We start from the raw sequence: 54,839 nt of genomic DNA, 5'->3' as shown, positions 1-54,839 counted from the left end.
GACCGGCACGCTCGCGCGCACCGGCGCGGGCCAGTCACCCGCGGCGGCCTCCTCGGCGCAGCGCAGCCACGGCTCGGCGACCGCGGCGTCGTACTCCAGGAACGGCGACCACTCCCCCCAGCCGGCCGGCCCCTCGAGCAGCACGCCCTCGCGGACCGTGACGCCGCGGAAGCGGGTGCGCATCGGCAGGCTGAAGACCCGGAGCCCGGTCACGACGCCTCCTGCGCCAACCGGCGCAGCGCGAGCCGGTCGGGCTTCCCGTTGCCGAGCAGGGGTACGTCGTCGAGCGCGACCAGCTGGCGGGGCTTCCACGACCGGGGGTGCTCGGCGCCGACCCAGTCGCGCAGCTCGGCGAGCGGCACGTCCCCGACCACGAAGGCGACCAGCCGGTTGCCCCACTCCTCGTCGGGCACGCCGAGCACCTCGGCCGCGCGCACGCCCGGGTGCTCGCGCAGCCGGGCGGCGACGGCGGGGGCCGGGACGTTGACGCCGCCGGTCACCACCACGTCGTCGAGCCGGCCGAGCACCTGGAGGCGGCCGTCCTCGTCGAGGCGGCCGGCGTCGGAGGTGAGGTACCACCCGTCCACGAGCACCTCGGCGGTCAGCGCCGGGTCGTCCTGGTAGCCGGCGAAGAGCGTGGGGCCGGCCAGCCGGATCCGGCCGTCGCGGTCCAGCGCGAGGCCGACCCCGTCGAGCGGGACGCCGTCGTACACGCAGCCGCCGGCCGTCTCCGCCGCGCCGTATGTCGCCACCACGTGCACCCCGCGCTCCTCGGCGCGGCGGCGCAGCGCCGGGTCGATCGGCCCGCCGCCGACCAGGACGGTGTGGAAGGTGGCGAGCGCCGCGGCCTCCTCGGGCACCTCGAGCATCCGGTGCAGCTGGGTCGGGACCAGCGAGGTGAACCGGTGCTCGGTGGTCATCGCCGCCGTGGCCGCCACGAACGACGCGTGGTCCTCGACCCGCACCGGTGCGTGCCCCGCGACGAGCGAGCGCGCGATGACCTGCAGACCGGCGACGAAGGCGTCCGGCAGCGCCAGCAGCCACTGCCCCTCCGCGCCCAGCCGGCGGGCCGAGGCGGCGACGGAGGCGAGCACCGACGAGCGGGGCAGCAGCACCCGCTTGGGGCGCCCCGTCGACCCGGACGTCTCGACCACCCACGGGTCGGGCTCGGAGGGGGCGGAGAGCCACGCGTCGAGCGTCACACCGGCGGAAACCACACGCCGAACGCTAGCCCGTCGTGATGGGATGGATGCTCGTGCCCCGTCCCCTCGCCGCCGTCGTCGCCAACCTCCGGCCGCCCACGCCGCTGGCGGCCCGGCTCTCGGTGCAGTCGGTGCTCTTCGCGATCGGCGACGGCACGTTCATCACCGCCAGCGCGGTGTTCTTCACCCAGGTCGTCGGCCTCAGCGCCGCGCAGGTCGGCGTCGGCATCACCGTCGCCGGCATCGCCTCCTTCCTCGTCGCCGTCCCAGCGGGCAAGCTCGCCGACCGGATCGGCCCGCAGCGGATGTGGGCGCTCGGCGCGCTCGGCACCGCCCTGGCGTACGCCGTGTGGCCGCTCATCGACGGGTTCGCAGCCTTCCTGGTGATGAGCGTGGTCCTCGAGGTGGTCAACAGCGCGGGCGGGGCGGCCCGCGGGGCGTACGTGCTGGACGTGGTCCCCCGGGTCGAGCGGGTGGCCTCCCAGGCCTACATGTACGCGGCGATGAACCTCGGCTTCACCGTCGGCGCGCTGTTCGGCGGCGTCGCGCTGGCCTTCGAGGGCGACACGGTGGTCGCCGCGCTCCCGTGGTTCACCGCCACGCTCATGCTCGGCAACGCCTTCTGGATCACCCGGCTGCCGAAGGCCGCCCACCGGGAGCGGCCGAACGCGCTCGAGGCCGCCGTGGTCGGCGCGCTCGAGGACGCCGAGGGCGCCCGGACGGTCCCCGGCGCGCTGCAGAACCGCGCCTTCCTGCTCACCTCGTTCTTCAGCGGCGTGCTGTGGACCAACCAGGTGCTGCTGCACATCGTCATCCCGCTGTGGCTGGTGCAGGAGACCGATGCGCCGCGGGTGCTCGTCGCGCTGCTCTTCGGCACCAACACCGTCATGTGCATCTTCTTGCCGATGGTGGTCGCCAAGACCGTCTCCGGGCTGACGACCGCCCTGCGCGCCACCCGGATCAGCAGCACGTTCCTCGTGCTCTCGTGCGTGATCACGCTGGTCACCCACGACACCATCGGCTGGGTGACGATCACCCTGGTCTGGGTCGGCCACGTCACCGTCACCGTCGGCGAGCTGTTCCTCTCCGCCGCCGGGTGGGCCTTCGAGTCCGACCTCTCCGACCCCGACCGGCGCGGGGAGTACCAGGGGGCGCAGAACCTCGGCAGCACCCTCGGCTACGTGTGGGCCCCGGCGCTCTACACCTACCTCGCGATGGAGCAGGGCGCGCTCGGCTGGCTGGTCATCGCCGGGATCCTGGTGGTGGCCACGGTCGCGATCCACCCCTCCGTGCGGGCCGCCCAGCGCTTCCTCGAGCGGCACGACCTCGACCCGGCCCGCTGACCGGGCCGGCGGTCGGGTTCAATCGTCGATCGTGGCAACTGCATCCGAGTGGCTGGCCGGCGCCCGGCCCCGCACCCTGCCGGCGGCGGTCTCGCCGGTCCTCGCCGGGACCGGCGTGGCGGCGTACGTCGACGCGGCGGTGTGGTGGAAGGCCCTGCTCGCCCTCGTGGTGAGCCTGGCGCTCCAGGTCGCGGTCAACTACGCCAACGACTACTCCGACGGCGTCCGCGGCACCGACGACGTCCGGGTCGGCCCGATGCGGCTGGTCGGGTCGGGCGCGGCCACCCCCGCGGCGGTCAAGCGCGCGGCGTTCCTCGCCTTCGGCGTGGCCGGCGTGGCCGGCGTCGCCCTCGCCGCGACCACCGCCTGGTGGCTGGTGGCGGTCGGGGTGGTGTGCGTGCTCGCGGCCTGGGGCTACACCGGCACCTCGCGGCCCTACGGCTACCTCGGCCTCGGCGAGGTCATGGTCTTCGTCTTCTTCGGCCTCGTGGCCGTGGTCGGCACGACGTACGTCCAGACCGGCACCTTCGAGCCCGCGGCGCTCGTCGCCGCCGTCGGCATCGGCGCGCTGGCCTGCGCGATCCTCGTCGCCAACAACCTGCGCGACATCCCCACCGACACCCTCGCCGGCAAGCGCACCCTCGCGGTGCGGCTCGGGGACCGCGGGACGCGCCAGCTGTACGCCGCCCTCGTGGCGGTCGCGGCGCTGGCCGTGGTCGGCCTCGCCGCGGTGACCACGTGGTGGGCGCTGGCCGGGCTGGCCTTCCTGGTGCCCGCCGGCGCCGCCACCCGCACCGTGCTGGGCGGGGCCACCGGGCCCGGGCTGATCCCGGTGCTCCAGCGCACCGGCTCGGCCGAGCTGGCCTGGGCCGTGCTGGTCAGCGTGCCGCTGTTCCTCGCCGGCTGACCTCGCCGCCTGACCTCGCCGCCTGACGCGACTGCGTAGGCTGGCGGCATGGGTTTCCTGATCTTCATCGCGCTCGTCGTCGTCGCCGTGGTGGCGTGGAAGATGCGCGTGCAGCTGCTGGCCAAGGTCCTCGGTCAGTCCGAGGCACGCGTCCAGCGCCAGCTGAACGCCCGCAAGCGCCGCTGAGCACCCCGGGCCGGGGCGACGTCGACTAGTCGACGTCCTCCTTGGCCTTCATGTCCTCGAAGCGCTTCGCGGCGCGGTCCGCGCGCTCCTGGACCCGCTGGGCGAACGCCTCGCGGGGGCCGTTGAGCAGCCACAGCGAGCCGAGCCCGCTCATCACGAACGCGATGACGACGGCCCACAGGACCGGTACCTCACCGGCGACCGCCCACCAGAGACCGAAGACGAGCGCGAGCGACCCGAGGAACAGGGCGATGCGCAGGGCGGTGTAGACGACGAACTCCTTCACGACCTCCAGGGTAGGCGCTGTGGTGCGTCGGCCTACATTGGAGGGGTGCTGAAGCTGCTCCTGGTCGTCGTGCTCTTCGCGCTCGTGACCTACCTCGCCGTGCGGCTCATCGAGCGCCGTGGGACCCCGCCGATCGCGCGCGGCCGCGGTGGCGGCGGTGGGCGTGGTGGCCGCAGTGGGGCCCGTCCCCCCGAGCCGCGCCCGCTGGGTCCCGACGACGACCCCGACTTCCTGCGCGACCTCGACCGCAAGCGGCGCCACCCGGAGGACCCGGACGCGTGAGCAAGCGCCGCACCCTCCCCGCGCTCATCGGCACCGCCGTCCTCCTCGCCGCGACCGCCTGCAGCGGGAGCGGTGCTAGCGAGGCGCCCGAGGACGAGGCGCCGACCGGCCTGGGCTGGGTGACCCTGGACGACCCGAAGGCCGTCGAGCTCCCCGCCGGCGACCCGATCGGCTCCCGCGGGGGCGTGGACGCCGCGATCGACACCGGCAAGCCGGTGCTGCTGAACTTCTGGGCCAGCTGGTGCGTGCCCTGTCGCGCCGAGATGCCGCTGCTGGCCGACGTGGCCGAGCGCGACGACGTGGAGGTCGTCGGTGTCTCCCTCGACCAGTTCGAGGACAAGGCCGTGGAGTTCCTCGACGAGACCGAGGCCGACTACCCGAGCTGGCGCGACCCCGACATGGAGCTGATGGCCAGCTACGCGCCGGCGGTGAGCCCCAACCGGCTGCCCGCGACCGTGCTCATCGTGGACGGCGAGGTCGTCGCCGCCCACCCGGGCGAGTTCACCTCCGCCGAGGACCTATCCGCGGAGCGGCTGCGCGAGCTCGCCGGCTGATCCCGCTGCCGACGCCTCGAGCCCTGCGGGCGCCTCGACCACGACCGCCGGCGCGGCGTAGGAGTGCTGGCTGGTGGTGGAGAAGAAGTTGATCCCGATGAAGTTGAACCACAGCGTGGCCAGGCCCACCAGCGCCAGCATCGCGGCGTTGCGGCCCTTCCAGCCGGCGGTGGCGCGGGCGTGGAGGTACGCGGCGTACACGACCCAGGTGATGAACGCCCAGACCTCCTTGGGGTCCCAGCTCCAGTAGGCCGACCACGCCTGGTGGGCCCAGATCGGGCCGGTGATGAGGACCGCGAAGGTCCACACCGGGAACGCGAAGGCGTGCATGCGGTAGGCGATCCGGTCCAGCGCGGCCGGCTCGGGGACGCGGGCCAGGTAACCGGTCGGGCGCGCCGGACGGCGCTCCTTGATCAGGTAGAACGCCGAGCAGATGCCGCCGAGGGTGAACGCGCCGGTGGCGATGACGGCGGAGACCACGTGGATGACCAGCCACGGCGAGTAGAGCGCCTCGGACAGCGGGGCGACCGGGTCGTAGAGCCAGACCACGTCGACCATCAGCACCACGACGACGAAGCCGACGACGATCGGCGCCATCCAGGCCAGCCCGAAGCGGCGGTTGAGCAGCAGGTAGCCGGCGCTCACGACGAACGTGCCCGAGAGCGTGAACTCGTACATGTTGCCCCAGGGCACCCGGTTGGGGTCCGCGGCCATGCCGCGCCCGACCAGCGCCACCAGGTGCACCGCGGTCGCGATGATCGTCAGCAGCAGGCCGAGCCGGCCGAAGAGCTCGGTACGCCGCACGACGTCCGGCTCCCGGGCCTCGAGGTCCTCGACGACCGAGCCCCCGGCACCGACCGCGACCGGCGCCTGGACCGACGTCTTCTCCTCGATGCCGACCGGCAGCTTCCGCAGGGCCGACCACTGGATCAGGTGGCTGATCAGGGCCAGGAAGTAGACGAGGCCGCAGACGGCGACCGCCTGGTTGCTCAGCGTCTCCCACGCAGCATCGCTCACGACGTCTCATTCCTCTTCGTCTCGAGGGGCTGGTTGCCCCGCAGTTGCGCCACGAGCTCCTCGAGCACCGGCGCGACCTCGCCGCCGCCGGAGCGGTCGAGCGCGGCGACCTCGACCAGTGTGCCGTCCGCGTCCTCGCGGGCACGAACCCAGACCCGGCGGGGGCGGATGAACAGCGAGCCGAGCAGGCCGGCCAGCGCCAGCACGACGCCGGCGAGCGCGATCATCTTGCCGGGGGTCTGGCTGATCTGGATGCGCTGCCAGTCCTGGAGGCCCTCGAAGGTGACCGAGCCCAGGCCGTCGGGCAGCGTCACGGTCTCGCCGGGCCGCATGTCCAGCCGCAGCGGCTTGCCGTCCTCGTCCACGACCTGCTCGGCGTCGGCCTTGTCGAGCACGTAGACCGACTGCGAGCCGCCCTCGTCCATGCCGAGGTCGCCGGCGTAGACGAGCACCGAGAGCAGCGGGTTGGCCGCCTTGCCGAGCAGGTTGACCGGGTCGCCCTCCTCGGTCATGCCGAAGGTCGGGTAGAGCACGCCCTCCAGGCCGATCTCCTCGGGCTGCGCCGAGGGGGCCTTGATGACGCCGAAGGAGAACAGGCTCTGGTCCTGGGGCAGGAAGATCGTGGGGCCGTTGTAGGCCACCTCGCCGTTGCCGTCGCGGATGGTGACGACCGGGGCGTAGCCGTGGCCGATGAGGAAGATGTCGGTGCTGCCGACGGTGAGCGGGTGGTTGACCCGCAGGTCGTAGCTCTTCTCCTCGGCGTCGCGGTCCTCGCGGTAGCGCACGTCGGCGCTGAAGCCGCGGGCCTGGCCGGCCGCGCGGCCCGAGAGCAGCCAGTCGACCTCGAAGTCCTCGACGGTGAAGCTGAACGGGTCGAGCTGGTCGGGGGTGAACAGGCTGCCGGGCACGAAGTCGTCGTAGGAGGTCAGCGTGTTCCCGAAGCCGTCGCCGGTGACCAGGATGACGCCGCCCTTGTAGCCGAACAGCCCGCCGATGGCGAAGCCGACCAGCACCACGACCACCGAGAGGTGGAAGACCAGGTTGCCGGCCTCGCGCAGGTAGCCGCGCTCGGCGCTGACCGCGTCCTCGCCGGGCTCGGCCTTGCGCACCCGGTGCCGCCGGCCGAGCACCTCGCGGGCCCGGGCGAGGACCTGCTCGGCGCTCTCCTCGGTGCGGTACGACGTGGTGTCGGGCATCCGGGCCAGGTTGCGCGGGGCGCGGGGCGGCTGGGCGCGCAGCGCGCGCCAGTACACGAGCGTGCGGGGCACGATGCAGCCGACGAGGGAGATCATCAGCAGCAGGTAGATCGCGGAGAACCACACCGAGCCGTAGACGTCGAAGAGGCCGAGCTTGTCGTAGATCGGCGCCAGCGTCGGGTGGTCCTCGCGCCAGCGGGTGGTCGCCAGCGCGTCGACGCCCTCCTGGGGCACGATCGAGCCGGGCACCGCGGCCAGGGCGAGCAGCAGGAGCAGCACGAGCGCGGTGCGCATCGAGGTGATCTGGCGCCAGGCGAAGCGGAGGAGCTCGCGGAAGGACAGCTCCCCGGCGCGGCGGCCCTCGGGCAGCTTGTCGTACTGGGTCTCGCGGGGATCGCTCACAGGGAAGTCTCCGTGCTGGTGACGATCTCGGACTGGATCCAGGTGACGGCCTGGTCCCACACGCCGGTGACGAGCAGCAGCCCGACGACGACGAGCATCGCGCCGCCGGCGCGGACCACGGCGGTCTGGTGGCGCCGGAACCAGCCGAAGGCCCCCAGCGCGCGGCGGTAGGCCAGGCCGGCGAGGATGAACGGGATGCCGAGGCCGAGGGCGTAGATCCCCGAGAGCAGGGCGCCGCGGCCGGCGGTGGCCTCGTTGAGCGAGAGCGCGCTGATCGCGGCCAGCGTGGGGCCGATGCACGGGGTCCAGCCGAGGCCGAAGAGGAACCCGAGCACGGGCGCCGCGGCCAGGCCGACGGCCGGGACGCGGTGGACCCGCCACTCGCGCTGGAACATCGGCAGGAGGCCGGCGAAGACCAGCCCGAGGAGGATGGTCAGGCTGCCGAGGACGACGGTCAGCTCACGGCGCCAGGTGATCAGCCAGTGGCCGACCTGGCCGGAGAGCGCGCCGATGCTGACGAAGACGACGGCGAAGCCCAGCACGAAGAGCACGGAGCCGAGCAGCATCCGCCCGCGGCGGGTCTGCGCCTCGCCGCTGGCCAGGTCCGCTCCGGACAAGCCGGTGGCGTAGGAGAGGTAGCCGGGCAGCAGCGGGATGACGCACGGGGAGAAGAACGAGACCAGGCCCGCCACCAGGGCGACGGGCATGGCGAGCACGAGCGACCCCGAGAAGGCCTGGTCGCGGAACCAGTCACCCACCGGTGACCTCGTCGACGAGGTCGACCAGCGTCTGGGTGGACGGCAGCTCCCCGAGGATGCTCGCCCCGACCCGGCCCTGCTCGTCGAGGACGACGAAGGCGGGCACGGTGTAGGGGGTCAGGGTGCCGGTGAAGGCCAGCAGCGCCAGGCCGTCGTCGACGATCGAGGGGTACGGCACGTCGAACTCGCGCTGGAAGGCCTGGGCGCCGCCCTCGGTGTCGCGGATGTTGATGCCGACGAAGCTCGCGGTGCCCTCCAGCTCCTCGGCCGCCGCGACCACGTCGGGCGCCTCGGCGCGGCACGGCACGCACCACGAGCCCCACACGGGCAGCACGACCGGCTTGCCGCGGAGGTCGGCGAGGTCGACCTCCTGCCCGGCGAGGTCCGTGCCGGTGAGGTCCACGGGCTCCTCGCGCTGGGCGGGGTCGAGGACGCGCACCTCGCCGTCGCCGGTGACGTACCCCTTGTCCCCGGTTCCCTCGACCGAGGTGCAGGCGCCGAGGGTCGCCAGCGCCAGCACCGTGGCGAGCGCGCGGGCGGCGCGGCGGGGCGCGCGGCGGGGAGCACTGCCCGGGGGCAGCGTGCGGGGCGGAGGGGTCATGCGGGCGGCCGCTTCTCCTCGGGTGCGCCGCCGGCGGAGAACGGCGCCGACTTGTCCTGGACCGGGATCAGGTCGCCGGCGGGCTCGCTGTAGGAGACCTGCGTGACGCGGTCGCCCACGAAGTGGAAGGAGGTGACCGAGCACAGCGTGCACTGGCGCTTGCGGGGGTCGTGGAGGAACGAGCGGTGCTCGACGTGCAGCCGGGTGATCCAGATCGGCAGCTGGTGGGAGACGACCACGGCCTCGTGGCCGGTGGCCGCGATCCGCGCGTCGTGCACGGCCGACATCATCCGCGCGACGACCTGCTTGTACGGCTCGCCCCACGAGGGACGCATCGGGTTCCACAGGTGCCGCCAGTTGCGGGGGTCCTTGAGCGCGTTGCCGCCACCGGCGAACTTCTCGCCCTCGAAGACGTTCGTCGACTCGATGACCCGCTCGTCGACGACCGGCTCCAGGCCGCGCGCCAGCGCGAGCGGCGCAGCGGTCTCGCGCACCCGCTCCAGCGGGGAGACCCGCATGTGGACGATGTCGCGGTCCTGCAGCGCGCCGGCGACCTTCTCGGCCATCTGCCGGCCGAGCTCGGAGAGGTGGAAGCCGTCGCGGCGGCCGTAGAGGACGCCGTCGGGGTTGTGCACCTCCCCGTGGCGCAGGAGGTGGACGACGGTGTCGGGGGTGGCCATCAGGCTCCGTCCATGGCGGCCGCGGCGGCGCGCGCGGCGTGGGGCAGGGCGTCCAGGACCGTCGAGACCGCCCGGTCGTCGTGGGCCGAGGAGAGGAACCACGTCTCGTACGCCGAGGGCGGGAGGTAGACGTGGCGCTCGAGCATGGCGTGGAAGAACGCGGCGTACCCGGCGGCCGAGGTGCGGGAGGCGTCCTCGAAGTCGCGGACCGGGCCCTCGGTGAGGAACACCGAGAACATCGTGCCGGTCGACTGCACCGTGTGCGGGACGCCGGCGGCGGCGAGCGCCTCGGCGGCCGCGGTCTTGACGACCTCGGCGGCGCGGCCGACGTGGTCGTAGACCTCGTCGGTCGCCAGGCGCAGGGTGGCGAGGCCGGCGGTGGTCGCGATCGGGTTCCCCGACAGGGTGCCGGCCTGGTAGACCGGCCCCTCCGGTGCGAGGTGGCCCATCACGTCGGCGCGGCCGCCGAAGGCCGCGGCCGGGAAGCCGCCGCCCATCACCTTGCCGAAGGTCACCAGGTCCGGGCGCCAGCCCTCGACGGCGCCGTCGAGGCCCCACTGGCCCTGGCGGGAGGCGCGGAAGCCGGTCATCACCTCGTCGCTGACGAACAGCGCGCCGTGGCGGGCGCAGGTCTCGGCCAGGAAGGCGTTGAAGCCCGGCTCGGGCGGGACGACGCCCATGTTGCCGGGGGCGGCCTCGGTGATCAGGCAGGCGATCCGGTCGCCGTGCTCGGCGAAGACCTTCTCGACCGCGGCGCGGTCGTTGTAGGGCAGCACCAGGGTCAGCTCGGTCGAGGAGGCGGGCACGCCGGGGGTCCCGGGGACGGCGAACGTCGCGAGGCCGGAGCCGGCCGAGGCGAGCAGCGCGTCGACGTGGCCGTGGTAGCAGCCGGCGAACTTCACGACCACGTCGCGGCCGGTGAAGCCGCGGGCCAGCCGGATCGCCGACATCGTGGCCTCGGTGCCGGAGGAGACGAACCGGACCCGCTCGACCGAGGTGCGGGCGACGATCTCCTCGGCGAGCTCGACCTCGGGCTCGGTCGGGGTGCCGTACGACGTCCCGCGCGCGACGGCGGCCTGGACGGCCGCGAGCACCTCGGGGTGGGCGTGGCCGAGCAGCATCGGGCCCCACGAGCAGATGAGGTCGACGTACTCGTTGCCGTCGTGGTCGGTCAGCCAGGCGCCGGCGGCCGAGCGGATGAACCGCGGGGTCCCGCCGACGGCGTTGAAGGCGCGGACCGGCGAGTTCACCCCACCGGGCGTCACCGCACGGGCACGCTCGAACAGCTCGGCGGAGGCAGCGGTGTCGAGAGGCACGCCGCCATTGTCGCCGAGAACCCGAAACGCGCCACGCCCGGTGCGCCACGCCGGGCGGACCCGGGTGACGTGTTTCACGTGACGCGGTGTTGGGCAATCTGCCGTCGGGCCGCTGGGGAGGCGGCCCGACGTCCCACGAATCGGACACAGGCGTAACCCCGCTGTGCCAATCTTCGTTGTGGACGTCACACCCGGCGGTCGAGGGAGAGCCGACGGGTAGACACCAGAACCGGGAGTGAGCCCCTTATGTCCGCAAAGCGATTCGGTCGCTGGCAGCGCGCGACGGCCCTCGTGCCCCTCGCCGTGCTCTCGACCGCGTGGACCGCGAGCCTGGCGGGCGTGGGAGCCCCCGTCACGGTGGCCGCGGAGACGCCCGTGTCGAGGTCCCTCCCGGACGGCACCTCGGTGCCGACGGAGGCGATCGAGGCACCGGCGAGCGTGTCCTCGGGGTCGACCGGTTCGGTCGCCCCCGGCGTCGAGGGCGACACCAGCGAGGTCGTGCGCACCGCCTCGACCAATGCGATCCCCTCCGCCGCGCTCGCCGCCTACCAGCGGGCCGAGACGGTCATCAACTCCGCCGACGAGACGTGCAACCTCTCCTGGCAGCTCGTCGCCGCGATCGGCCGCGTCGAGTCCGACCACGGTCGGTACGGCGGCAACTCCCTCGACGACGAGGGCGTCGCCCGCCCCGGCATCTACGGCATCGCGCTCAACGGCAAGAACAACACCAAGGCCATCCGCGACACCGACGCCGGCCAGTTCGACAACGACGCGGTCTGGGACCGCGCGGTCGGGCCGATGCAGTTCATCCCCTCGACCTGGTCGGTCGTCGGCGTGGACTCCGACGGCGACTCCCAGCGCAACCCGCAGGACATCGACGACGCGGCGCTCGCGACCGCCGTCTACCTGTGCTCCGGCGGCGACGACCTCTCCACCGACAGCGGCCAGCGGGCCGCGGTCTTCCGCTACAACCACTCCAACAGCTACGTCTCGCTCGTGCTCGGCATCATGGAGGCCTACCTCGAGGGCGACTTCATGTCGATCCCGAACGGCACCGTGGCCGCGGGCGTCATCGCCCCCTCCCCCGCCCCGGTCGCCCCCGGCCCGGGCCAGGGATCCGCGGACGGCCCCGGCTCCGGCCCCGACACCGTGATCACCCCCGCCCCGGGGACGAGCACGGCGCCGCAGCCGTCCACCGCGCCGGCGCCCCAGCCGGGCACCGACGGCGGCAGCGACGACGAGGGCTCCGGTGACAGCAAGGGCGACGGCCCGAAGGGCGGTCTCGGCATCCCGGGTCTGCCGACCCCGTCGCTCCCGCCGCTGCCCTCCACCGGCATCGACCCCGTCGACGGCATCCTGAGCTTCGCCCAGGCGGTCGTGCAGTGCACGCTCGACGGCTACATCGACAACATCTTCAAGAAGGACGACCCGTTCGACCAGTGCGTCAAGGGCTACATGAACCCCTGACCGGTCGCTGATCTCGGCTCAGGTGGCGAGGACGTAGTGCCGCACCCGCAGGGGCGGTCGGTCGTGGACGTCGACGAGGACGGGCGGGCAGGTGCGATGTCGGTGGCCGGTCGGGGTGATGGTCTCCACTGAGCCGTCAGGTGCGAGACCGGCTCGCCACCCCGGCGCCTCCTTGGCCAGGTTGCAGGCCTGGCACAGGCCCTGGCCGTTCCTGCCGGAGGTGGGGCCACCCTCCGTGACCGGGTCGACGTGGTCGATCTGCCGGATCGGGGCGTCGCACCACGGGGTGCGGCACACCTGGTCGCGGAGCCGGACGAACCTGCCCAGCGCCTTCGGGAAGGCGCGGGCCCGGGAGTCCATCGCGACGAGCTCGCCGGTGGTCGGGCTCGCGTAGAGCCTGCGCAGGTGCACCAGGGCCTCGTCGGTGTCGACCGTCCCCGCGAGGGTCGCGTCGAGGACCACCCGCCCGAGCTCGGCCGGCACCCAGCCGAACCCCTCGACGTACGCCGGGTCCTCGGCATCGCCGAGGACGCTGCGGTCGGTCATCACCAGGCCCAGCTCGACCTTCGCGCCCGTGGTCGCCTCGTGCGCGCCCAGGACGGAGTCGACCAGCGTGTCGGCCATGACCTGGCCGCGGGTGCGGTCCTCGCCCGCCGCCCGGGCCGACTCCGCGGCCCTCGTCAGGGCGGCGTAGGCGGCGACGCCGTCCTTCACCGGCAGCAGGGCGGTCAGGTAGACCATCGCGTCCGGCGCGGGCCGGATCGTGACGCAGCGGTCGGCGTGGGCCCGACGTTGTCGCTTCACCACCGCGGCCGCGTCGAGGCGGGCGGCGTGCCTGCGGCAGGACGAGGCGATCTCGCGCTCGCCGCACCGGTCCAGCGCGCCGGGGTCGGCGGCCAGCAGCCGGTCGACCTCCAGCCGGTCCTCGACCTCCAGGCACGCGGTCTCGCGCAGGGCGAGGCTGACGCCGTGCTCGGTCACCTTGCCCTGCCTCCAGGCGGCCCACAGGTGGGGCATCTCCGCGGCCACGAGCTTCGCGATCCCCAGGTGCCGCTGCCCGCGGTGGTGGGACTCCTTGCGCGCCAGCGCCACCTGGGCGGCCACCCCGCGACCCCGGACGGCCGCCGGCACGCCGGCCCGCGCCTGCACCTCTCGCTGCGCCGCGTCGAGCTCGCGCGCTAGCGCCGCCTGCGCCGCGGTGGCCACGCGGACGAGGTCCTCCAGCGCGGTGATCGAGTCGATCCGGTCCGCGTCGTCCAACCCGGACGGGAGCTGCAGCGCAGCCGTCAGCTGCTCGCGGACGTGCGCGATGCTCGAGGCAGCCAGCATCCCGGTCTCTGCGGACGCCGGAAAGTCGAACATATCTTCGATTATACGCTCGACGTCCTCGATGCGCCAGGGGTCGGCGACCCGCATGTGGACATCCGCCCGGCTGCGTGTGCCGCCGCTCGCTCATCCAGGCCGAGCGGACAGCACGGTCTCCAGCAGCGCCCGCGTCATGTCGGTCAGGTCGAGGTCGGTGATCGCCTCCGGCTCGACGAACACGATCTGCCGACCCTCGCGACAGTCGATGTCCCCATCGGTCAGCTGCATCTGCGTGACGAAGAGGTCGACGTGGTCCTCCCCGTGGACCGCGCACGGCACGACGTGGGACCCCAGGGAGACGAGGTCGTCGCCCGCGATGCCGGTCTCCTCCGCCAGCTCGCGCCAGCCGCGCGGGTCCAACCACGCCCACCGGCGACGCGATACCCGTCACGGTGTCGGCGGGCCGCCCGTCGGCGGGTCCACTCGATCGTGCACGAGGACGGCCTCGGGGAAGTCCTGGATCTCGTGCCCGAGTCCATCCACGTCGGAAGGGCCGGGCTGCCGATCCCCGGTCCTCACCTCGTGGAGCCGGCGGTCGAACTCGTCGGCGGTCAGCCGCCCCAGGTGGTCCTGGTCGTAGATCGCGTCGAAGACGATGCCGCCCGCGCGGGTCGCCCAAGCAACGTCGACGGCGACCGCGTCGGTGAGGGAGAGCACGATGCCAGGGGTCCCCGAAGGGATGTCACCGGCGCTGGAGCGATCGGTGGCATCGGCGAAGTACTCGACGAAGTCACCCCGGAGGAAGTGGTTCTTCCTGGGCAGACCACTGGGCGGGAAGGCGTGCTCAGCGGGACTGGCGCCAGCGAGGCTTCCTGGTCCGTTCACCCACTCAGTGTGCGCCAGAGACGACGGCGATCGCGGGCGCTCGGCCCACCCGGATGGCGGGGCAGGTGCCGATCCGCGGGACGACGTCATGCCGCACCGTTGGTCGACAGGGCCGGGTCGGCCGTGGTTCCGTGGATCCCACCCCGACTCGGGGGCGAGGAGCAGCGAGGGAGCTCGGGATGATCCTGCGACGGTGGCGTGGCGCGGTCCGCGCCGAGGACGCCGAGGCGTACCTCGCCCACCAGTCCCGGACCGGGATCCGGGAGTACCGCTCGACGCCCGGCAACCTCGGCGCCGTCGTCCTGCGGCGGGCATTGGACGACGGCCTCGTCGAGGTGGTCACCCTGTCGTTCTGGGAGTCCATGGACGCGGTACGACGCTTCGCCGGCGCGGAGCCGCACGTCGCGGTCTTCTACCCCGGCGACGACGACCTGCTGGTCGAGAAGGACCCGCACGTCGACCACCACGAGGTGGTCGACGTCGACCTGGCCGACGCGCTCACCGGGCCCCGCCCCGCCCCCTGACCGGGGTCGGGGCTGGCCCGACGATCAGGAACGCAGCAGGCGGGCGGCCTCGGCGGCCCAGTAGGTCAGCACGATGTCGGCGCCGGCGCGGCGGATCGAGGTGAGCGCCTCGAGGATGGCCGGCTCGCGGTCGATCCAGCCCTGGGCGGCGGCGGCCTCGAGCATGGCGTACTCACCGGAGACGTTGTAGGCGGCGACGGGGACGTCGACGGCGTCGCGCACGCGACGGACGACGTCGAGGTAGGACAGCGCCGGCTTCACCATGACCAGGTCCGCGCCCTGCGCGACGTCGAGCAGCGCCTCGCGGACGCCCTCGGTGCCGTTGGCGGGGTCCTGCTGGTAGGTCCGGCGGTCCCCGACGAGGGAGGAGTCGACGGCCTCGCGGAAGGGGCCGAAGAAGGCCGAGGCGTACTTGGCGGAGTAGGCCAGCACCGAGACGTCGGTGTGGTCGGCGCCATCCAGGGCGGCGCGGACGACGGCGACCTGCCCGTCCATCATCCCGCTCGGGCCGACCATGTCGACGCCGGCGTCGGCCTGGGCGAGCGCCATCTCGGCGTACCGCTCCAACGTCCGGTCGTTGTCGACCCGGCCGTCGGGGGTGAGCACGCCGCAGTGCCCGTGGTCGGTGAACTCATCGAGGCACAGGTCGCTCATCACCGTCAGCGCGTCGCCGACCTCGGCGACCACGTCGGTGATCGCCAGGTTCAGCACGCCGCCGGGGTCGACGGCGCCCGAGCCGGTGGCGTCCTTGGTCTCCGGGATGCCGAAGAGCATCACCCCGCCGAGCCCGAGCTCGGCCGCCTCGGCGACCGCCGCGAGCAGCGAGGAGCGCGAGTGCTGCACCACCCCGGGCATCGAGGAGATCGGCACCGGCTCCTCGAGCCCCTCGCGCACGAAGAGCGGCAGCACCAGCTGCCGCGCCTCGAGCGAGGTCTCCGCGACCATCCGCCGCAGCGCCGGCGTCGTGCGCAGGCGCCGCGGGCGGACGACGGGTCGCAGGCCCGGGGCGAGCCCCTCGGCGGCGTCGGTCACCGCGAGGAGGCCTTGGTACGCCGGGCGGCCGGCTTGCGCTCGGACGGGCGGGTGACCGGCTGGCCGGCGTCGACCATCGACTGGCGCCGCGCGGCACCGAAGTCGGCCAGCGCGTCGACGAGCACCTCGACGTCGGGCTTGGGCGCCATCACGTCGACCCGCAGGCCGTGCTCCTCGGCCGTCTTGGCCGTCTGCGGGCCGATGACCGCGATGACCGTCGACGGGTGCGGCTTGCCGGCGATGCCGACGAGGTTGCGCACGGTCGACGAGGAGGTGAAGACGACCGCGTCGAACTTGCCGGTCTTGATCGCGTCGCGCACCGGGGCCGGCGGCGGGGTGGCGCGGACGGTCCGGTACGCCGTGACGTCGTCGCACTCCCAGCCGAGGTCGACCAGGCCGGCGACGAGGTTCTCGGTGGCGATGTCGGCGCGGGGCAGGAAGACCCGGTTGATCGGGTCGAGCACCTCGTCGTACTCCGGCCACACCTCGAGCAGGCCGGCGGCGGACTGCTCACCGGTCGGCACCAGGTCGGCGCGCAGGCCCCAGGCGGCGATGGCCTGGGCGGTCTTGTCGCCGACCGCGGCGATCTTGAGCCCGGAGAAGGCACGCGCGTCGAGGCCGTACTCCTCGAACTTCTCGCGCACCGCCTTGACCGCGTTGACCGAGGTGAAGGCGATCCACTCGTAGCGGCCCTCGACGAGGCCGCGGACGGCCTTGTCCATCTGCAGCGGGTTGCGCGGCGGCTCGACCGAGATGGTCGGGACCTCCTCGGGCACCGCGCCGTAGCCGCGGAGCCGGGTCGACAGCACGCCGGCCTGGTCCTTGGTGCGCGGGACGAGCACGCGCCAGCCGAAGAGCGGCTTGGTCTCGAACCACGACAGCGTCTCGCGCAGGTCGACGACCTGGCCGACGACGATGATCGCCGGCGGCGCCATCCGCGCGGCGCGGGCGTCGGCGGCGATGTCGGCCAGCGTGGAGCAGACCGTGGACTGCCCCGTGGTGGTGCCGACGCGGGTCATCGCGACCGGCGTCTGCGGGCTGCGGCCCGCGGCCACGAGCGCCTTGGAGATCTCGCCGATCTGGCCGACGGCCGAGAGCAGCACGAGCGTGCGGTCGTCGGCGTACTGCGCCCAGTCGACCTTCTCCCCGCAGGTCACGACCGCGACCTCGCGGTGGTCCTTGGTGGTGAGCGGGATGCCGGCGTACGCCGGGACCGCGCTGACCGAGGAGACGCCCGGGACGATCTCGAAGCCGATGCAGGCCTTGGCGCAGGCCTGGGCCTCCTCGGGCCCGGAGGCGTAGATGAACGGGTCGCCGGTCATCAGCCGGACCACGCGCAGGCCGCGCTTGGCCTGCTTGACGATGACCTTCGCGCGGGCGGCGTGGGTCAGCGGCTGGCCGTCCTCGCCGAAGCCGCCGTCGACGATCTCCGGGCCGACCTGCTGCTCGGGGTCGGGCTCGACGCCCTCCACCGGCTCGGGCAGGCCGAGGACGGTGCGGACGAGGGAGACGTGCTCGGGCGCCTCGGTCACCACGACCTCGGCTTGGCGGAGCAGCTCCGCGGCACGCACGGTGAGCAGGTCCGGGTCACCCGGGCCGCTGCCGACGAACGACACCCAGCCGGGGGTGGTGGTGACGGGGGTGGTCTTGCCTCGGGTCATGCGTTGCGCACCTGTTCTGGCTCGAGTTGTGGCTGGTCCTGCTGGTCGTGCTGGTCGAGGTCCCCGGCTCCGTCGGCGAGCATCTCGCCGCCGAGCCGGGTGCCGACGCCGACCGCGTCGGTGGGCGATCCCGATGCGGACATCCGCACCGAGAGCGCCCCGTCGGGGGAGAGCGCCACGGCTCTGACCCACAGCTCTTCGCCGTCCTCGCCCTCGACGACCTCCGCGAGCGCACCGATCGGGGCGGTGCACCCGCCCTCGAGGGTCGCGAGGACGGCACGTTCTGCATCGACGGCCGCACGGGTCGCCGGGTCCTCCAGCGCGACGAGGCCCGCGAGCAGCGGGTCGTCGCTGCGGCACTCGATCGCGAGGGCGCCCTGCCCGGGGGCCGGGAGCACCTGGAGCGGGTCGAGCACCTCGGTCACCTCGTCGAGCCGCCCGATCCGGGCCAGCCCGGCGCGGGCGAGGACGACGGCGTCGTACTCCCCGGAGCGGACCTTGCCGATCCGGGTGTCGACGTTGCCGCGCACCCCGGCCAGGTCGAGACCGAGGCCGAGGGCGTGCAGCTGGGCGACCCGCCGGGGCGAGCCGGTGCCGACGCGGGAGCCCACCGGCAGCTCGCCGAGGGTCAGCCCGTCGCGGGCGACCACGACGTCGCGGGGGTCCTCGCGGGCCGGGACCGCGGCCAGCGTGATGCCGGGGGTCGGGTAGGTCGGGATGTCCTTGAGGGAGTGCACCGCCACGTCGACCTCGCCGGCGAGCAGCGCGTCACGCAGCGCGGCGACGAAGACCCCGACCCCGCCGGACTCCGCGAGCGGGATGCCGGAGGCCTGGGTGCGGTCGCCGTCGGTGCGGACCTCGACGAGCTCCACCTCGCGGCCGAGCCGCGCGCGGATCATGTCGGCGACGTGGCCGCTCTGCGTGGTCGCCAGCAGCGACGCGCGGGTGCCGACGCGGATCGGGGCGCTCACGAGAGACCCTCCGGACGGGTGACGGCGGTGACGGCCTCGGGGTCGAGGGCGAAGAGCTCGGCGAGCGCGGCGGCGTACGACACCGCGCCGGCCTCGTTGGCCAGCTCCTTGACCCGCACGGTCGGCTCGTGGAGCAGCTTGTCGGCCACCCGCCGCACCGCGTGCAGCACCTCGGTGCGCACGGCGGGGTCGAGGTCGGGGAGCCGGTGGTCGAGGCGGGTCATCTCCGCGTCGACGACCGAGGTGGCCATCGAGCGCAGGGCGACGACGGTCGGGGTGACGCTCGCGCTGCGGCGGGCGGCGAGGAACGCGCCGACCTCCTCGGTCACGATGCGCCGCACCTCGAGCACCTCGCGGCCGGCCTCGGAGGCGTGCAGCGCCTCGGCCAGCGACGCGAGGTCGACCAGGGTCACGCCCGGCAGGTCGGCGACCGCGGGGTCGACGTCGTGCGGGAGGGCGAGGTCGACGAAGGAGATCGGCTTCTGCACCGGCCGGGAGGCGACCATGTCTGCGGTGACGAGCACGCCGGTGGCACCGGCGCAGGTCACGACCAGGTCGGCCTCGGCCAGCTCGGCCTCGAGGTCGGCGAGCACCACGGGGCGGGCGCCGTGCTCCTCCGCGAGGCGCTGGGCGCGCTCGGCGGAGCGGTTGGCGACCACGATGTCCGCCGCGCCGAGCCGCGCGACGGTCGCGGTCGCGAGACCGGCCATCGCGCCGGCGCCGACGACGACGACGCGCTTGCCGGCGACCGAGGCCCGCAGCGCCGTCGGGCCACCGGCCTGGGCCGGCTCCCCGCCGACCCGCTCGAGCGCGGCGGTGACGAGCGAGGGCGCGGCCCGGTCGATGCCGGTCTCGGCGCGCGAGCGCTTGCCGACGCGCAGCGCCTGCTGGAAGAGCACGTTGAGGGCGGAGCCGACGGTGCCGAGCTCCTGGCCCATCCGCAGGGCCTCGCGGGTCTGGCCGAGGATCTGCCCCTCGCCGACCGCCATCGAGTCCAGCCCGGCGGCCACCTGGAACAGGTGGGAGACCGCGCCGTCGTCGTAGTGGACGTAGAGGTGCGGCAGCATCGCCGCGGTCGTCTCGCCGGCCCGCTCGACCAGGAGCATGGAGAGCTCCTCGACCGAGCCGTGGAAGCGCTCGACGTCGGCGTAGAGCTCGAGGCGGTTGCACGTGGCGATCACGGTCGCCTCGTTGACGTGGGCGCACGTCGAGGCGTCGTGGACGAGCTTGGGCACGTCGTCGCGCGACATGGCGAGCCGCTCGAGCAGCGCCACCGGCGCGGTGTTGTGGGAGATCCCGACGACGAGGACGCTCATGCGGGCTCTCCCTGGGCCTTGCGCTGCTCGTGGTAGGCGAGCACCTGCAGCTCGACGGACAGGTCGACCTTGCGGACGTCGACCCCGGCCGGCACCGCGAGGACGCCGGCCGCGAAGTTCAGGATGCTGGTGACGCCGCACGCCACCATCCGGTCGGCGACGGCCTGCGCGGCGACCGCCGGGGTGGCGATGACGCCGATGGCGACGCCGTGCTCGGCGACGATCGACTCGAGGTCGTCGAAGGGCCGGACGTTGATGCCGGCCACCACCTCGCCGTGGCGGCTGGGGTCGGCGTCGAGCAGCGCGACGGTGCGGAAGCCGCGGCTGCTGAAGCCGGAGTAGTTGGCGAGCGCGTGCCCGAGGTTGCCGATGCCGACGATCACCACCGGCCAGTCCTGGGTCACCCCGATCTCGCGGGCGATCTGGTAGCGCAGGTAGTCCACGTCGTACCCCACGCCGCGCGTGCCGTAGGACCCGAGGTAGGACAGGTCCTTGCGCAGCTTCGCGCTGTTGACGCCGGCCGCAGCCGCGAGGGCCTCGCTCGAGCAGGTGCTCGTGCCGGCCTCCGAGAGCGCCGTCAGCGCACGGTGGTATACGGGGAGTCGCGCCACCGTGGCCTCGGGGATGTCCCGAGCGCTCTCGGTCGAAGTCCGTGCGGTCACGTGCAGCTCTTCCCAGCCATGCCGCGGCGGGGGCCGTGCCGGGCCCGGATTCGCTCAGCGGCTCCGCCACTGTAGGAGTTTGTGAACGGGAGAACAAACTCCGACGGCGACCGTCCGGCCACGCGGCCTAGCACATGTGAGAAGGCCAACACGCACGGGGGTGCCGGCCGGTCGGCGAGCGGGTCAGCGGCCGCCGAGGGCCGCTCGCAGCCGCGCCTCGTCCACGCGCCAGAACGTGTGCTGCCGACCGTCGACGAGCACCACCGGGATCTCCTCGCCGTACCGCTCGAGCAGCTCGGGGTCCTCGAGGATCGACTCCTCGACCCATCCGACGCCGAGGTCCGCGCAGACCCGCTCGACGACGACCCGGGCGTCGTCGCACAGGTGGCAGCCCGGCTTGGAGTACAGCGTGACCCGCGGCCCGCTGCTACGACGGCGCAGCCTCATCGACCGGCCCTCCTCATCGCTCGACTCCCCCGCTCAGTCCACCAGGTCCGTGGCCCGGCGCCGCTCGCGCTGGCGCAGCCGGCCCTTCTGCACCTTGCCGGTCACGGTCAGCGGCAGCTCGGCGACGACCTCGAGCCGGACCGGACGCTTGTACGCCGCCAGCAGCGCCGCGCAGCGCTCGACCGCGGCCTCACGCACCGCCGCGGGGTCGGCGCCCGGTCCGGCGACGAGGAAGGCGACCACGGCCTCGCCGGTCGTCTCGTCGGGGACGCCGATCACCGCCGCATCGCGGACGCCGGGGACGTCCTTGAGGACCTCCTCGACCTCGACGGGGAAGACGTTGAAGCCGGAGACGATGACCAGCTCCTTGACCCGGTCGACCAGCATGAGGTCGCCGGCCTCGTCGAGGATGCCGACGTCCCCGGTGCCCCACCAGCCGTCCTCGCCCGGGCCGTCGGCGCCGTCGGGCCAGTAGCCGCTGAAGAGGTTCGCCCCGCGGACCTGGATCTCGCCGGGGTCGCCACCCGCCACGACACCGCCGGCGGCGTCGACGAGCCGGACCTCGATGCCCGGCAGCGGCGCGCCGACCGAGCCCCGCGCCGGCGTGCCGGTCGAGCAGAGCGTGCTCGTGACGACCGGGGCGGCCTCGGTGAGCCCGTAGCCCTGGTGGACCGGGACGCCGGTGAGGTCGGTGAACTCCTCGACCACCTCGGGCGCCAGCGGCGCGGAGCCGGACAGCACGAGGCGGACCGGGCCGAGCCGCTCGGCCAGGCCGTCGATCCCCTTCCAGTGGGCGAAGACCGGGGGCGCGACCGGCAGCACGCTGCAGGCCTCGTCCTCGACCAGGTCGAGGGTGCCCTCGGGGTCGAATCGCTCGACGAGCACGAGCTTGGCGCGGTGCCGCAGCACCCCGCCGAGGACCGCGTTGAGCCCGTACACGTGGAACAGCGGGAGCACGCCGAGCACGACGTCGTCGCCGTGGATCATCCGTGGGCTCACCGACGCGACCTGCTCGATGTTGGCCAGCAGCGCGCGATGGGTGAGCATCGCGCCGCGCGGGAGCCCCGACGTACCGCTGGTGTAGAGGAGCACCGCGAGCTTGTCGGGGTCCTGGAGCGGCGGCACGGGGCGCGCCCGGTCGGCGCGCAGGTCGTCGTAGGAGCGCTCGCCGGGCTGGAGGGTGCCGCCCACGACGACGACCCGCGGCGCGGGGGCCGGCACGGCCGGGTCGGCGACCGCCGCGCGGACGGTCGTCACGGTGTCGGGGTCGGCGAGGACCATCCGGGCCCCGCAGTCGGCCAGCATCCGTGCCACCTCGGCGGGGGTCGAACCGGGGTTGACCGGGACCGCGACGGCCTGGGCGCGCAGCACCGCGAGGTACGTCGTCACGAACTCCAGCCGGTTGCCGACCACCAGCATCACCCGGTGCCCGGCGACGATCCCGGCGGCGGAGAGCCCGGTGGCGACGCGCCCGACCTCGTCCTCCAGCCCGGCCCAGGTCGCGCTGCGGCCGCCGGCCTCGACGACCGCGATCTTGTCGGGGTTCTCCCGCGCGGCGATGGCCACCAGGTCGGCCAGGTCGGCCGGGACGGACGGGGCGGGCATGCCTCGATCCTTCCACACCGTCCGGGTCCGCGCGGGGCCGAGCGAGCACCGCCCAGCGGGGCTACGCTGACCCGGGTGACCCCGCCGCAGCGCCCCCGGATCCCGCTGGACCTGCGCCAGCGCTCCGCGCTCGCGGGCGAGGCGGCCGCCTCCGCGGCGGAGGTCGAGCGGGCCCTGAACCAGCCGGCCGACCCGACGGCCGCGGCGTTCTTCGACGTCGACAACACCGTCATGCAGGGCGCCAGCATCTTCCACCTCGCGCGCGGGCTCTACCGGCGCAAGTTCTTCTCCAGCCGCGAGATCCTCGGGGCGGCCTGGAAGCAGGCCTACTTCCGCGTCGCCGGCGTCGAGGACCCCGACCACGTCGCCGACGCACGCAACTCCGCGCTCGGCTTCATCGCCGGGCACACCGTCGCGGAGCTCCAGGACCTCGGCGAGGAGATCTTCGAGGAGGCGATGGCGCACCGGATCTGGCCGGGCACCCGCGCCCAGGCCCAGCTCCACCTCGACGAAGGCCAGCGGGTCTGGCTGGTGACCGCCGCCCCGATCGAGATCGCGCAGATCATCGCCCGTCGGCTCGGGCTGACCGGCGCGATGGGCACCGTCGCCGAGCACGTCGACGGCGTCTACACCGGCCGGCTGGTCGGCGACATGCTCCACGGGCCCGCGAAGGCCGAGGCGGTCAAGGCGCTCGCCGCCCGGGAGGGCCTCGACCTGGCCCGCTGCTCGGCGTACTCCGACTCCTACAACGACCTGCCGATGCTCGAGCTGGTCGGCGACCCGTGCGCGATCAACCCCGACGGGCGGCTGCGCGGGCACGCCCGCCAGCAGGGCTGGCGGGTCCGCGACTACCGCACCGGCCGCAAGGCGGCCCGCGCCGGCCTGGTGCTCGGCGCGGTCACCGGCGCGGCCACCGGCACCGTCGCCGCGGGGGTCGCCCTGCGCGGGCGGAACAGGTGACCGTCCGGTAACAAGACCGCGTCGCCGGCGTGTCGATGGTCTGGACCTGTCTTGGGCCGTTTCGTTCCCACGGGGCGGCGAGCGGGCCTACCATCGGCAGCGGCTCGGGGGAGCCGTTGGCCGGGAGGGGTTGTCCACATGCCGTGGGACGGTGCGGGTGTCGCGCGCGGGCTGGAGGCCCTGCGCTGCGAGGTCGCGCGTCTGCTCACCCCCGCCGGGCACGTGCTGTGGACCGAGGCGCTGGCCGGCGACGGCCCGGGCGCGCCCGTCCCCGGTGGCCCGGGCGGGTCAGGAGGCCCGTCGTACGGCGACGGCGCGCTGGCCACCTCCTCGGAGGAGTCCGAGGCCGACCGCACCCGGCTGATCGCCCTGGTCGAGCTGGCCCGCGGCGGCGACGCCGAGGCGTTCGGGCTGCTCTACGACCACTACCAGGGATCGGTCTACCGCTTCCTCTTCTACCGGACCCGCTCCGCGCCGCTCGCCGAGGACCTCACCTCCGAGACCTTCTTCCGCGCGTTGCGCTCGATGCAGAACTTCCGCTGGCAGGGCAAGGACTTCGGCGCCTGGCTGATGACCATCGCCCGCAACCTCGCGACCGATCACTTCAAGGCCGGCCGAACCCGCCTGGAGATGACCACCGAGGACATGGGCCAGCACGACGACACCACCGAGGGCCCGGAATCCGCGGTGCTGGCGAGCCTGACCAACGAGATCCTGCTCAAGGCACTCACCGAGCTGCCCGACGAGCAGCGCGACTGCCTGGTCATGCGCTTCCTGCAGGGGATGAGCATCGCGGAGACCGCCGCGGTGCTCGGCCGCAGCGACGGTGCCGTCAAGCAGCTGCAGCTGCGCGGGGTGCGCAACCTGGCCAAGCTGATGCCGGAGGGCCTCCGTGGCTGACCTCCGGCACCGCGTAACCTCCGTCGTCGACCCGTCGTTGAGTCGGGTGTCCGCGCAGGGTGGCGCGGGCACGACCCAGACGACAGGACTGATCCGATGAGCCCCGTGTTCGCGGCGCGTCGACGCGCTGAGGAGTTCGACTCCCTGCTCGAGGGCACCGCGACCCGCGAGCTGCACGACGCGCGGACCGTCGAGCTCGTCGAGCTGGTCGGCGCCCTGCGCTCGACCCCGCCCGCCGAGGCGCGGCCGGCCTTCGTCGCCGACCTGCGCGAGCGGCTGATGGCCGAGGCCGCGACGGCGCTCGTGCCCGCCCCCGCCCGGGCCCGCGACGAGATCGAGAGCCGGCTGACGGTCGCCCCGCGTCGTACGGCGCGGGACCGGCGGATCGCCGCCGCCGTCGGTGGCCTCGCGATCGTCGGCGCGACCACCTCGATGGCGGTCGCGGCCCAGACCTCCCTGCCCGGCGACACCCTCTACCCGCTCAAGCGGGCCATCGAGAACGCCCAGACCGGCTTCAGCGTCAGCGACAACCAGAAGGGCAGCCACCTGCTGGCCAACGCCCAGGGCCGCCTGCGCGAGGTCGAGCAGCTGAGCCAGTCCGACGAGGCGCGCGAGTCGGCGACCGAGACGACCATCGCCACGACGCTGGTGGAGTTCACCGACCAGGCCAGCGCCGCCTCCGAGCTGCTCATCAAGGACTACGAGGAGAACGGCCACGCCGCGGCGATCACCGAGCTGCGCGACTTCACCGGCGACAGCATGGACGCCCTCGCGGGCCTCGAGAGCCTGCTGCCCGACGGAGCCCGCCCCGCGCTCATCCAGGCCGCCCAGCTCCTCACCCAGATCGACGCCGAGGCGGCCGCGCTGTGCACCGTCTGCGGCGGCGAGGGGATCTCGGTCATCCCGCCGTTCGCCGTCCAGGCCGTCGAGGACGTCCTCGGCGGGCTCGTCGGCGCACTGACCCCGCCGATCCAGGCGGCCGGGCCCGGCGAGGGCCGCGGCTCGGGCAAGGGCCCCGGCAAGGGCGAGGGCCGGACCTCCGACGTCCGGCCGGGCCAGGGCACCGGCGGGCAGAGCGCGCCGACCGACATCCCGACCCTGCCCCCGACCACCGACGGCCCGGGCCAGGGCACCTCGCCCTCGCCGGCGGGTCAGCCGTCCACCATCGGCGGCGTCCTCGGCAACCTCCTCGGCGGGGGCGGCAACGGCGGGTCGAACGGCGGCGGCGCGAACACCTCCACGCCCACGACGCTGCCCGAGGTCATCGACGACGTCCTCGGCGGGGTCGGCGACCTGGTCGACAGCATCCTCCAGCCGCCGAAGGGCACCAAGACCCCCTGACTCAGGGGACGGCCGAGGGATTCAGGGTCCGGCCGAGGGATTCAGGACGGCGGCGTGGCGCCGGCCGCGAAGCGGCACGGAGCGGAGCTCCGTTGCGACACGCCCGTCCCGTCCAAATCAGGACGGCGGCGTGGCGCCGGCCGCGAAGCGGCACGGAGCGGAGCTCCGTTGCGACACGCCCGTCCCGTCCAGATCAGCGGAAGACGGACTGGCGCTGCATGAGCAGCGTGTACAGCGTCTGCTGGATCGACTCGCGCACCTGGTCGGTGACGTTGAAGACCAGCATCGGGTCGTCGGCGGCGCCCTCGTCGTACTCGTCGGTGCGGACGGGCTCGCCGAACTCCAGCAGCCACTTGGACGGCAGCGGCACCAGGCCGAGCGGTCCGAGCAGGGGGAAGAGCGGCGTGATCGGCACGTAGGGCAGGCCGAGCAGGCGCGCCAGGGCGGGCACGTTGCCCACGAGCGGGTAGATCTCCTCGGCGCCGACCACCGAGAGCGGCACGATCGGCACGCCGGTCCGCAGCGCGGCGGAGACGAAGCCGCCGCGGCCGAAGCGCTGGAGCTTGTAGCGGTCGGAGTAGGGCTTGCCGATCCCCTTGAAGCCCTCCGGCCACACGCCGACGAGCTCGCCGCCGCGGAGCATCCGCTCGGCGTCCTCGTTGCAGGCCAGGGTCGCGCCGCCCTTGCGGGCCAGCGTGCTGAGCACGGGCGTGCGGAAGACGAGGTCCGCGCCGAGGGGGCGCAGGAACCGGCCGGTGTGGTCGTGGATGGAGACCATCGTCATCAGGCCGTCGACGGGGACGGTGCCGGAGTGGTTGGAGACGACGAGCGCTCCCCCGTCGGCGGGGACGTTCTCGATCCCGCGGACCTCGATGCGGAACCACTTCTCCGCGACCGGGCGCAGGGCGGCCATGAAGAACCGCTCGGCGACCTCCTGGTCGAAGCCGTACTCATCGACGGTGTAGTCGCCGGTGACCCGGCGGCGCAGGAAGGCGAGCAGCTGGGCGAGCTGGGGCTCCCACTGGTCGCCGAAGACCTCGCGGGCGGCGTGCTGGAAGGCGGCGAGCCAGTCCGAGACCGGGATGCCGCGGGCGTCGCGCTCCTCGGTGGTCACCGGCGCGCGAGGGGCCGGGGCGGGCCCGGGCTCGACCGGCTCGACCGGGTGCCGGTCCAGGGCGGCCGGCTCGGGCGCAGTCGGCTCGGGCGCAGTCGGCTCGGCCGGCGCGGGCTTGCGGGGGCGCCGGCCCGCGGCGAGGTCGCGCGCGGCGGACGAGGGCTGCTTGCCGGTGCCGCGACCGGGGCGCCCGCGCGTGCCGATCGGGATGATCTCCGCATCACCCATGGTCGGCTCCCTTCGTCGGCACGACCGAGGCCGGCGGCTCCGGCAGGGGCCGGGCGGTCCCCCGGTCGAGCTGCTGCTGGACCGCGGCGAGGGCCCGGTCGGCGTGCCCGCCGGTCGGGGGCAGGGAGCGCCCGAAGTCGGCGAACGCCTCCGCGGTGGAGTAGGCGGGCTCGTAGCCCAGCACCGAGCGCATCCGGGTCGTGTCGACCCCGCGCCCGTAGGTGAGGAAGGCGAGCTGCTCGGGTGAGAAGTCCGCGACCCGCGCGCGCCGGAGCACCGACCCGAGGCCGCCGACCGCCGGGGCGGGCAGCGCGACGCTCGGCCGGCCCAGGCGGCGTACGGCCTGGGAGAGCATGAGGATGCCGTCGCCGGCGACGTTGTAGGTGCCGGGGACGTCCTCGACCGTCGCGTGGCGCAGCACCGCGAGCAGGTCGTCCTCGTGGAGGAACTGCAGGCGCGGGTCGTAGCCCACGACGGTGGGGATGACCGGCAGCCGGAAGTAGGAGGTGATCGGGCTGGAGACGTGCGGCCCGATGACGTTCGCGCAGCGCAGCTGGGTCACCCGGACGTCCGAGCGGCGCCGGGCGAAGCCGCGGACGTAGCCCTCGATCTCCGCGACGTCCTTGGCGTAGCCGCTCCGCGGGGCGCGGCGCGGCTCCATGTCCTCGGTGAACATCGCCGGGTCACGGTTGCTGGCGCCGTACACCGTCGTCGTCGACTTCACGACGAGGTGCCGCAGGCTCGGGGCCTTCTGGCAGGCCGCGAGGAGCTGCATCGTCCCGATGACGTTGAGCTCCTTCATCGTCCCCCGCCCGCCAGCACTGGCGGGGGTGGAGATGACGCTCATGTGGACGACGGTGTCGACATCCTCCTTGGCGATCACCTTGGCGATCACCGGGTTGCGGATGTCGGCACGCACGAACGAGACGTCGCCGAGGTCCCCCCGCGGGGGGACGACGTCGACGCCGATGACGCGGGCGACGGTGGGCTCGGCGGCGAGCGAGCGCGCGAAACGTCGACCGAGGTCTCGTGAGACCCCGGTGACGAGCACGACCCGGCCGCCGGTCACCACTGCGCCGCGGGCAGGCCTACTTGCCGAGCTTGCGACGCTGGACGCGCGTCTTCTTCAGCAGCTTGCGGTGCTTCTTCTTGGCCATGCGCTTGCGCCGCTTCTTGATGACAGAACCCACGGGATACCTTTCGACAGCTGTGCGTCACCCCGGGAGTCGCCCGAGGGACCGGGACAGCCTATCCGGCGCACCGAACTGCGCAGAATCGGGTGTCCGGAGTGGACGCCGGCCCCAGGAACGACCCAGGGACGGCGGTGGTCAGGTGGGTCAGCCGGCGTCGTAGAAGCTGCGCCGGATGTACTCGTTGGCGTCCTCCTCGCGGACGCGGAACGAGCGGCCCACGCGCACGGCGGCGAGGTCGCCGTTGTGCACGAGGCGGTAGACGGTCATCTTCGAGACCCGCATCATCGCCGCCACCTCGGCGACGGTCAGGAACTTCGCGTCGGAGATGTCTCCGGGCGGGTTGGCAGCCATGGCACACCGTGCTTTCTCTGCGCCCGCCACCGGCTTCCCCACCAGTGATCACACGGGCGCGCTTCGGTGAGAATAGGGGCAGGTGTGACTGGTGGGGAAGAGCAATCCTGAAGAAACTTCTGGGACTTCGGCGTGTCCGCTTGCACTGCCTACGGCATCGGGTCCAGGCCGTGCAGCGGAAAGGTCGCCATCCGGGTCGCGTGGATGGCCCGGTCCAGCCAGGTGTCGGGGTCGTAGCCCTCGCGCCAGTCGCGGTAGGCGGGCGTGCGCCCGTCGGTCATCAGGGACGGCGCGGTCCGCTCCAGCCGCTCCTTGACGTGCTCGCGCCACTCCCCGGGCGTCTCGGTCGCCGGGTCGAGCGGGGCGCCGCCGACGATGGCCAGCAGGTGGGTCCAGGCGCGCGGCACGACCTCGACCAGCGCGTAGCCGCCGCCACCGGTCACCACCCACCGGCCGCCCGCGACCTCGTGGGCCAGGTCGTGCAGGGCGAGGTAGGCCGCCCGCTGCCCGTCGATGCTCAGCATCAGGTGCGCGAGCGGGTCCTGGGCGTGGGAGTCGCAGCCGTGCTGGGTCACCAGCACCTGCGGGTCGAACTCGCGCAGCAGCGGCGGGACGACCGCATGGAAGGCGCGCAGCCAGCCCGCGTCGGAGGTCCCCGGCGGCAGCGCGAGGTTGACGGCGTACCCCTGCGCCTCGCGGCCGCCGACGTCCTCGGCGAAGCCGGTGCCCGGGAAGAGCATCTGGCCGGTCTCGTGCAGGGAGATGGTGAGCACCCGGGGGTCGTCCCAGAAGACCCGCTCGACGCCGTCGCCGTGGTGCACGTCGATGTCGACGTACGCCACGCGCTCGGCGCCGTTGTCGAGCAGGTGCTTGATGCCGACGGCCACGTCGTTGTAGATGCAGAAGCCCGCGGCCCGGTCGGGCATCGCGTGGTGCAGCCCCCCGGTGATGTTCGCGGCGTGGAGCACCTCCCCCGCCCAGACCTGGCGGAAGGCCTCGACGCTCGCCCCGACGACGTGGGCGGCGGCCCGGTGCATGTCGCGGAAGACCGGGTTGTCGTCGGTGCCGAGGCCGTGCCGCTCGTCGGGCGCGACCGTGCGGCCGGCCCGCTCGACGGCCTCGATCAGGCGCGGGTCGTGGACGGTGGCGATCAGGTCGTTGCTGGCGACCGGGGCCGCGGCGAGGCGCAGGCCGCTGGTCGCACCCGGGCCGACGACGCCGAGCGCGGTCGCCAGCCGCATCGTCAGGTCGACGCGCAGCGGCGACATCGGGTGGGAGGGACCGAAGTCGTACTCCGCGAGGGCCTGGTCGAAGACGACGGTCGAGGGTCCCTCGCACGTGGGCATGGGCGGGACGGTACTCGTCCCGGGCCCCGGCGAGGAGGTCAGGAGCCCTCGGCGAGTGCCCGCGACCGGTCGCGGGCGGCCTCCATCGCGGCGAGGAACGCCGCACGGACCTTGTGGATCTCCAGCTCGCGCAGCGCGGCGGCGGTGGTGCCGGCCGGGGAGGTGACCTGCTCGCGCAGGACGGTGGGGTGCGTGCCGGTCTCGCGCAGCATCTTCGCCGAGCCGACGAGGGTCTGGATGACCAGGTCGGAGGCCGTGGCGCGGGGCAGGCCGAGGTGCACGCCGGCCTCGATCATCGACTCCACCACGAAGAAGATGTACGCCGGCCCCGACCCGCTGATCGCGGTGACGGCGTCCTGCTGCCGCTCGGGGATCCGCACGACCCGCCCGACGGAGGCCATCAGCGACTCGGCCTCGGCGAGGTCGGCCTCGGAGCAGTGCGACCCCGGGGAGACCGCGGCCATCCCCTCGTCGACGAGCGCCGGGGTGTTGGGCATGACCCGGACGACCGCGACGCCCTCGGGCACCCGCGCCTCGATGAAGGCGGTGGTGATGCCGGCCGCGAGCGAGACGACCAGCTGCCCCGCGCGCAGGGCGGGCGCGACCTCGGCCAGCACGTCGGCCATGTCCTGGGGCTTGACGACCAGCACGACCGTGTCGGCGGCGGCCGCCGCCTCCACGTTGGGCACCACGGCGACGCCGTACCGCTCCTCGAGCTCGCGGGCGCGCTCGGCGCGCTTCTCCCCCACCAGCAGGTCGTCGACCCGCCGACCGGCTCGGACCAGGCCGGAGAGCAGGGTCTCGCCCATGACGCCGGCGCCGATGATCGCGGTCTGCGACACGGGTTCGCTCCTACCTCTTCGAGATCAGTGACCGGAGGAAGAATGTCAGGTTCTGCGGACGCTCGGCGAGGCGGCGCATGAGGTAGCCGTACCACTGCTCGCCGTAGGGCAGGTAGACCCGGACCGCCTCGCCGGCGGCGGCCAGCCGGCGCTGCTCCTCGGGGCGGATGCCGTAGAGCATCTGGAACTCATAGGTCCCGCGCTCGCGGCCGTAGCGGGTGGCCAGCGAGGAGGCGATCTCGACCATGCGGGGGTCGTGGGTGGCGATCATCGGGTAGCCCTGGCCCGCGAGCAGGATCTTCAGGCAGCGGACGTAGGCGGTGTCGACGTCGAGCCGCGACTGGTAGGCGACCTCCTCCGGCTCGTCGTAGGCGCCCTTGCACAGCCGCACCCGCGAGCCCTCGTGGGCCAGCTCGCGGCAGTCGGCCTCGGTGCGGTGCAGGTAGGCCTGGAGCACCGCGCCGGTCTCGGGGAAGTCCTTGCGCAGGTCGCGCAGGATCGCCAGCGTCGAGTCGGTGGTGGTGTGGTCCTCCATGTCGAGGGTGACCGTGGTGCCGGCGTTGCGCGCGGCGCGGCAGATCCGGCGGGCGTTCTCCAGCGCCACCTGGTGGCCGCTGCTGCGCTCGGAGGTGCCCAGCTCGGAGGTGCCCAGCTCGGAGGTGCCCAGCGCCTGGCCGATGGCCGAGAGCTTCACCGAGACCTCGGCGTGCCGGGCCAGGCCGCGCGCGGAGAGCTGGGCGAGCAGCTCGACGTAGGCCTCGACGGTCGCGTCGGCCTGGGCGAGGTCGGTGGTGTCCTCGCCGAGGAAGTCCAAGGTGACCTTCAACCCGCCGTCGACCAGGTCCGCGGAGGTGGCCACGGCGGCCTGCGTCGTCTCGCCGGGCACGTAGCTGTGCACGATGCCGCTGGAGACCGGCAGGGTGCTGACGAGGCTGCGGACGGCGTCGCTGCGGGAGAGCAGCAGGAGCGGCTGGCGGAGCACGGACATGGTCTGGAGGGTACGTCGGCGGGGAGCGCGCCCGGCCCGAGGCGGGTCAGGGGGTGCGCCGGCGCAGGGTGACCGCGCCGAGCGCGAGCCCGGCGACCGCGAAGCCGACGACCACGCCGAGGTCGCGCCAGACCGCGCCGGTCGTCGCGGAGGTGGTCAGGTGGAGCATCGCGTCGGTGGCGTAGGACAGCGGCAGCACGTCGCTGAGCGCGCCCAGCACGTCGGGGAGCAGGTCGCGGGGCACGAACAGCCCGCACAGCAGGATCTGCGGCACGACCAGCGCCGGCATGAACTGCACGGCCTGGAACTCGGTGCGCGCGAAGGCGCTGACGAAGAGCCCCAGGGCGGTGCCGAGCACCGCGTCGGCCACCGCGACCACGCCCAGCAGCCAGACCGGGCCGACCACGTCGAGGTCGAGCAGGCCGACGCTGACCCCGACCGCGAGCGCCGCCTGCACCGCCGCGACCAGCCCGAAGGCCAGCGCGTACCCGAGCAGGAGGTCCAGCCGGCCGGTGGGCATCGACAGCAGCCGCTCGAGGGTGCCGCTGGACCGCTCCCGCAGGGTCGTCACGCTCGTGACCAGGAACATCACGACGAACGGGAAGATCGCGAGCAGCGCCGGGCCGACCCGGTCGAACGTCGCGGAGCCGACGTCGGCGTACATCCACGCCAGCAGCGCGATGAGCACGCACGGCACCACCAGCAGCATCGCCAGCGTGCGGCGATCACGGCGCAGCTGGGTCAGCACGCGGGCCGCGACCGCGAGCGTCACCCGGGGGCTCACGCCGACTCCCCCGCGCCGCCCTCGACCAGGGCGAGGAAGGCCGACTCGACGTCGCTCGCGCCGACTCGCGCCTTGACCCCGGCCGGGCTGTCGTCGGCGATGATCCGGCCCTCGCGCATCAGCAGCAGCCGGTCGCAGCGCTCGGCCTCGTCCATGACGTGGCTGGAGACGAGCACCGCGGCGCCGGCGCCGGCCAGGCGGTGGAAGAGCGTCCACAGGTCGCGCCGCAGCACCGGGTCCAGCCCCACCGTCGGCTCGTCGAGCACCAACACGTCCGGCGCCCGGAGCAGGGCGACCGCCAGGCTCGCCCGGCTGCGCTCGCCTCCGGAGAGGCGTCCCACGGGGTCTCCGCGGTGGCTCTCCAGCCCGACCGCCGCGACCACGCGGTCGACGGCGTCTGCCCCGACCCCGAGCACCCGGGCGAAGAAGCGGAGGTTCTCCTGGACCGTCAGGTCGTCGTAGACCGAGGCGGCCTGGGTGACGTAGCCGACCCGGGCCCGCAGGTCGCGGTGGCCGGCGGGCCGGCCGAGCACCTCGACGGTGCCGCCGGCGACCCGCTGGACGCCGACCAGCGAGCGCAGCAGCGTCGACTTGCCGCACCCCGACGGGCCGAGCAGGCCGGTGACCCCGGTGCGGATCTCGAGGTCGAGGCCGTCGAGGACGGCCCGTCCGCCGCGCACGACGCGCAGGCCCGCCACCCGGACCACCGGGTCGGGCACCGACCGCAGCCGAGGGTCGGTCGCCGGTGTCGCCATGGTCGCCACGGTGCGCCCCCGGGCCGCCGCTGGCAAGCGGTCGGCCACCAGGCGCGCGGAGCGGGTCGGGCTCAGGCGCGGACGGCGAGGTGCTCGCGGGCGAACTCCAGCGACTCGCGCAGGTCGGCCTCGCGCTCCTCGCGGGTGCTGCACCGGCGGGTGTTGATCTCCAGGACGACCTCCCCGGAGAAGCCGGCACCGACCAGGTGGCGCAGGAACCCGGCGGCGTCCATCGACCCGCGACCCGGCACGAGGTGCTCGTCCTTGGCCGAGCCGGTGCCGTCGGTCAGGTGGACGTGCCGCAACCGGTCGCCGAGTCGCTCGGCCATGGCGATGGGGTCGTCGTGGGCGATGGCGGCGTGGGAGAGGTCGATGACGGTGTTGGCGTAGGGCTCGGTCGAGGGGTCCCGCCCGGGCAGGTACATCTCCACGCCGCGCCGCTGGCTGGCCCGCCAGGGGTACATGTTCTCCACCGCGAACGCGATGCCGGTGGACTCCTCCAGCGCGGCGATGCCGTCGACGAAGCCGGCGGCGTACTCCTTCTGCCAGCGGAACGGCGGGTGGACCACGACCACGTCGGCCCCGACCTCGTGCGCCATCTCGGCCGAGCGCTGGAGCTTGGCCCAGGGCTCGGTGCCCCAGACCCGCTGGGTGAACAGCAGGGTCGGGGCGTGGATCGCCGAGACCGGCAGTCCGTGGTGCTCGGAGAGCCGTCGGACCGCCGCCGGGTCCTGGCTGACCTTGTCCAGCGCCACCATCACCTCGACGGCGTCGTAGCCCAGCCGGGCCGCCCACCCGAAGGCGTGCGCGGCCGTCTCGGGGTAGACCGAGGAGGTGGACAGCGAGACCCGCAGGCCGGTCACTGCGGCCCCAGGACGCTCAGCGAGTCGAGCCGGTCGAGGATGACGCCCTCGCGCAGCGCCCACGGGCAGACCTCGAGCGCGGGCAGGTCGAAGATGTCCATGCACGCCTCGGCCACCAGCGCGCCGGGCACGACCTGGTGCGCCCGGCTCGCGGAGACGCCCGGGAGCGCGGCCAGCTCCTGGGTCTGCATCGCGGCCAGCTTCGGCACCCAGGCGCGCAGGACGTCCAGCGGCAGCGAGCGGGGCACCAGCGGCCCGTCCGCGGACGGGGCGGCCCCGCAGATCCGCGCGAGGGAGCGGAAGGTCTTCGAGGTCGCCGCGGCCCGATCGGGGCGCCCGGCGCGCAGCAGCTGGCCCGCGTCGCGGGCGATCTCGGCGCGCACCTGCTTGCGCAGCGTCCGGACGGTCTCCTCCGAGACCGACCCGCCCGCCAGCCGGGTGCGGGCCAGCCGGGCCGCCCCGAGCGGCAGCGACCAGGCGACGTCCGGCGCCTCCTCGGAGCCCGCGGCGATCTCCAGGGAGCCGCCGCCGATGTCGAAGACCGCCAGCCGCCCCGCCGACCAGCCGAACCACCGGCGCACCGCCAGGAAGGTCAGCCGGGCCTCGTCCTCACCCGAGAGCACCCCGATGTCGACCCCGGTGCGCTCCCGGACGTGCCGCAGGACCGCGTCGGAGTTCGTCGCGTCGCGCACCGCCGAGGTCGCGAACGCCAGCATGTCCTCGCAGCCCTTCTCCTCGGCGACGACGACCGCCTCCGCGGTGAACGCCGCCAGCGCGTCGACCCCGGCCGGGCCGACGGCGCCGACCGCGTCGAGGTGCTCGGCCAGGCGCAGCGGCCGCTTGAACGAGCTCGCCGGCAGCGGCGGCGCACCACCGTGGGCGTCGACGACCAGCAGGTGGCCGGTGTTGGAGCCGATGTCCAGGACGCCCAGGCGCATGCTCGCCAACGTACCCGCCCGTACCCTGACGCTCGTGCCGGAAGTGGACCTCGACTTTCCCCGGGCCTGGGTGGAGTTCGCCAACCCCGCGGACCCCTCCGAGGTGATCCGCGCCGACCTGACCTGGCTGACCTCGGCCTACACCTGCATCTTCGGCAGCGGGTGCGCCGGCATCTACGCCGACGCACCCGACGTCGGCTGCTGCACGCTGGGGGCGCACTTCGCCGACGAGGCCGACGAGGAGCGGGTCGCCGGGTTCGTCGACCAGCTCGACGAGGACCTGTGGCAGCTCAAGCCCGCCGGCCGCGCCGTCGAGCGCTCGGACTGGGTCGAGGTCGACGACGAGGGCGAGCGCAAGACGCTGACCGTCGTGGTCGACGGCCAGCAGGCCTGCGTCTTCCACAACCGCCCCGACTTCGCGCCGACCGCCGGCGGGCCCGGCAGCGGCGGCGCCGGCTGCGCCCTGCACGCCCTGGCCTACGTCCTGGGCCGCAACCCGCTCGAGACCAAGCCCGACGTGTGCTGGCAGCTCCCGATCCGCCGCACGTTCCGCGACGTCGAGCGCCCCGACGGCACCAGCTACACCGAGGTCTCGATCGGCGAGTACGACCGGCGCGGCTGGGGCCCCGGCGGCCACGACCTGGACTGGTACTGCACCGGCAACACCGAGGCCCACGTCGCCGTCGAGCCGCTCTACCTCACCTCCGCGGCCGAGCTGGTCGCCCTCGTCGGCCAGGCGGCGTACGACGAGCTGGCCCGGCACTGCGAGGCGCACGTCCGCTCCCGCTCCGCCCTCGCGATCCACCCCGCCAGCCCGTCCTGAGCCGGGCCGCGGAAGAGGCCACGGACGAGCCGTGGGGCACACCAGACCTCTCGACGTCAAGAGACCGTGACCCCAGTGTCGCGGTGACCCGCGCCACTCACGCACAATGCCGACATGCGCCTGGACCATCTGTCGTACGCCGCAGGACCCGATGGCCTGGCCAGCACCGCCCAGCGCATCGGGGGACTGCTCGGCCGGGAGTTCAGTGACGGAGGCGTGCACCCGCGCTTCGGCACCCGGAACATGACCCTCGCCCTCGACGGGGGCACCTACCTCGAGATCGTCGAGGCCCTCGACCACCCCGCCTCGGACAAGGCCCCCTTCGGGCAGGCCGTCCGCGCCCGCTCCGCCCTCGGCGGCGGCTGGCTGGGCTGGGTCGTGGCCGTCCCCGACATCACGCCCCTCGAGGAGCGGCTGGGCCGCCACGCCGCGCAGGGCAACCGGCACCGCCCCGACGGCACCGAGCTGCGCTGGAAGCAGATCGGCGTCAACGGGCTGATCTCCGACCCGCAGCTGCCGTTCTTCGTCCAGTGGGAGAGCCCCACCGAGCTGCACCCGTCGGCCGGCGCGTCCCCCGACTGGTCGCTGGCCTGCCTGGAGATCGCCGGCGACCCGCAGCGGGTCAGCGAGTGGCTCGGCCAGTCGGTCGACGCGCCGCTCGAGGACGTCAAGGTCGACTGGGTCGCCCCGCACGGCACGCCCGGCATCATCGCCGCCCAGATCGCCACCCCGAACGGCCTGGTCCGCCTCTGAACCAGGCGGCGGTCCCGCCGGGCGCGGTGCCGAGCCCGAACATCTGGCACCACACCGCGACCTACGAGACCGAGAACCGCGCCGTCGACCCCGACGGCCGGATCGAGGCCGCGATGGCCGCGGTCGCCCCCTGGGCCGGGCGGACCGTGCTCGACCTCGGCTGCGGCACGGGGTTCCACCTGCCGCGGTTCGCCGCCACGGCCGCCCGCGTCGTCGGCGTGGAGCCGCACCCCGACCTCGTCGCGCTGGCCCGGCGACGTACGCGACGGCTGGGGAACGTCTCGGTCGAGCAGGGCACCGCGCAGGCCGTGCCCCTGCCCGACGGCTCCGTGGACGTGCTCCACGCGCGGTGGGCCTACTTCTTCGGCCCCGGCTGCGAGCCCGGCCTCGCCGAGGTCGCCCGCGTCGTACGCCGCGGGGGGACCGCGTTCGTCATCGACAACGACGCCTCCCGCTCGACCTTCGGCCGGTGGTTCCGCCGCGGCTTCCCGCACCTGCCCGAGCCCGCGGTCGTCGAGCGCTTCTGGGCGCAGCAGGGGTGGACCCGCGTGCCGCTCGACGTCGGCTGGTCCTTCTCCTCGCGCGAGGACCTCGAGGCGGTCGTGCGGATCGAGCTGCCCACGAGCGTGGCCGAGCAGGTGCTGGCCGAGCACGAGGGCACCTCGGTCGACTACGCCGTCAACCTGTGGTGGCGCACCTTCTGAGCGGTCTTCTCGGGCTCAGGTGCCGAAGCCGACCGCGGAGGACGAGCCCCGCACGGTGAGCGTCGGGGTGAGCAGCACGCCGGGGCCGACGGCCGGCGGGTGCGCGAGCAGCCCCTCGAGCGCCTTGACCACCTCGACGGCGACCTCCTCGAGCGGCTGGCGCACCGAGGTCAGGCCGGGCGGCACCACCTGGGCGACCTGGGAGTCGTCGAACCCGACGACCGCGACGTCGCGCCCGGCGACCAGCCCGCGCTCGGCGAGGGTGTGCAGCACGCCCATCGCGAGGGTGTCGGAGGCGCAGACGAAGCCGGTGGGGCGCGCCTCGTCGAGAAGCACGGCGCTCGCGCCGCGGCCGGAGGCGACGGTGTCCTCGACCCGCGAGGCCAGGCCGGTGGTCGAGAGGCCGCGGGCGCGCAGGGCGCGGGTCCAGCCGGAGCGGCGGTCCTCGCCGATCCAGGAGTCCTTGCGCCAGCCGATCCAGGCGATCCGCTCGTGGCCCTGGTCGAGCAGGTGGCTGGTGGCCAGCTCGCAGCCGGCGGCGCCGTCGACGTCGACCCACGGGTGGTTGGCCGCCGGGTTGTCCCAGGGCCGCCCGAACGCCACGAACGGCGCGCGGCGCGCGCCCAGCCAGGCGGCCTGCGGGTTGCCGAGATAGGTGTCGGTGACGACGAAGGCGTCCACCGCGGTCGAGCGCAGCAGGTCGTCGTACCCGGCGAGCGGGTCGAGCGGGTCGCCGGCGAAGAGCAGCACGTGCTTGCCGGCCTCGCGGGAGGTCTCGACCAGGGAGTGCACGAAGCGGTCCATGATCGCGCTCGCCGTGCCCTCCTGCACCGGGTTGATCCGCAGGCCGACCAGGTGCGAGGCGCGGGTGCGCAGGTTGCGCGCGGCGCGGTTCGGCAGGTAGCCGAGCTCCTCGATCGCCTCCTGCACGCGCAGCAGCGTGTCGGCGCGCAGCAGGTCGGGGTTGTTGACGGCGTTCGAGACGGTCTGGCGGGACACCCCGGCCCGCTCCGCGACGTCGGCGAGGGTCGGCGGGGCCGTGGGCTGTCGCCCGGGGATCCGCGCCACCTCGACCTCCGACTCCGCTGTGCGTCCACCACGTGTCCGGACCGGACGTCCGGGATCGACGTCTGGGATCGACGTCTGGATCGTTCCAAAGCAATATAACGGCGGTCCGCCGCCCGCGTTCCCCCTCCGTCCGGGTGAGGCCCTCCGCGGTGTCGGCGACGGCCTCCGCGGGGTTGTCGGTGGCCTCGCCTAGCGTTCGGGGCATGCCGAAGCCACCACGCCCGACCTACCGGTGCAGCGAGTGCGGCTGGGAGGCCGCCAAGTGGGTCGGCCGCTGCGGGGAGTGCCAGGCCTGGGGCTCGGTCGCGGAGGCCGCGCTCGCGCCGGCCTCGCGCCGGGCCGCCGGTCCGGTGACCGCCCCGGCGCGGCCGATCGGGCAGGTGGCGGTGGAGGACGCCGCCCACCGCACCAGCGGGGTCCCCGAGCTCGACCGCGTGCTCGGCGGCGGCCTCGTGCCCGGTGCAGCGATCCTGCTGGCCGGCGAGCCGGGCGTCGGCAAGAGCACGCTGCTGCTCGAGGTGGCCGCCCAGACCGCGCGCTACCAGCACCGCACGCTCTACGTCACCGGCGAGGAGTCGGCCTCGCAGGTCCGGCTGCGCGCCGACCGCACCGGCGGCGTCCACGACCAGCTCTACCTCGCCGCGGAGACCGACCTCGGCGCGGTGCTGACCCACGTCGAGGAGGTCCGCCCCACGCTGCTGGTCGTCGACTCGGTGCAGACGATCGCCGCCGGCGACGTCGAGGGCGCCCCCGGCGGGGTCACCCAGGTCAAGGAGGTCTCCGCCGCCCTGATCCGGATGGCCAAGACCCGCGGCATCACCACGGTGCTGGTGGGCCACGTGACCAAGGAGGGCTCGATCGCCGGCCCCCGTGTGCTCGAGCACCTCGTCGACGTGGTGCTCCACTTCGAGGGCGACCGCGACTCCCGCTTCCGGATGGTCCGGGCGATGAAGAACCGGTTCGGCCCCGTCGACGAGGTCGGCTGCTTCGACCTCGGCCCCGAGGGGATCACCGCGGTCGCCGACCCGACCGGCCTCTTCGTCGAGCACCACCACGCCGGCGTCGCCGGCACCTGCGTCGCGGTCACGATGGAGGGCCGGCGTCCCCTGCTCGCCGAGGTCCAGGCCCTGGCCACGCTCTCGGCGCAGGAGCGCCCCCGGCGGACGACCTCGGGGCTGGACTCCTCCCGGCTCGCGATGGTCCTCGCCGTCCTCCAGCAGCACGTCGGGCTGCGCCTGGTCACCCACGACGTCTTCGCCTCGACCGTCGGCGGCGCCCGGCTCCACGACCCGTCGGCCGACCTCGCGATCGCGATCGCCCTCGCCTCCGCCACGCTGGGCACCCCGCCGCCGGCCGGCGTGGTGGCGATGGGCGAGATCGGCCTCTCCGGGGAGCTGCGCCGGGTCCGCGACCTCGACGTACGCCTCGGCGAGGCGGCGCGGCTCGGGTTCACCACCGCGCTCGTCCCGCGCCCCGCCGGCGCCCCGATCGACCCGCGGGCCGAGCAGCCCCGGACGGTCGAGGGGATGCAGGTCGTCGAGGTCCCCTCGGTGCTCGGCGCGCTGCTGCACCTCGGCCTGACGGCTCGCCAGGCGCGTCGCCAGCCGTCCATGGGGGACTGACGCCGGTCGTCGCTTAGGCTGCACCCGCCTGCACGACCCGCACCCGAGGAGGACACGCGTGGTGGCCACCGACCGCTCCGACGACGTCCTCCGCCTGCGCGCCACGCTCGCCTCGATCGCGCCGGGCACCGCCATGCGCGACGGGCTCGAGCGGATCCTGCGCGGGCGCACCGGCGCGCTGATCGTGCTGGGCAACGACAAGGTGGTGGAGTCGATCTCCACCGGCGGCTTCGTCCTCGACGTCCCCTTCACCGCCACCGGCCTGCGCGAGCTGGCCAAGATGGACGGCGGCATCATCGTCGACAAGGACCTCACCCGCATCCTGCGCGCGGCCGTGCACCTGATGCCCGACCACACGATCCCGTCGGAGGAGACCGGCACCCGCCACCGCACCGCGGACCGGGTCGCCCGGCAGACCGGCTTCCCGGTGATCTCGGTGTCGCAGTCGATGCAGATCATCGCGGCCTACGTCGGCGAGACCCGCCACGTGCTGGAGGACTCCGGCCAGATCCTGTCCCGCGCGAATCAGGCGCTGGCGACCCTGGAGCGCTACAAGCTGCGGCTGGACGAGGTCGCCTCCACGCTCTCGGCGCTGGAGATCGAGGACCTGGTCACCGTCCGCGACGTCGCGGTCGTCGCCCAGCGCCTGGAGATGGTCATCCGGATCGCGCGCGAGATCGAGGACTACGTGCTCGAGCTCGGCACCGACGGCCGCCTGCTCAGCCTCCAGCTCGAGGAGCTGGTGACCGGCGTGGACGCCGAGCGCGAGCTGGTCATCCGCGACTACCTGCCCTCCGGCAAGCGCAGCAAGAGCCCCGAGGACGTCATCGCCAAGCTCGAGGCGCTCTCCCCCACCGAGCTGGTCGACCCGGCCTCGACCGCCCGCGTCCTGGGCCTCGGCACCGCCGAGCACCTCGACGGCGCGGTCGCCCCGCGTGGCTACCGGCTGCTCGCCAAGGTCCCCCGGCTGCCCGCCGCGGTCGTCGACCGGCTGGTGGAGCACTTCGGCACCCTGCAGAAGCTGCTCTCGGCCGGCATCGACGACCTCCAGGCCGTCGACGGCGTCGGCGAGCTGCGCGCCCGCTCGGTGCGCGAGGGACTCTCTCGCCTCGCCGAGTCCACGATCCTCGAGCGGTACGTCTGAGCTAGCGGCTCAGCGGCGTCGGGGCTCGGCGGTCTTGGTGACCGTCGCGGCGACCGGCGCCTTGAGCTCGAACTGCACGTCGCTGGGCTCGCCGCCGAGCGCCGCGGCCGTCGCGTGGTAGTAGCCGGGCATCGCCCACTCGGTGATCCGGGTGCAGTCGTCGTCCATGCGCGCGGCGTTCCAGGTGACCGGGACGGCGGTGGTGACGTTGTTGCGGACCACGATGTCGTCGCCCGGCAGCGCCCGGCCGCAGGTCCTCGTCGACCAGATGCCGTCGCGGCCGGAGGTGATCGACAGGGTGACGTTGCCGCGGTTGACCCGCCAGGTGCACGCCGGCGTGGTGATCGTGCGGACGTTGAGCACGACGGTCACGTCGCGCCCGGCGATCGCCTTGGAGACCTCGGGGGTGACCGCGACGTCGGCGCCGTCGCAGCGGCCCGCAGGGGCCGCCAGCACCGGTTCGGTGGTCGTCGCCTGCCCGGGCCGGCCCTTCTTGCCCTTCCCGTTGCCGTTCCCGTTGCCGCTCCCCTGGGTGGGCCTCGTCTCCTCGGGCACCTCGGCGTCCGGGGTGGGGGTCAGGGTCACGGTGGCGGTGGGGCTGGCGTCCGCGGCGGCCGGGGCGGCCCGGCCGGGGTCGGACCCGTCGCCGCCGCCCAGCAGCTTGCCGATCCCCAGCACCAGGACCAGCGCGACCGTGAGCAGGACCAGGCGTCGGCGCCAGTACACCGAGGCCGGCAGCGGTCCCCGGGTCAGCGTGCTCATGGCGAGCAGGTTATCGAGTCGCGGCGCCCGATCCGGGGCGCCACACCGCTTGCCGGAGCCGCGTCCGGGGTCCCGGGACCGGTCGGGGAGGATGACGCGGTGAGCGCGCTGCACGAGCCGGTCCTGCGGTGGTACGACGCCCATGCCCGCGACCTCCCGTGGCGCCGTCCCGAGGCCTCCCCCTGGTCGGTGATGGTCTCCGAGCTGATGCTCCAGCAGACCCCCGTGAGCCGGGTCCTCCCGGTCCACGAGCAGTGGCTCGAGCGCTGGCCGACCCCGGCCGACCTTGCCGCCGAGCCCACCGGCGAGGCGGTGCGGATGTGGGGGCGGCTCGGCTACCCCCGCCGGGCTCTGCGCCTGCACGCCGCGGCGACGGCGATCGTCGAGCGGCACGGCGGGGAGGTGCCGAGGGACCACGCGGCGCTGCTGGCCCTTCCCGGGGTCGGCGACTACACCGCCGCGGCGATCGCCAGCTTCGCCTTCGGCCAGCGCCACGTCGTGCTGGACACCAACGTCCGCCGGGTGCTGGCCCGCACCGTCGGCGGCGTCGAGCTGCCCGCGCAGCACGTCACCAAGGCCGAGCGGGAGGCCGCCGCGGAGCTCCTCCCCGAGGACGAGGCGACCGCGGCCACCTGGGCCGTCGCGGTCATGGAGCTCGGGGCGCTGGTCTGCACGGCGGCCCGGCCGCGGTGCACCGAGTGCCCGGTCGCCTCGCTGTGCGCGTGGCGCGCGGCCGGCCACCCGGCGTACGACGGGCCGCCGCGGAAGGTGCAGACCTGGGCCGGCACCGACCGCCAGTGCCGCGGCCGCCTGCTGGCGGTGCTGCGCGATGCCGACGGCCCGGTGCACCCCAGCCGGCTCGACGCGGTCTGGGTCGAGGAGGCCCAGCGGGTCCGGTGCCTGGCGGGGCTGGTCGAGGACGGGCTGGCGGTCAGGACCGACGCAGGAACCTACGCGCTCCCCTAGCCTCGTAGCGGCGCCCGCCGGCGGCCCGGACGAGGACCTCCTCGGCCGCGGCCACGGGCTCGCCGGGGTGGAAGGGCCGCTTGGGCTCCCCGCGCAGCGCCTCGAGCAGGGCCCGCAGGTCCGCGACGTCGTCGGCGGAGGTCTCCGGCACGTGCGTGCCGCGGCGCGGGTCGGCCTCGACGAGCAGGCCCAGGTCACGCAGGGTGTCGAAGTCGTCCTCGGTGGTCCGCTCGAAGATCCGCATGAGGTACGGCGCCGCCTGCTCCTGGCTGAGCCCCTTGCCGATGAGCGCGCGCAGGGCGACCGCCGTGGGCTCGCGGGCGGGGCGGAAGTTGGCCATCGGGCCGGCGGCGAGGATCGAGGTCCACTTCCGCACGAAGTCCTCACCGGAGTAGGACTCGTAGTGCAGCAGCCGCAGCCGGTCGGCGTCGGCGTACGCCGGCAGCTCGGCCTTGTCGGCGTCCACGCCGTGGTGCAGGGTCAGCCAGACGTCGAGCGCCGGCCGGACCCCGGACTTGCCGTCGACGTGGCCGTGGAAGTAGGCGCCGTTCGAGGGGCGGTCGATCGCGCCGAGGGTCTGCAGCAGGGTCAGGTCGGGCTTGTCGAGCAGCCGCTTGAACCAGGTCGGGTCGCCGTCCCAGTGCTTGCGGCTGACCGCCTCCAGCGGCGCGAGCCGCACCGCGCGCGTCTCGGGCGGGACGGCGGCGAGCACGTCGCGGTCGACCTGGATGATCTCGTCGGCGTCGATGTGGAAAACCCAGTCGGCGCCCTCGACCAGGCTCAGCGCGGCCTTGGTGAGGTTGGCGTTGATCCGCTGGCGCACGTTCAGCTCGGCGGGCCGCTCGCCGTTCCACCACGAGGAGTCGGTGCGGATGCAGGTGACGTGGGGGTGCTCGTCGAGCCAGGTCCGGACCTCGGGGTCCCCCGCGTCGAGGAAGACCACGAGGTGGTCCGCGCCGCCGGCGAGGTTGCCGGTCACGAACCGCTCGATGTTGGGCAGGGTGTCCTTGACGGTGCTGACGGTGAAGAGCACGCCGCCACCCTAGGCGCACCCGCGGGCGCCCGGGACGCCGCACGGGCGGCACCCCGAGGGGTGCCGCCCGTGGCGGGTGCTGCTGGGTGGTGCTGGGGGGACCGGCTCAGTCCTCGCCGCCCGAGCGCGGGACGTCGGAGCCCGACGTCTCGTCGTTCGGGCCCTCGCCCTCGACCGGCGTCGTCTCGATGCTGGTCTCCACGCCGGCCGTCTCGAACGGCGGCATGTCGGGCAGCTCGCCGACCTTCTGGCCCTCGAAGGTGAAGTTCGCGGCCGGGCCGTCGCCGTCGACGTCGACCAGGACGATCATCCCGGGGCCGACCTCACCGAAGAGCATCTTCTCGGCCAGGACGTCCTCGATCTCGCGCTGCACCGTGCGGCGCAGCGGCCGGGCGCCGAGCACCGGGTCGAAGCCGCGCTGGGCCAGGAGGTTCTTGGCCCCCTGGGTCAGCTCGAGCTTCATGTCGCGGTCGCGGAGGCGGACCTCCACGGAGGCGACCATGTTGTCGACCATCGAGACGATCTGCTCCTGGGAGAGCGGCGGGAAGACGATGACCTCGTCGACGCGGTTGAGGAACTCGGGGCGGAAGTGCTGCTTGAGCTCCTCCGAGACCTTGTTCTTCATCCGGTCGTAGTCACCGGGACCACCGGCGGCACCGGCGAAACCGAGGTTCATGCCCTTGGCGATGTCCCGGGTGCCGAGGTTGGTGGTCATGATGATGACGGTGTTCTTGAAGTCCACGACCCGACCCTGGGAGTCGGTCAGGCGACCTTCCTCGAGGATCTGCAACAGGCTGTTGAAGATGTCGGGGTGGGCCTTCTCGACCTCGTCGAAGAGGACGACGGAGAACGGCTTGCGGCGCACCTTCTCGGTGAGCTGGCCGCCCTCCTCGTAACCGACGTAGCCCGGAGGCGAGCCGAAGAGCCGCGAGACGGTGTGCTTCTCGCCGAACTCCGACATGTCGAGCTGGATGAGCGCGTCCTCGTCGCCGAAGAGGAACTCCGCCAGCGTCTTGGACAGCCACGTCTTGCCGACGCCCGAGGGGCCGGCGAAGATGAACGACCCGCCGGGACGCTTGGGGTCCTTCAGGCCGGCGCGGGTACGCCGGATGGCGCGGCTGAGCGCCTTGACCGCCTCGTCCTGGCCGATGACGCGCTTGTGGAGCTCGTCCTCCATCTTGAGCAGCCGGGTCGACTCCTCCTCGGAGAGCTTGACGATCGGGATGCCGGTCGCCACGGCGAGCACCTCGGCGATCAGCTCCTCGTCGACCTCGGCGACCTCGTCCATGTCACCGGCGCGCCACTGCTTCTCGCGCTCGGACTTGGTGAGGATCAGCTGCTTCTCCTCATCGCGCAGGCGCGCGGCGGCCTCGAAGTCCTGGCCGTCGATGGCGGCCTCCTTGCGCTGGCGCACCTCGGCGATCTTGTCGTCGAACTCGCGCAGGTCGGCCGGGGCCGTCATGCGGCGGATGCGCAGGCGCGAGCCGGCCTCGTCGATGAGGTCGATCGCCTTGTCGGGGAGGAACCGGTCGGAGATGTAGCGGTCGGCCAGCGTCGCCGCCGAGACCAGCGCCTCGTCGGTGATGGTGACCCGGTGGTGCGCCTCGTACCGGTCGCGCAGGCCCTTGAGCATCTCGATGGTGTGCGCGATCGACGGCTCGGCGACCTGGATGGGCTGGAAGCGGCGCTCGAGCGCGGCGTCCTTCTCCAGGTACTTGCGGTACTCGTCGAGCGTGGTCGCACCGATGGTCTGCAGCTCGCCGCGGGCCAGCATCGGCTTGAGGATGCTGGCGGCGTCGATCGCGCCCTCGGCCGCACCGGCGCCGACGAGGGTGTGGATCTCGTCGATGAACAGCACGATGTCGCCGCGGGTGCGGATCTCCTTGAGCACCTTCTTCAGGCGCTCCTCGAAGTCACCGCGGTAGCGCGAGCCCGCGACCAGCGCGCCGAGGTCGAGGGTGTAGATCTGCTTGTCCTTGAGCGTCTCGGGCACGTTGCCCTTGACGATGTCCTGGGCCAGGCCCTCGACGATCGTCGTCTTGCCGACGCCGGGCTCGCCGATGAGGACGGGGTTGTTCTTCGTGCGGCGCGACAGGATCTGCATGACGCGCTCGATCTCCTGCTCGCGCCCGATGACCGGGTCGAGCTTGCCCTCGCGCGCGTCCTGGGTCAGGTTGCGGCCGAACTGGTCGAGGACCAGCGAGGACGACGGGGCGTCGCCGCTCGCACCGGCCGCGGCCGCGGCCGACTGCGAGGACTCCTTGCCCTGGAAGCCGCTGAGCAACTGGATGACCTGCTGGCGGACCCGGTTGAGGTCGGCGCCGAGCTTCTGGAGGACCTGGGCGGCGACGCCCTCGCCCTCGCGGATCAGCCCGAGCAGGATGTGCTCGGTGCCGATGTAGGAGTGCCCGAGCTGCAGCGCCTCGCGCAGGGAGAGCTCGAGGACCTTCTTGGCGCGCGGGGTGAAGGGGATGTGGCCGCTGGGCGCCTGCTGGCCCTGGCCGATGATCTCCTCGACCTGGGCGCGGACGGCCTCGAGGGAGATGTCGAGGCTCTCGAGGGCCTTGGCGGCCACGCCCTCGCCCTCGTGGATGAGGCCGAGCAGGATGTGCTCGGTCCCGATGTAGTTGTGGGACAGCATGCGGGCCTCTTCCTGGGCCAGCACGACCACCCGGCGGGCTCGGTCAGTGAACCGCTCGAACATGCAACGCTCCTCGAGTTCTGGGGGACCGCCCACCGCCATCCGGGGCGGGCGGGACATGAGGCTCAACCCCACGGACAGCCTACGCGTTCCCCGACAACGCACTCGGGGCATCCGCTGTGAGCGAACACGCTCGGCGGATGCCCCGGGTGGGACGCTGCCACAGGGGTGGTGCAGGGGGTCGCGCGGGGGTGGTGCGGGTCGGTCAGTGCGCGGAGTCGTAGGCCTCGCGGACCTCGGCCGACACGCGGCCACGGTCCGGCACCTCGAACCCGTTCTGCCGCGCCCAGTCACGGATCTCCTTGGCGGTGGGGCCGCCCGAGGCGTTGGCGCTCGCGGAGCCGCCCGAGCGACGGCCGCCGGCACCGCGGCGGGTGCCGCTGACCTTGCGGGCGTGGCCGACGTACGTCGCGAGGGCCCCGCGCAGGGCGGAGGCGTTCTCCTCGTTCAGGTCGATCTCGTAGGAGGTGCCGTCCAGGCCGAACGACACCGTCTCGGTCGCCTCGCTGCCGTCCAGGTCGTCCTCGAGCACGATGTGGATCTTCTGAGCCATGTGGGGGTCCTCGCTATCCGGAATTGACGGAAGAGTGCCGGGCACTGCAATTCCGGCGTTTTGCATCGTGCCAGGTAAAATGACGTCAGACAATTCGATCACCCCCGCCTCGGAGAGTTTTTACCAAAACCGAACGGGCGGATCGCTCCGGGTGACCACGAATCGGTCGGAGGGACGACGTCGAATCCGACGCAAAACGCCGAGGTGTCAATCCCGGTTATTGCGCCGGAATACCAGCTCGAGCCCCTGCAGCGTCAGCCAGGGTGAATGCGCGGTGAATGCCGAGCAGTCCTCGATCAGCAACGGCGCGAGATGGCCGGTGGCGATCACGGAGATATCACCGGGCTGAACGCCGAGCTCGGCGGTCATCCGCGCGACGAGGCCCTCGACCTGGGCGGCGACGCCGAAGACCAGGCCGGACTGGAGCGCCTCGACGGTGTTCTTCGCGATCACCGTCCGCGGCCGGGCGAGCTCGACCTTGCGCAGCTGGGCGCCGCGGCGGCCGAGCGCCTCCAGCGAGATCTCGATGCCGGGCGCGATCGCGCCGCCGACGTACTGACCGCTCGCGTTGACGACGTCGAAGGTGGTCGCGGTCCCACCGAAGTCGACGACGATCGCAGGACCGCCGTGCAGCTCGGCGGCGGCGAGGGCGTTGACGATGCGGTCCGAGCCGACCTCACGCGGGTTGTCCATGAGGATCGGGACGCCGGTGCGGACGCCGGGCTCGACGACCAGGCAGGGGAGGTCGGCGAAGTGCCGGGCCAGCATGTCGCGCCACTCGTGCAGCACCGCCGGGACGGTCGAGCACACGCTGACCCCGTCGACGCCGGCCGCGTCGCGGCCGAGCAGGCCACGGATCAGCACCGACCACTCGTCGGCGGTGCGGCGCTCGTCGGTGCCCACCCGCCAGTGCGCGAGGACCTCCCCGTCCTGGACGAGGCCCAGCTGGGTGTGGCTGTTGCCGATGTCGGCGGCGAGGAGCGGCACCGTCACTCCTCGTGGAGGTCCAGGCCGAGGTCGAAGACGTCGACGGAGTGGGTCAGCGCGCCGACGGAGATGTAGTCGACGCCGGTGGCCGCGACCTCGCGGGCGCGGTCGAAGGTCAGCCCCCCGGACGCCTCGAGCGCCACGCGGCCGGCGGCGCCCATCCGCTCGACCAGGCGGACCGCCTCGGCCATCGTCTCGGTGGACATGTTGTCGAGCAGGATCTCCTCGCAGCCGGCCTCGACCAGCTCGCGCAGCTGGTCGAGGTCGGTGACCTCGACCTCGACGCGCAGGTCCGGGTACGCCGCGCGGACGGCGCGGTAGGCCGGCACGACGCCGCCGGCGGCGACGACGTGGTTGTCCTTGACCATCGCCCGGTCCGAGAGGCTGGTGCGGTGGTTGCGCCCGCCGCCGCAGCGCACGGCGTACTTCTGGAGCGCGCGGTAGGTGGGCAGGGTCTTGCGGGTGTCGAGCACCTGCGCGCCGGTGCCGTCGAGCGCGTCGACCCAGGCCGCGGTAGCGGTCGCGACGCCGGAGAGGTGGCTGGCGTAGTTCAGCGCGGTCCGCTCGGCGGTCAGCAGGCCGCGCGCGGGCCCGGCGACCCGCATGACGACGTCGCCGGGGGCCACCCGGGTGCCGTCGGGCAGCCGGTCGGTGACCTCGACGTCGTCGCCGAGCACGAGGTGGAAGACGAGCGCGGCGATGCCGAGCCCGGCGACCGTCCCGGCCTCCCGGGCCGCGAAGTCGCCGACCGCGCGCGCGTCGGGGGCGATGGTCGCGACGCTGGTGACGTCCTCGGTCGGGACGTCCTCGGCGAGCGCCAGCCGGACGTGGTCGTGGACCGCGCGGGGGTCGAGCCCCGCGGCCTCGAGCTCGGCGAGCAGGCCGGCCGGCAGGGCGTCGTACGGGGTGGGGGTGATCATCGGCCGAGGCCTCCATCGGTCGCGGGGGCGGGGGCGAAGGTCAGCACGGCGGCGCCGTCGGCGGACCTGAGGTCGAGGCGGGTGTCGAAGTGTCCGGCCCACCGGGCGTCGTCGCGGTCGGGGTGGTCCTCGCGCCAGTGCGACCCGCGGGTCTCCTCGCGCAGGGCCGCGGCGTCGGTGAGGGCGGCGGCGATGGTGAGCAGGTTCGTGGTCTCCCACGCGCCGAGGTCGACGGTGGCCGCAGGGGTGCCCGCGAGCTCGTCGAGCACCCCGGCCGCCTCGGCGAGACCGGCGGCGCTGCGCAGCACACCGACCCGCTCGGTCATCACCTCCTGGAGCTCCTGGCGCACGGAGCCGTCGACCAGCCCCACCGGCCGGGTGTCCGGCGCGGGCTCGGCCCAGGGGCGGAGCTCGGCGGGCAGCACGGTGGCGATCCGCCGGGAGAAGACCAGGCCCTCGAGCAGGGAGTTCGACGCGAGCCGGTTGGCGCCGTGGACGCCGGAGCAGGCGACCTCGCCGGTGGCGTACAGGCCGGCGACATCGGTGCGGCCCCACAGGTCGGTGCGCACCCCGCCGGAGGCGTAGTGGCACGCGGGGGCGACCGGGATCGGCTCGGTCACCGGGTCGACGCCGTGGCGGCGGGCGGTGGCGAGGATGGTGGGGAAGCGGCGCTCCCAGAAGTCCGCGCCGAGGTGCCGGGCGTCGAGCCACATGTGCGGGCGCCCGGTCTCGTGCATCCGGCGGGTGATCGCCTTGGCCACCACGTCGCGCGGGGCGAGGTCGCCGAGCTCGTGGACGCCGGTCATCAGCCGGTCGCCGTCGGCGTCCACGAGGAACGCGCCCTCCCCGCGGACGGCCTCGGAGATGAGCGGCTGCTGGCCGCGGGAGTCGGGGCCGAGGTACATGACCGTGGGGTGGAACTGGACGAACTCCAGGTCGCGCAGGGTCGCGCCGGCCCGCAGCGCGAGCGCCATGCCGTCGCCGGTGGAGACCGCCGGGTTGGTGGTCTGGGAGAAGACCTGGCCGAGCCCGCCGCTGGCCAGGACCACCGCGCGGCAGTGGACCGCGCCGATCCCGTCGCGCTCCCCCTCGCCCATGACGTGCAGGGTCACCCCGGCGACGCCGCGGTCGGGGCCGAGGAGCAGGTCGACGGCCAGCGCGTGCTGGACGACCTCGATGTCGGTGGCCGCCTCGACCGCGGCGATCAGGGCGCGCTGGATCTCCGCGCCGGTGGCGTCGCCCCCGGCGTGGGCGATCCGGTCGCGGAGGTGGCCGCCCTCGCGGGTCAGCGACAGCAGGCCGGTGGCGTCGACGTCGAAGCGGGTGCCGAGCGCGATCAGCTCGTGCACCGCCTCGGGCCCCTCGCCCACCAGCACGCGCACCGCCTCGAGGTCGCAGGCGCCCGCGCCGGCGACCAGGGTGTCGACCTCGTGCTGCTCGGGGGTGTCGCCCTCGCCCAGCGCGGCGGCGATGCCGCCCTGCGCCCACTGCGTGGAGCCGGCCGCCAGCACGTCCTTGGTGACGACGAGGACCTTCTCGACGTGCTCGCGCAGCCGCAGCGCCGCGGTCAGCCCGGCGATCCCGGACCCGATGACCACGACGTCCGCGCGGGTCGACCACCCCGGCTCGGGGGCGGTCAGGCGCCCGGGGAGACGGCGCGCCGCCGGGACGGTGAGGGGGCCGGGCACCGGAGCAGGCTAGCGGGCCGCGGTGGCGTCGCCGCGGACCAGACCGGCCCCGCCGAAGGTCTCGGCCGGGTCGAAGCCGGTGGCCATGATCTTGTTCTCGGCGTCGACGAAGACCACGTGCGGCTGGTGCTCCTTGGCCTCGGCGGTCTCCATCTGGCCGTAGCCGATGAGGATGACCAGGTCGCCGGGGTGGACCAGCCGGGCGGCGGCGCCGTTGATGCCGATGACGCCGGACCCGCGCTCGCCGGCGATCGTGTAGGTCTCCAGCCGCGCGCCGTTGGTGATGTCGACGATGTGGACCAGCTCCCCGGGCAGCAGGTCCGCGGCGTCGAGCAGGTCCTGGTCGACCGTCACCGACCCGACGTAGTGGAGGTCCGCCTGGGTCACGGTGGCCCGGTGGATCTTGCTCTTCATCATCGTGCGGAGCATCAACGCTCTCCCTGCTGGTGGTCGGGCTCGTGGTCGGGCTCGTGGTCGGGCCGGCCCTCGGGGTGCCCGAGGACCAGCGGCATGTTGTCGATGAGACGGGTGGTGCCGACCCGGGCGGCGACGAGCACCCGCGCCACGGTGCCGGGCGGGACGGGGTCGGGCAGCGGGGAGAGGTCGGGGGCGGTGACCTCGAGGTAGTCCAGGTCGACGGCGTGGGCGGCCCGCAGCTCGGCGCGGGCGGCGTCCAGCGCCGGGCCGACGCCGTACGCCGCCGCCTCCTGCGCGGCGCGCAGCGCGCGGCTGAGGGCGAGCGCCTCGAGCCGCTGCTCCTCGTCGAGGTAGCGGTTGCGGCTGGACAGCGCCAGCCCGCCGGCCTCGCGGACCGTCTCGGCCCCGACGACGTCGACGCCGAGGCAGAGGTCCTCGGCCATCCGGCGGATCAGGGCGAGCTGCTGGTAGTCCTTCTGCCCGAAGACCGCGACGTCGGGGCGCACCAGGCCGAAGAGCTTGGCGACCACGGTGAGCACGCCGCGGAAGTGGCCGGGACGGCTGCGGCCCTCGAGGACCTCGGCCTGCGGGCCCGGCTCGACGGTCACCATCGGGTCGCCCCCGGGGTAGACCTCCTCCACGCTCGGCGCGAAGACCACGTCGACGCCCTCGCGGGCGCACACCTCCAGGTCGGCGTCGAGGGTGCGGGGGTAGCGGTCGAGGTCCTCGCCGGCGCCGAACTGCAGCGGGTTGACGAAGACCGAGACCACGACGGGGCCGTCGCCGACCCGGTCGCGCGCCTCGCGCATCAGGCTGGCGTGCCCCTCGTGCAGGGCGCCCATCGTCGGGACGAGGCCGACGCGGAGCCCGGAGCGGCGGGCGTCGGCGAGCAGCGTGGAGAGCTCCTCGCGCGTGGACGCGAGGACGGGGAGGGAGGTGGTCATCGCAGGTGCGTGGTCCGGTCCACGACGGTCGGGGGGACGACCGGCGCGAGGGTGGTGGTCGGGGTCGCGGCCGCGACGGAGGCGCGGGCGAGCAGGTCGTGGATCTTCAGCGCGCGGATCGGCAGGAGCCGGCCGTCGGTGACGGCGCGGTCGAGCGTGGCGCGGGCCATGGCGACGTACGACGCCACCGTCTGGGGCGCGTTGGCCAGCAGGTCCTCGAGGTGGGCCTCGACCGTGCCCGCGTCGCCGCGGACGATCGGCCCGGTGAGCGCGGCGTCGCCGTGGGCGAGGGCGTTGTCGAGGGCGGCAGTCAGCAGCGGGCGCAGCGTGCCCGACGGGTCGTCGGCGCCGGCCGCGGCCAGCATCTCCATCGCCTCGGTCACCAGGGTGACCAGGTGGTTCGCGCCGTGGGCGAGCCCGGCGTGGTAGAGCGTGCGCATCTCCTCGGGCACCCACATCGGGCGCCCGCCGAGGTCGGCGACGAGCGCCTCGGCGACGGCCCGCTCCCCCGCGCCGGCGGTCAGCCCGAAGACGCAGCCGCCGAGCCGCTCGAGGTCCAGGGCGGTGCCGGTGAAGGTCATCGCCGGGTGCATCGCGACCACGCGGGCGCCGGCCTCGCGGGCCGGCTCGAGGACGGCGAGGCCGTGCCGGCCCGAGGTGTGCACGACGTACTGGCCCTCGCGGATCGCGCCGCTGGCGGTCAGCATCGCGACCACGTTGCCGAGCATGTCGTCCGGCACGGTCAGCAGCAGCACGTCGGCAGCGCGCGCGACGGCCGTCGGCTTCTCGATCGGCACGTCCGGCAGCAGCGCGGCGATGCGCGCGCGGGAGGCGTCGGACTCGCCGGCGGCGGCGACCACGGGGTGGCCGGCAGCGCGGAGGGCAGCGGCGAGGACGGCGCCGACGCGACCAGCGCCGACCACGCCCACCCCGAGGGGTCGGTGCGTCATGGTTCGAACCTTTCGTTCCAGTCCCTCCGACCACCCGCTCGCCCGGTTGCTCGGGTCCGTGGGCCGGTGTGGGTACCAGACGGTGTGCTCGTGTCCTGGTGGTGAGTCGCTGTACCCGCCTCGCGGCCGGTCCAGCGCGGGCAACCGTACGCCGGTCCGGTCCTGCGGGGAATGGCTGCCCGCGTGACCTGGGCCACGGCGGCCCGGGCGGTCGGGGCCGGAGGCGGACGACGGGCGGGCAGGCCCGGTCGTGGTTGGGTCTGGCGGGCCGGAGCGAGGCACGAGCGCAGGCCTGGTAGACCGGGCCTGCCCGCCCGGCGGGAGCCGCAGGCCCCGCCCCACCAGTGGTCCAGGCCGCAGTCGGCTCGCCGGGTTTCGACACGCTCAGGCCTTGGCGGCCTTCGCTGCTCAACCAGCGGCTTGGGCCGGGGCTAGCGGCGCTGGGGGCCCACGTCGAGCGGGCGCGGCGCGTGCGGCAGCCACTCGTGGGTGACGTGGTCGACGACGTGCGTCCCGGCGGGGGCCTCGATGCGGACGACGCCGGCGGGGACCGTGCCCTCGCGCAGGGCGTTGAAGACCTCCCACTCGCGCCGCTTGCGCTTGTTGCGCCACGACGTCGCGAAGGAGGACGGGTCGGTCCAGTGGGCGAACTCGTCGCCGTCGAGGTACTTCAGCTCCACGCACAGCCCGAAGGGCAGCCCGATGGACCGGACGTCCTCCGGGGTCGTGCGGATCTCCCACTCGAAGGCCTTGGTGTAGACGAAGTCCGGGCCGATCGGGAAGCCCCACTCCTCGGCGTTGCGCAGGCCGAGGTCGAGGTAGGCGAGGGAGTCCGAGGCGAGGAACAGCGGGTGCCGTGGCACGCGGACGATCGTCTGCACGTCGCCGACCTGCCAGGACAGGTCCGCGATGGAGACCTCGCCCTCGGTGGTCAGCACCATGTCGCCGTCCCACTTCCAGGAGTAGCGGGTGCCGACCTGGGCGAAGCACCAGTTGTAGAAGTACGACAGCGAGTGCACCGACAGCTCGTGGACGGCGAGGTGCTCGGCGCCGGCGCGCGCGACCGCGAAGGGGTACGACGTGAGCGTGAGCCGGTCCGCGCGGCCGTGCCGCTCGGCGGTCTCGCGGACCACGTCGGGGGTGCCGTCGGTGGAGCCGTTGTCCACGACCAGCACGTGGTCGCAGGCGCGCAACAGCGGCGGGAGCACGAACGGCAGCGACGGCGCCTCGTCCTTGACCCGCAGCACCGCGGTGGTGCCCGGGCGCAGCCCCTCGGGCCGTGCCCAGGGCCAGGTGATGTCGTAGTCGGTGTGGCCCTCGAGGTTGCTCAGGCCGGTCCGGCCCAGGTGCGCGGTCACGAGCGGGTCTTGCCGACGGCCTTGCGCAGGCCGCGGCGCACCGACGGCGGGATCGCCGCGCGCAGCCCGTGCGGGAGCCGGTCGGCGAGGTCGCCGGCGGGCGCGGCCGGGGCCGGGCTCGCTCCGGGGCGGCCGGCTGGCGCGCGGCCCTTGAGCTCGCGGCGTACCCGCTGCTCGGCGGCGACCACCGAGGAGCGCGAGATGGCCTCGGACTCCTCGTAGAGCTCGACGTAGGCCT

At 73.9% G+C, this 54,839-nt stretch carries 59 protein-coding genes (2 of these 59 running past the window's edge); 16 read left to right on the top strand and 43 right to left on the bottom strand.

All coding sequences use genetic code 11. The features are described from left to right. Together HPC71_RS02105 and HPC71_RS02100 are read right to left on the bottom strand one after the other, a co-directional pair. Window positions 1-183 carry the 5' portion of an o-succinylbenzoate synthase gene (locus HPC71_RS02105; protein WP_154613681.1) on the bottom strand. The gene continues 738 nt to the left of window position 1, outside the view, so 183 of the gene's 921 nt are visible here — the first part of the coding sequence; it begins with the start codon at window positions 181-183; its stop codon lies off the left edge, out of view. A 26-nt stretch (window positions 184-209) separates the two neighbouring features. Beyond that, a complete protein-coding gene (locus HPC71_RS02100) occupies window positions 210-1,202 on the bottom strand; it encodes an AMP-binding protein (RefSeq protein WP_253943870.1) in 993 nt (330 codons plus the stop codon). Window positions 1,203-1,255: 53 nt separating this feature from the next. On the opposite strand from HPC71_RS02100, the gene HPC71_RS02095 reads away from it, so the two are divergent. From HPC71_RS02095 to HPC71_RS02085, 3 genes are read left to right on the top strand one after another with little or no spacing between them, the layout of a single operon-like run. Continuing rightward, window positions 1,256-2,545: an MFS transporter gene (locus HPC71_RS02095; RefSeq protein WP_253943869.1), complete on the top strand. Its 1,290-nt coding sequence runs from the start codon at window positions 1,256-1,258 to the stop codon at window positions 2,543-2,545. A gap of 31 nt (window positions 2,546-2,576) precedes the next feature. After that, window positions 2,577-3,452: a 1,4-dihydroxy-2-naphthoate polyprenyltransferase gene (locus HPC71_RS02090; protein ID WP_171896011.1), complete on the top strand. Its 876-nt coding sequence runs from the start codon at window positions 2,577-2,579 to the stop codon at window positions 3,450-3,452. A gap of 48 nt (window positions 3,453-3,500) precedes the next feature. Beyond that, the gene (locus HPC71_RS02085; RefSeq protein WP_154612918.1) at window positions 3,501-3,638 is read left to right on the top strand and encodes a hypothetical protein; all 138 of its coding nucleotides are present in this window, start codon (window positions 3,501-3,503) and stop codon (window positions 3,636-3,638) included. Window positions 3,639-3,663: 25 nt separating this feature from the next. On the opposite strand, the gene HPC71_RS02080 is transcribed toward HPC71_RS02085, so the two are convergent. Further along, complete coding sequence (locus HPC71_RS02080) at window positions 3,664-3,924, bottom strand: DUF4229 domain-containing protein (protein ID WP_171896010.1); 261 nt, start codon at window positions 3,922-3,924, stop codon at window positions 3,664-3,666. 45 nt (window positions 3,925-3,969) lie between these two features. On the opposite strand from HPC71_RS02080, the gene HPC71_RS02075 reads away from it, so the two are divergent. Together HPC71_RS02075 and HPC71_RS02070 are read left to right on the top strand one after the other, a co-directional pair. Beyond that, window positions 3,970-4,206 carry a hypothetical protein gene (locus tag HPC71_RS02075; protein WP_216656515.1) on the top strand — a complete coding sequence of 79 codons (237 nt, stop codon included), beginning with the start codon at window positions 3,970-3,972 and terminating at the stop codon, window positions 4,204-4,206. Continuing rightward, window positions 4,203-4,760, top strand: a complete 558-nt coding sequence (locus HPC71_RS02070; RefSeq protein ID WP_154613494.1) for a TlpA family protein disulfide reductase — start codon at window positions 4,203-4,205, stop codon at window positions 4,758-4,760. The genes HPC71_RS02075 and HPC71_RS02070 overlap by 4 nt, the downstream gene beginning before the upstream one ends. On the opposite strand, the gene ccsB is transcribed toward HPC71_RS02070, so the two are convergent. From ccsB to hemL, 6 genes are read right to left on the bottom strand one after another with little or no spacing between them, the layout of a single operon-like run. Beyond that, window positions 4,725-5,777, bottom strand: a complete 1,053-nt coding sequence (gene ccsB / locus HPC71_RS02065) for a c-type cytochrome biogenesis protein CcsB (RefSeq protein WP_171896009.1) — start codon at window positions 5,775-5,777, stop codon at window positions 4,725-4,727. The two genes, HPC71_RS02070 and ccsB, sit on opposite strands and share 36 nt — an antisense overlap. Then, a complete protein-coding gene (gene resB, locus HPC71_RS02060) occupies window positions 5,774-7,375 on the bottom strand; it encodes a cytochrome c biogenesis protein ResB (protein ID WP_253943868.1) in 1,602 nt (533 codons plus the stop codon). The genes ccsB and resB overlap by 4 nt, the downstream gene beginning before the upstream one ends. Then, the gene (locus tag HPC71_RS02055) at window positions 7,372-8,133 is read right to left on the bottom strand and encodes a cytochrome c biogenesis CcdA family protein (RefSeq protein WP_216656514.1); all 762 of its coding nucleotides are present in this window, start codon (window positions 8,131-8,133) and stop codon (window positions 7,372-7,374) included. Before HPC71_RS02055 ends, resB begins: the two co-directional genes overlap by 4 nt. Further along, window positions 8,126-8,734, bottom strand: coding sequence for a TlpA family protein disulfide reductase (locus HPC71_RS02050; protein ID WP_154613492.1), 609 nt, complete (start codon window positions 8,732-8,734; stop codon window positions 8,126-8,128). The genes HPC71_RS02055 and HPC71_RS02050 overlap by 8 nt, the downstream gene beginning before the upstream one ends. Further along, entirely contained in the window at window positions 8,731-9,414 is a 684-nt protein-coding gene (locus tag HPC71_RS02045) for a histidine phosphatase family protein (RefSeq protein ID WP_154612915.1), read from the bottom strand. The genes HPC71_RS02050 and HPC71_RS02045 overlap by 4 nt, the downstream gene beginning before the upstream one ends. Next, window positions 9,414-10,730, bottom strand: coding sequence for a glutamate-1-semialdehyde 2,1-aminomutase (hemL, locus tag HPC71_RS02040; RefSeq protein ID WP_171896008.1), 1,317 nt, complete (start codon window positions 10,728-10,730; stop codon window positions 9,414-9,416). The genes HPC71_RS02045 and hemL overlap by 1 nt, the downstream gene beginning before the upstream one ends. Before the next feature lie 339 nt (window positions 10,731-11,069). On the opposite strand from hemL, the gene HPC71_RS02035 reads away from it, so the two are divergent. Then, the gene (locus HPC71_RS02035; RefSeq protein WP_253943867.1) at window positions 11,070-12,197 is read left to right on the top strand and encodes a lytic murein transglycosylase; all 1,128 of its coding nucleotides are present in this window, start codon (window positions 11,070-11,072) and stop codon (window positions 12,195-12,197) included. 18 nt (window positions 12,198-12,215) lie between these two features. On the opposite strand, the gene HPC71_RS02030 is transcribed toward HPC71_RS02035, so the two are convergent. From HPC71_RS02030 to HPC71_RS02020, 3 genes are read right to left on the bottom strand one after another with little or no spacing between them, the layout of a single operon-like run. Beyond that, window positions 12,216-13,613 (bottom strand): HNH endonuclease, encoded by a 1,398-nt coding sequence (locus tag HPC71_RS02030; RefSeq protein WP_216656513.1) that lies wholly within the window; start codon window positions 13,611-13,613, stop codon window positions 12,216-12,218. A gap of 36 nt (window positions 13,614-13,649) precedes the next feature. Further along, window positions 13,650-13,922: an NUDIX hydrolase gene (locus HPC71_RS02025; RefSeq protein WP_154612913.1), complete on the bottom strand. Its 273-nt coding sequence runs from the start codon at window positions 13,920-13,922 to the stop codon at window positions 13,650-13,652. Between the two features lie 27 nt (window positions 13,923-13,949). Beyond that, window positions 13,950-14,387, bottom strand: coding sequence for a hypothetical protein (locus HPC71_RS02020; protein ID WP_154612912.1), 438 nt, complete (start codon window positions 14,385-14,387; stop codon window positions 13,950-13,952). A 179-nt stretch (window positions 14,388-14,566) separates the two neighbouring features. Here HPC71_RS02020 and HPC71_RS02015 point away from each other — a divergent pair, with 179 nt between their 5' ends. Beyond that, a complete protein-coding gene (locus HPC71_RS02015) occupies window positions 14,567-14,911 on the top strand; it encodes an antibiotic biosynthesis monooxygenase (protein ID WP_154612911.1) in 345 nt (114 codons plus the stop codon). Window positions 14,912-14,935: 24 nt separating this feature from the next. On the opposite strand, the gene hemB is transcribed toward HPC71_RS02015, so the two are convergent. The 7 genes from hemB to HPC71_RS01980 form a co-directional block, all read right to left on the bottom strand. Next, on the bottom strand, window positions 14,936-15,943 hold the full coding sequence (hemB, locus tag HPC71_RS02010; protein ID WP_284438251.1) for a porphobilinogen synthase: 1,008 nt from the start codon (window positions 15,941-15,943) through the stop codon (window positions 14,936-14,938). Then, a complete protein-coding gene (locus HPC71_RS02005; RefSeq protein ID WP_154612910.1) occupies window positions 15,940-17,604 on the bottom strand; it encodes a bifunctional uroporphyrinogen-III C-methyltransferase/uroporphyrinogen-III synthase in 1,665 nt (554 codons plus the stop codon). The genes hemB and HPC71_RS02005 overlap by 4 nt, the downstream gene beginning before the upstream one ends. Further along, on the bottom strand, window positions 17,601-18,575 hold the full coding sequence (gene hemC, locus HPC71_RS02000) for a hydroxymethylbilane synthase (RefSeq protein WP_171896007.1): 975 nt from the start codon (window positions 18,573-18,575) through the stop codon (window positions 17,601-17,603). Before hemC ends, HPC71_RS02005 begins: the two co-directional genes overlap by 4 nt. Further along, entirely contained in the window at window positions 18,572-19,891 is a 1,320-nt protein-coding gene (locus tag HPC71_RS01995) for a glutamyl-tRNA reductase (RefSeq protein WP_154612909.1), read from the bottom strand. Before HPC71_RS01995 ends, hemC begins: the two co-directional genes overlap by 4 nt. Further along, on the bottom strand, window positions 19,888-20,553 hold the full coding sequence (locus tag HPC71_RS01990; protein ID WP_171896006.1) for a redox-sensing transcriptional repressor Rex: 666 nt from the start codon (window positions 20,551-20,553) through the stop codon (window positions 19,888-19,890). The genes HPC71_RS01995 and HPC71_RS01990 overlap by 4 nt, the downstream gene beginning before the upstream one ends. Before the next feature lie 183 nt (window positions 20,554-20,736). Then, window positions 20,737-21,000 carry a glutaredoxin family protein gene (locus HPC71_RS01985; RefSeq protein WP_154612907.1) on the bottom strand — a complete coding sequence of 88 codons (264 nt, stop codon included), beginning with the start codon at window positions 20,998-21,000 and terminating at the stop codon, window positions 20,737-20,739. A gap of 33 nt (window positions 21,001-21,033) precedes the next feature. Further along, window positions 21,034-22,605: a class I adenylate-forming enzyme family protein gene (locus HPC71_RS01980; protein WP_154612906.1), complete on the bottom strand. Its 1,572-nt coding sequence runs from the start codon at window positions 22,603-22,605 to the stop codon at window positions 21,034-21,036. A 75-nt stretch (window positions 22,606-22,680) separates the two neighbouring features. On the opposite strand from HPC71_RS01980, the gene HPC71_RS01975 reads away from it, so the two are divergent. From HPC71_RS01975 to HPC71_RS01965, 3 genes are all read left to right on the top strand, one after another. Next, entirely contained in the window at window positions 22,681-23,565 is an 885-nt protein-coding gene (locus tag HPC71_RS01975; protein ID WP_216656512.1) for an HAD family hydrolase, read from the top strand. A 138-nt stretch (window positions 23,566-23,703) separates the two neighbouring features. Continuing rightward, the gene (locus HPC71_RS01970; RefSeq protein WP_154612905.1) at window positions 23,704-24,465 is read left to right on the top strand and encodes a sigma-70 family RNA polymerase sigma factor; all 762 of its coding nucleotides are present in this window, start codon (window positions 23,704-23,706) and stop codon (window positions 24,463-24,465) included. A 96-nt stretch (window positions 24,466-24,561) separates the two neighbouring features. Beyond that, the gene (locus tag HPC71_RS01965; protein ID WP_154612904.1) at window positions 24,562-25,806 is read left to right on the top strand and encodes a DUF5667 domain-containing protein; all 1,245 of its coding nucleotides are present in this window, start codon (window positions 24,562-24,564) and stop codon (window positions 25,804-25,806) included. Window positions 25,807-25,999: 193 nt separating this feature from the next. Here HPC71_RS01965 and HPC71_RS01960 read toward each other — a convergent pair whose 3' ends face one another. From HPC71_RS01960 to HPC71_RS01910, 11 genes are all read right to left on the bottom strand, one after another. Then, the gene (locus HPC71_RS01960; protein ID WP_154612903.1) at window positions 26,000-27,148 is read right to left on the bottom strand and encodes a lysophospholipid acyltransferase family protein; all 1,149 of its coding nucleotides are present in this window, start codon (window positions 27,146-27,148) and stop codon (window positions 26,000-26,002) included. After that, window positions 27,141-28,220: an NAD-dependent epimerase/dehydratase family protein gene (locus HPC71_RS01955; RefSeq protein WP_216656511.1), complete on the bottom strand. Its 1,080-nt coding sequence runs from the start codon at window positions 28,218-28,220 to the stop codon at window positions 27,141-27,143. Before HPC71_RS01955 ends, HPC71_RS01960 begins: the two co-directional genes overlap by 8 nt. Before the next feature lie 16 nt (window positions 28,221-28,236). Next, window positions 28,237-28,338 carry a 30S ribosomal protein bS22 gene (locus HPC71_RS01950; RefSeq protein WP_008356322.1) on the bottom strand — a complete coding sequence of 34 codons (102 nt, stop codon included), beginning with the start codon at window positions 28,336-28,338 and terminating at the stop codon, window positions 28,237-28,239. A gap of 147 nt (window positions 28,339-28,485) precedes the next feature. Beyond that, a complete protein-coding gene (locus tag HPC71_RS01945) occupies window positions 28,486-28,692 on the bottom strand; it encodes a helix-turn-helix domain-containing protein (RefSeq protein ID WP_154612902.1) in 207 nt (68 codons plus the stop codon). Window positions 28,693-28,841: 149 nt separating this feature from the next. Continuing rightward, complete coding sequence (locus HPC71_RS01940) at window positions 28,842-30,038, bottom strand: acetoin utilization protein AcuC (protein ID WP_154612901.1); 1,197 nt, start codon at window positions 30,036-30,038, stop codon at window positions 28,842-28,844. 38 nt (window positions 30,039-30,076) lie between these two features. After that, a complete protein-coding gene (gene proC / locus HPC71_RS01935; protein WP_171896005.1) occupies window positions 30,077-30,880 on the bottom strand; it encodes a pyrroline-5-carboxylate reductase in 804 nt (267 codons plus the stop codon). 10 nt (window positions 30,881-30,890) lie between these two features. Next, entirely contained in the window at window positions 30,891-31,868 is a 978-nt protein-coding gene (locus HPC71_RS01930; protein WP_154612900.1) for a proline dehydrogenase family protein, read from the bottom strand. 46 nt (window positions 31,869-31,914) lie between these two features. Beyond that, on the bottom strand, window positions 31,915-32,652 hold the full coding sequence (locus HPC71_RS01925; protein ID WP_171896004.1) for an ABC transporter permease: 738 nt from the start codon (window positions 32,650-32,652) through the stop codon (window positions 31,915-31,917). Continuing rightward, window positions 32,649-33,407: an ABC transporter ATP-binding protein gene (locus tag HPC71_RS01920; protein ID WP_154613489.1), complete on the bottom strand. Its 759-nt coding sequence runs from the start codon at window positions 33,405-33,407 to the stop codon at window positions 32,649-32,651. Before HPC71_RS01920 ends, HPC71_RS01925 begins: the two co-directional genes overlap by 4 nt. Window positions 33,408-33,478: 71 nt before the next feature. After that, window positions 33,479-34,270 (bottom strand): sugar phosphate isomerase/epimerase family protein, encoded by a 792-nt coding sequence (locus HPC71_RS01915; RefSeq protein ID WP_171896003.1) that lies wholly within the window; start codon window positions 34,268-34,270, stop codon window positions 33,479-33,481. Then, entirely contained in the window at window positions 34,267-35,208 is a 942-nt protein-coding gene (locus HPC71_RS01910) for a Ppx/GppA family phosphatase (RefSeq protein WP_154612898.1), read from the bottom strand. The genes HPC71_RS01915 and HPC71_RS01910 overlap by 4 nt, the downstream gene beginning before the upstream one ends. 34 nt (window positions 35,209-35,242) lie before the next feature. Between HPC71_RS01910 and HPC71_RS01905 the strand changes: the two genes are divergently transcribed. From HPC71_RS01905 to HPC71_RS01895, 3 genes are all read left to right on the top strand, one after another. Beyond that, window positions 35,243-36,031, top strand: a complete 789-nt coding sequence (locus HPC71_RS01905; protein ID WP_171896002.1) for a DUF3109 family protein — start codon at window positions 35,243-35,245, stop codon at window positions 36,029-36,031. 114 nt (window positions 36,032-36,145) lie between these two features. Beyond that, entirely contained in the window at window positions 36,146-36,784 is a 639-nt protein-coding gene (locus HPC71_RS01900) for a VOC family protein (RefSeq protein WP_154612896.1), read from the top strand. Window positions 36,785-36,810: 26 nt separating this feature from the next. Then, on the top strand, window positions 36,811-37,488 hold the full coding sequence (locus HPC71_RS01895) for a class I SAM-dependent methyltransferase (protein WP_253943866.1): 678 nt from the start codon (window positions 36,811-36,813) through the stop codon (window positions 37,486-37,488). Between the two features lie 15 nt (window positions 37,489-37,503). On the opposite strand, the gene HPC71_RS01890 is transcribed toward HPC71_RS01895, so the two are convergent. After that, window positions 37,504-38,556, bottom strand: a complete 1,053-nt coding sequence (locus HPC71_RS01890; RefSeq protein ID WP_171896001.1) for a LacI family DNA-binding transcriptional regulator — start codon at window positions 38,554-38,556, stop codon at window positions 37,504-37,506. Between the two features lie 203 nt (window positions 38,557-38,759). On the opposite strand from HPC71_RS01890, the gene radA reads away from it, so the two are divergent. Continuing rightward, complete coding sequence (gene radA, locus HPC71_RS01885) at window positions 38,760-40,178, top strand: DNA repair protein RadA (RefSeq protein WP_154612895.1); 1,419 nt, start codon at window positions 38,760-38,762, stop codon at window positions 40,176-40,178. A 61-nt stretch (window positions 40,179-40,239) separates the two neighbouring features. After that, the gene (disA, locus tag HPC71_RS01880; protein WP_216656596.1) at window positions 40,240-41,322 is read left to right on the top strand and encodes a DNA integrity scanning diadenylate cyclase DisA; all 1,083 of its coding nucleotides are present in this window, start codon (window positions 40,240-40,242) and stop codon (window positions 41,320-41,322) included. A 9-nt stretch (window positions 41,323-41,331) separates the two neighbouring features. Here disA and HPC71_RS01875 read toward each other — a convergent pair whose 3' ends face one another. After that, on the bottom strand, window positions 41,332-42,084 hold the full coding sequence (locus HPC71_RS01875) for a hypothetical protein (protein WP_154613486.1): 753 nt from the start codon (window positions 42,082-42,084) through the stop codon (window positions 41,332-41,334). Between the two features lie 99 nt (window positions 42,085-42,183). Between HPC71_RS01875 and HPC71_RS01870 the strand changes: the two genes are divergently transcribed. Continuing rightward, window positions 42,184-43,050: an HhH-GPD family protein gene (locus tag HPC71_RS01870; protein ID WP_253943865.1), complete on the top strand. Its 867-nt coding sequence runs from the start codon at window positions 42,184-42,186 to the stop codon at window positions 43,048-43,050. Here the strand turns inward: HPC71_RS01870 and HPC71_RS01865 are convergent. The 11 genes from HPC71_RS01865 to HPC71_RS01815 all read right to left on the bottom strand — a co-directional run. Further along, window positions 43,016-44,083: a glycosyltransferase family 2 protein gene (locus HPC71_RS01865; RefSeq protein ID WP_154613484.1), complete on the bottom strand. Its 1,068-nt coding sequence runs from the start codon at window positions 44,081-44,083 to the stop codon at window positions 43,016-43,018. The genes HPC71_RS01870 and HPC71_RS01865 overlap by 35 nt on opposite strands. Window positions 44,084-44,189: 106 nt before the next feature. Further along, window positions 44,190-46,787 carry an ATP-dependent Clp protease ATP-binding subunit gene (locus HPC71_RS01860; RefSeq protein ID WP_154612892.1) on the bottom strand — a complete coding sequence of 866 codons (2,598 nt, stop codon included), beginning with the start codon at window positions 46,785-46,787 and terminating at the stop codon, window positions 44,190-44,192. A gap of 202 nt (window positions 46,788-46,989) precedes the next feature. Continuing rightward, window positions 46,990-47,337, bottom strand: a complete 348-nt coding sequence (locus HPC71_RS01855; protein WP_154612891.1) for a histone-like nucleoid-structuring protein Lsr2 — start codon at window positions 47,335-47,337, stop codon at window positions 46,990-46,992. A 207-nt stretch (window positions 47,338-47,544) separates the two neighbouring features. Beyond that, a complete protein-coding gene (locus HPC71_RS01850; RefSeq protein ID WP_171896000.1) occupies window positions 47,545-48,324 on the bottom strand; it encodes a type III pantothenate kinase in 780 nt (259 codons plus the stop codon). Window positions 48,325-48,326: 2 nt separating this feature from the next. Then, window positions 48,327-49,244 carry a carboxylating nicotinate-nucleotide diphosphorylase gene (gene nadC, locus HPC71_RS01845; protein WP_154613483.1) on the bottom strand — a complete coding sequence of 306 codons (918 nt, stop codon included), beginning with the start codon at window positions 49,242-49,244 and terminating at the stop codon, window positions 48,327-48,329. Continuing rightward, window positions 49,241-50,932 (bottom strand): L-aspartate oxidase, encoded by a 1,692-nt coding sequence (locus HPC71_RS01840; protein WP_171895999.1) that lies wholly within the window; start codon window positions 50,930-50,932, stop codon window positions 49,241-49,243. Before HPC71_RS01840 ends, nadC begins: the two co-directional genes overlap by 4 nt. 9 nt (window positions 50,933-50,941) lie before the next feature. Further along, window positions 50,942-51,361: an aspartate 1-decarboxylase gene (gene panD / locus HPC71_RS01835; RefSeq protein ID WP_154612889.1), complete on the bottom strand. Its 420-nt coding sequence runs from the start codon at window positions 51,359-51,361 to the stop codon at window positions 50,942-50,944. After that, window positions 51,361-52,293, bottom strand: coding sequence for a pantoate--beta-alanine ligase (gene panC / locus HPC71_RS01830; protein ID WP_154613481.1), 933 nt, complete (start codon window positions 52,291-52,293; stop codon window positions 51,361-51,363). The genes panD and panC overlap by 1 nt, the downstream gene beginning before the upstream one ends. After that, entirely contained in the window at window positions 52,290-53,243 is a 954-nt protein-coding gene (locus tag HPC71_RS01825; RefSeq protein ID WP_154612887.1) for a Rossmann-like and DUF2520 domain-containing protein, read from the bottom strand. The genes panC and HPC71_RS01825 overlap by 4 nt, the downstream gene beginning before the upstream one ends. Before the next feature lie 431 nt (window positions 53,244-53,674). Then, window positions 53,675-54,601: a glycosyltransferase family A protein gene (locus tag HPC71_RS01820; RefSeq protein ID WP_171895998.1), complete on the bottom strand. Its 927-nt coding sequence runs from the start codon at window positions 54,599-54,601 to the stop codon at window positions 53,675-53,677. Beyond that, window positions 54,598-54,839, bottom strand: the final stretch of a protein-coding gene (locus HPC71_RS01815) for a sulfotransferase family protein (protein WP_195849475.1). The gene runs 922 nt beyond the window's last position; only the last 242 of its 1,164 coding nucleotides appear in the window; its start codon lies beyond the right edge, outside the window — the gene reads right to left on this strand; the stop codon is at window positions 54,598-54,600. The genes HPC71_RS01820 and HPC71_RS01815 overlap by 4 nt, the downstream gene beginning before the upstream one ends.

The sequence above is a fragment of the Nocardioides marmotae genome (assembly GCF_013177455.1).
Taxonomy (GTDB): domain Bacteria; phylum Actinomycetota; class Actinomycetes; order Propionibacteriales; family Nocardioidaceae; genus Nocardioides; species Nocardioides marmotae.
Note: the sequence above shows the minus strand (reverse complement) of the source record. Positions and strands in the feature narration are given on the sequence as shown.

Bases quoted from the DNA above. Each gene is read 5' to 3' on its own strand.
- HPC71_RS02085 (WP_154612918.1), top strand. From the start codon at position 3,501: ATGGGTTTCCTGATCTTCATCGCGCTCGTCGTCGTCGCCGTGGTGGCG.
- HPC71_RS02050 (WP_154613492.1), bottom strand. From the start codon at position 8,734: ATGACCCCTCCGCCCCGCACGCTGCCCCCGGGCAGTGCTCCCCGCCGC.
- HPC71_RS02045 (WP_154612915.1), bottom strand. From the start codon at position 9,414: ATGGCCACCCCCGACACCGTCGTCCACCTCCTGCGCCACGGGGAGGTG.
- HPC71_RS02030 (WP_216656513.1), bottom strand. From the start codon at position 13,613: ATGCGGGTCGCCGACCCCTGGCGCATCGAGGACGTCGAGCGTATAATC.
- HPC71_RS02015 (WP_154612911.1), top strand. From the start codon at position 14,567: ATGATCCTGCGACGGTGGCGTGGCGCGGTCCGCGCCGAGGACGCCGAG.
- HPC71_RS02005 (WP_154612910.1), bottom strand. From the start codon at position 17,604: ATGACCCGAGGCAAGACCACCCCCGTCACCACCACCCCCGGCTGGGTG.
- HPC71_RS01995 (WP_154612909.1), bottom strand. From the start codon at position 19,891: ATGAGCGTCCTCGTCGTCGGGATCTCCCACAACACCGCGCCGGTGGCG.
- HPC71_RS01985 (WP_154612907.1), bottom strand. From the start codon at position 21,000: ATGAGGCTGCGCCGTCGTAGCAGCGGGCCGCGGGTCACGCTGTACTCC.
- HPC71_RS01980 (WP_154612906.1), bottom strand. From the start codon at position 22,605: ATGCCCGCCCCGTCCGTCCCGGCCGACCTGGCCGACCTGGTGGCCATC.
- HPC71_RS01970 (WP_154612905.1), top strand. From the start codon at position 23,704: ATGCCGTGGGACGGTGCGGGTGTCGCGCGCGGGCTGGAGGCCCTGCGC.
- HPC71_RS01965 (WP_154612904.1), top strand. From the start codon at position 24,562: ATGAGCCCCGTGTTCGCGGCGCGTCGACGCGCTGAGGAGTTCGACTCC.
- HPC71_RS01960 (WP_154612903.1), bottom strand. From the start codon at position 27,148: ATGGGTGATGCGGAGATCATCCCGATCGGCACGCGCGGGCGCCCCGGT.
- HPC71_RS01945 (WP_154612902.1), bottom strand. From the start codon at position 28,692: ATGGCTGCCAACCCGCCCGGAGACATCTCCGACGCGAAGTTCCTGACC.
- HPC71_RS01940 (WP_154612901.1), bottom strand. From the start codon at position 30,038: ATGCCCACGTGCGAGGGACCCTCGACCGTCGTCTTCGACCAGGCCCTC.
- HPC71_RS01930 (WP_154612900.1), bottom strand. From the start codon at position 31,868: ATGTCCGTGCTCCGCCAGCCGCTCCTGCTGCTCTCCCGCAGCGACGCC.
- HPC71_RS01920 (WP_154613489.1), bottom strand. From the start codon at position 33,407: ATGGCGACACCGGCGACCGACCCTCGGCTGCGGTCGGTGCCCGACCCG.
- HPC71_RS01910 (WP_154612898.1), bottom strand. From the start codon at position 35,208: ATGCGCCTGGGCGTCCTGGACATCGGCTCCAACACCGGCCACCTGCTG.
- HPC71_RS01900 (WP_154612896.1), top strand. From the start codon at position 36,146: ATGCGCCTGGACCATCTGTCGTACGCCGCAGGACCCGATGGCCTGGCC.
- radA (WP_154612895.1), top strand. From the start codon at position 38,760: ATGCCGAAGCCACCACGCCCGACCTACCGGTGCAGCGAGTGCGGCTGG.
- HPC71_RS01875 (WP_154613486.1), bottom strand. From the start codon at position 42,084: ATGAGCACGCTGACCCGGGGACCGCTGCCGGCCTCGGTGTACTGGCGC.
- HPC71_RS01860 (WP_154612892.1), bottom strand. From the start codon at position 46,787: ATGTTCGAGCGGTTCACTGACCGAGCCCGCCGGGTGGTCGTGCTGGCC.
- HPC71_RS01855 (WP_154612891.1), bottom strand. From the start codon at position 47,337: ATGGCTCAGAAGATCCACATCGTGCTCGAGGACGACCTGGACGGCAGC.
- nadC (WP_154613483.1), bottom strand. From the start codon at position 49,244: ATGATCACCCCCACCCCGTACGACGCCCTGCCGGCCGGCCTGCTCGCC.
- panD (WP_154612889.1), bottom strand. From the start codon at position 51,361: ATGCTCCGCACGATGATGAAGAGCAAGATCCACCGGGCCACCGTGACC.
- panC (WP_154613481.1), bottom strand. From the start codon at position 52,293: ATGACCACCTCCCTCCCCGTCCTCGCGTCCACGCGCGAGGAGCTCTCC.
- HPC71_RS01825 (WP_154612887.1), bottom strand. From the start codon at position 53,243: ATGACGCACCGACCCCTCGGGGTGGGCGTGGTCGGCGCTGGTCGCGTC.